At 64.5% G+C, this 56,956-nt stretch carries 50 protein-coding genes (1 of these 50 cut by a window edge); 29 read left to right on the forward strand and 21 right to left on the reverse strand.

Features of this window, described 5'->3' with window-relative positions:
- From GM658_RS15440 to GM658_RS15475, 8 genes are all read left to right on the forward strand, one after another.
- Nucleotides 1-508 (forward strand): flagellar hook-length control protein FliK (locus GM658_RS15440; protein WP_170298830.1); only part of this gene is annotated, 508 nt, incomplete at its 5' end.
- Nucleotides 509-515: 7 nt separating this feature from the next.
- Nucleotides 516-971 carry a flagellar basal body-associated FliL family protein gene (locus GM658_RS15445; protein WP_155454950.1) on the forward strand — a complete coding sequence of 152 codons (456 nt, stop codon included), beginning with the start codon at nucleotides 516-518 and terminating at the stop codon, nucleotides 969-971.
- Between the two features lie 10 nt (nucleotides 972-981).
- Nucleotides 982-1,698 (forward strand): FliA/WhiG family RNA polymerase sigma factor, encoded by a 717-nt coding sequence (locus GM658_RS15450; protein WP_155454951.1) that lies wholly within the window; start codon nucleotides 982-984, stop codon nucleotides 1,696-1,698.
- 42 nt (nucleotides 1,699-1,740) lie between these two features.
- A complete protein-coding gene (gene motA / locus GM658_RS15455) occupies nucleotides 1,741-2,655 on the forward strand; it encodes a flagellar motor stator protein MotA (RefSeq protein ID WP_155454952.1) in 915 nt (304 codons plus the stop codon).
- Nucleotides 2,639-3,625, forward strand: a complete 987-nt coding sequence (locus tag GM658_RS15460; protein ID WP_371865121.1) for a flagellar motor protein MotB — start codon at nucleotides 2,639-2,641, stop codon at nucleotides 3,623-3,625. The genes motA and GM658_RS15460 overlap by 17 nt, the downstream gene beginning before the upstream one ends.
- Nucleotides 3,626-3,647: 22 nt before the next feature.
- Nucleotides 3,648-3,920 carry a flagellar biosynthesis anti-sigma factor FlgM gene (flgM, locus tag GM658_RS15465; RefSeq protein WP_229416924.1) on the forward strand — a complete coding sequence of 91 codons (273 nt, stop codon included), beginning with the start codon at nucleotides 3,648-3,650 and terminating at the stop codon, nucleotides 3,918-3,920.
- Complete coding sequence (locus GM658_RS15470; RefSeq protein ID WP_371865122.1) at nucleotides 3,917-4,345, forward strand: flagellar protein FlgN; 429 nt, start codon at nucleotides 3,917-3,919, stop codon at nucleotides 4,343-4,345. Before flgM ends, GM658_RS15470 begins: the two co-directional genes overlap by 4 nt.
- The gene (locus tag GM658_RS15475) at nucleotides 4,314-5,153 is read left to right on the forward strand and encodes a glycoside hydrolase family 73 protein (RefSeq protein WP_229416925.1); all 840 of its coding nucleotides are present in this window, start codon (nucleotides 4,314-4,316) and stop codon (nucleotides 5,151-5,153) included. The genes GM658_RS15470 and GM658_RS15475 overlap by 32 nt, the downstream gene beginning before the upstream one ends.
- Here the strand turns inward: GM658_RS15475 and flgA are convergent.
- On the reverse strand, nucleotides 5,113-5,829 hold the full coding sequence (flgA, locus tag GM658_RS15480; protein WP_229416926.1) for a flagellar basal body P-ring formation chaperone FlgA: 717 nt from the start codon (nucleotides 5,827-5,829) through the stop codon (nucleotides 5,113-5,115). The two genes, GM658_RS15475 and flgA, sit on opposite strands and share 41 nt — an antisense overlap.
- Nucleotides 5,830-5,884: 55 nt before the next feature.
- Here flgA and flgB point away from each other — a divergent pair, with 55 nt between their 5' ends.
- From flgB to GM658_RS15545, 13 genes are all read left to right on the forward strand, one after another.
- Nucleotides 5,885-6,247, forward strand: coding sequence for a flagellar basal body rod protein FlgB (gene flgB, locus GM658_RS15485; RefSeq protein WP_155454957.1), 363 nt, complete (start codon nucleotides 5,885-5,887; stop codon nucleotides 6,245-6,247).
- 14 nt (nucleotides 6,248-6,261) lie between these two features.
- The gene (gene flgC, locus GM658_RS15490; RefSeq protein ID WP_155454958.1) at nucleotides 6,262-6,675 is read left to right on the forward strand and encodes a flagellar basal body rod protein FlgC; all 414 of its coding nucleotides are present in this window, start codon (nucleotides 6,262-6,264) and stop codon (nucleotides 6,673-6,675) included.
- Nucleotides 6,675-7,343 (forward strand): flagellar hook capping FlgD N-terminal domain-containing protein, encoded by a 669-nt coding sequence (locus GM658_RS15495; RefSeq protein WP_155454959.1) that lies wholly within the window; start codon nucleotides 6,675-6,677, stop codon nucleotides 7,341-7,343. Before flgC ends, GM658_RS15495 begins: the two co-directional genes overlap by 1 nt.
- A gap of 15 nt (nucleotides 7,344-7,358) precedes the next feature.
- A complete protein-coding gene (locus GM658_RS15500; protein WP_155454960.1) occupies nucleotides 7,359-8,606 on the forward strand; it encodes a flagellar hook protein FlgE in 1,248 nt (415 codons plus the stop codon).
- A 12-nt stretch (nucleotides 8,607-8,618) separates the two neighbouring features.
- The gene (gene flgF / locus GM658_RS15505; protein ID WP_155454961.1) at nucleotides 8,619-9,347 is read left to right on the forward strand and encodes a flagellar basal-body rod protein FlgF; all 729 of its coding nucleotides are present in this window, start codon (nucleotides 8,619-8,621) and stop codon (nucleotides 9,345-9,347) included.
- Nucleotides 9,348-9,359: 12 nt separating this feature from the next.
- Nucleotides 9,360-10,151: a flagellar basal-body rod protein FlgG gene (gene flgG / locus GM658_RS15510; RefSeq protein WP_170298831.1), complete on the forward strand. Its 792-nt coding sequence runs from the start codon at nucleotides 9,360-9,362 to the stop codon at nucleotides 10,149-10,151.
- Entirely contained in the window at nucleotides 10,151-10,810 is a 660-nt protein-coding gene (gene flgH, locus GM658_RS15515; protein WP_155454962.1) for a flagellar basal body L-ring protein FlgH, read from the forward strand. The genes flgG and flgH overlap by 1 nt, the downstream gene beginning before the upstream one ends.
- A gap of 137 nt (nucleotides 10,811-10,947) precedes the next feature.
- A complete protein-coding gene (locus GM658_RS15520; protein WP_155454963.1) occupies nucleotides 10,948-12,015 on the forward strand; it encodes a flagellar basal body P-ring protein FlgI in 1,068 nt (355 codons plus the stop codon).
- Nucleotides 12,015-12,413, forward strand: a complete 399-nt coding sequence (locus GM658_RS15525) for a rod-binding protein (protein ID WP_229416927.1) — start codon at nucleotides 12,015-12,017, stop codon at nucleotides 12,411-12,413. Before GM658_RS15520 ends, GM658_RS15525 begins: the two co-directional genes overlap by 1 nt.
- An 83-nt stretch (nucleotides 12,414-12,496) precedes the next feature.
- Entirely contained in the window at nucleotides 12,497-13,864 is a 1,368-nt protein-coding gene (gene flgK / locus GM658_RS15530; protein WP_155454964.1) for a flagellar hook-associated protein FlgK, read from the forward strand.
- A gap of 11 nt (nucleotides 13,865-13,875) precedes the next feature.
- Nucleotides 13,876-14,790 carry a flagellar hook-associated protein FlgL gene (gene flgL / locus GM658_RS15535; RefSeq protein WP_155454965.1) on the forward strand — a complete coding sequence of 305 codons (915 nt, stop codon included), beginning with the start codon at nucleotides 13,876-13,878 and terminating at the stop codon, nucleotides 14,788-14,790.
- A 5-nt stretch (nucleotides 14,791-14,795) separates the two neighbouring features.
- On the forward strand, nucleotides 14,796-15,830 hold the full coding sequence (locus tag GM658_RS15540) for a hypothetical protein (RefSeq protein ID WP_155454966.1): 1,035 nt from the start codon (nucleotides 14,796-14,798) through the stop codon (nucleotides 15,828-15,830).
- An 81-nt stretch (nucleotides 15,831-15,911) separates the two neighbouring features.
- Nucleotides 15,912-16,766, forward strand: a complete 855-nt coding sequence (locus GM658_RS15545) for a transposase (RefSeq protein ID WP_155454967.1) — start codon at nucleotides 15,912-15,914, stop codon at nucleotides 16,764-16,766.
- A gap of 16 nt (nucleotides 16,767-16,782) precedes the next feature.
- Here the strand turns inward: GM658_RS15545 and GM658_RS15550 are convergent, their stop codons facing one another.
- Genes GM658_RS15550 through GM658_RS15565 form a run of 4 tightly spaced genes read right to left on the reverse strand, consistent with a single transcriptional unit; the run spans nucleotide 16,783 to nucleotide 20,892 of the window.
- Nucleotides 16,783-18,999, reverse strand: a complete 2,217-nt coding sequence (locus tag GM658_RS15550; RefSeq protein ID WP_229416928.1) for a putative bifunctional diguanylate cyclase/phosphodiesterase — start codon at nucleotides 18,997-18,999, stop codon at nucleotides 16,783-16,785.
- A 42-nt stretch (nucleotides 19,000-19,041) separates the two neighbouring features.
- Nucleotides 19,042-19,704 (reverse strand): amino acid ABC transporter permease, encoded by a 663-nt coding sequence (locus tag GM658_RS15555; protein WP_155454968.1) that lies wholly within the window; start codon nucleotides 19,702-19,704, stop codon nucleotides 19,042-19,044.
- Nucleotides 19,705-19,706: 2 nt separating this feature from the next.
- Complete coding sequence (locus GM658_RS15560) at nucleotides 19,707-20,477, reverse strand: transporter substrate-binding domain-containing protein (RefSeq protein ID WP_155454969.1); 771 nt, start codon at nucleotides 20,475-20,477, stop codon at nucleotides 19,707-19,709.
- 10 nt (nucleotides 20,478-20,487) lie between these two features.
- The gene (locus GM658_RS15565) at nucleotides 20,488-20,892 is read right to left on the reverse strand and encodes a hypothetical protein (protein WP_155454970.1); all 405 of its coding nucleotides are present in this window, start codon (nucleotides 20,890-20,892) and stop codon (nucleotides 20,488-20,490) included.
- Between the two features lie 35 nt (nucleotides 20,893-20,927).
- Here GM658_RS15565 and GM658_RS15570 point away from each other — a divergent pair, with 35 nt between their 5' ends.
- Nucleotides 20,928-21,113: a DUF3460 family protein gene (locus GM658_RS15570; protein ID WP_155454971.1), complete on the forward strand. Its 186-nt coding sequence runs from the start codon at nucleotides 20,928-20,930 to the stop codon at nucleotides 21,111-21,113.
- 114 nt (nucleotides 21,114-21,227) lie between these two features.
- Here the strand turns inward: GM658_RS15570 and GM658_RS15575 are convergent, their stop codons facing one another.
- The 3 genes from GM658_RS15575 to GM658_RS15585 form a co-directional block, all read right to left on the reverse strand.
- Nucleotides 21,228-21,812 carry a YcbK family protein gene (locus tag GM658_RS15575; protein ID WP_371865123.1) on the reverse strand — a complete coding sequence of 195 codons (585 nt, stop codon included), beginning with the start codon at nucleotides 21,810-21,812 and terminating at the stop codon, nucleotides 21,228-21,230.
- A gap of 116 nt (nucleotides 21,813-21,928) precedes the next feature.
- On the reverse strand, nucleotides 21,929-22,252 hold the full coding sequence (locus tag GM658_RS15580; protein WP_155454973.1) for a TM2 domain-containing protein: 324 nt from the start codon (nucleotides 22,250-22,252) through the stop codon (nucleotides 21,929-21,931).
- Between the two features lie 66 nt (nucleotides 22,253-22,318).
- A complete protein-coding gene (locus GM658_RS15585) occupies nucleotides 22,319-22,609 on the reverse strand; it encodes a 2Fe-2S iron-sulfur cluster-binding protein (RefSeq protein WP_170298832.1) in 291 nt (96 codons plus the stop codon).
- A 1-nt stretch (nucleotide 22,610) separates the two neighbouring features.
- On the opposite strand from GM658_RS15585, the gene GM658_RS15590 reads away from it, so the two are divergent.
- Nucleotides 22,611-23,126: a DUF1697 domain-containing protein gene (locus GM658_RS15590; RefSeq protein WP_155454974.1), complete on the forward strand. Its 516-nt coding sequence runs from the start codon at nucleotides 22,611-22,613 to the stop codon at nucleotides 23,124-23,126.
- Nucleotides 23,127-23,230: 104 nt separating this feature from the next.
- Nucleotides 23,231-25,459, forward strand: coding sequence for an NADP-dependent isocitrate dehydrogenase (locus GM658_RS15595; RefSeq protein WP_155454975.1), 2,229 nt, complete (start codon nucleotides 23,231-23,233; stop codon nucleotides 25,457-25,459).
- Nucleotides 25,460-25,562: 103 nt separating this feature from the next.
- Here the strand turns inward: GM658_RS15595 and GM658_RS15600 are convergent, their stop codons facing one another.
- The gene (locus GM658_RS15600; protein WP_170298833.1) at nucleotides 25,563-26,423 is read right to left on the reverse strand and encodes a LysR family transcriptional regulator; all 861 of its coding nucleotides are present in this window, start codon (nucleotides 26,421-26,423) and stop codon (nucleotides 25,563-25,565) included.
- Between the two features lie 102 nt (nucleotides 26,424-26,525).
- Between GM658_RS15600 and GM658_RS15605 the strand changes: the two genes are divergently transcribed.
- On the forward strand, nucleotides 26,526-27,890 hold the full coding sequence (locus tag GM658_RS15605; RefSeq protein WP_155454976.1) for an MFS transporter: 1,365 nt from the start codon (nucleotides 26,526-26,528) through the stop codon (nucleotides 27,888-27,890).
- The gene (locus tag GM658_RS15610) at nucleotides 27,878-28,099 is read left to right on the forward strand and encodes a tautomerase family protein (protein WP_155454977.1); all 222 of its coding nucleotides are present in this window, start codon (nucleotides 27,878-27,880) and stop codon (nucleotides 28,097-28,099) included. The genes GM658_RS15605 and GM658_RS15610 overlap by 13 nt, the downstream gene beginning before the upstream one ends.
- 9 nt (nucleotides 28,100-28,108) lie before the next feature.
- On the opposite strand, the gene GM658_RS15615 is transcribed toward GM658_RS15610, so the two are convergent.
- The 5 genes from GM658_RS15615 to GM658_RS15635 form a co-directional block, all read right to left on the reverse strand.
- The gene (locus GM658_RS15615) at nucleotides 28,109-29,644 is read right to left on the reverse strand and encodes a hybrid sensor histidine kinase/response regulator (protein ID WP_155454978.1); all 1,536 of its coding nucleotides are present in this window, start codon (nucleotides 29,642-29,644) and stop codon (nucleotides 28,109-28,111) included.
- Nucleotides 29,637-31,130, reverse strand: coding sequence for an ATPase domain-containing protein (locus GM658_RS15620; RefSeq protein WP_155454979.1), 1,494 nt, complete (start codon nucleotides 31,128-31,130; stop codon nucleotides 29,637-29,639). The genes GM658_RS15615 and GM658_RS15620 overlap by 8 nt, the downstream gene beginning before the upstream one ends.
- 71 nt (nucleotides 31,131-31,201) lie before the next feature.
- Complete coding sequence (locus GM658_RS15625) at nucleotides 31,202-34,117, reverse strand: ligand-binding sensor domain-containing diguanylate cyclase (protein WP_170298834.1); 2,916 nt, start codon at nucleotides 34,115-34,117, stop codon at nucleotides 31,202-31,204.
- A 50-nt stretch (nucleotides 34,118-34,167) separates the two neighbouring features.
- Nucleotides 34,168-34,902: a ThuA domain-containing protein gene (locus GM658_RS15630; RefSeq protein WP_155454981.1), complete on the reverse strand. Its 735-nt coding sequence runs from the start codon at nucleotides 34,900-34,902 to the stop codon at nucleotides 34,168-34,170.
- Nucleotides 34,903-34,949: 47 nt separating this feature from the next.
- Nucleotides 34,950-35,468: a GNAT family N-acetyltransferase gene (locus GM658_RS15635; protein WP_155454982.1), complete on the reverse strand. Its 519-nt coding sequence runs from the start codon at nucleotides 35,466-35,468 to the stop codon at nucleotides 34,950-34,952.
- 160 nt (nucleotides 35,469-35,628) lie between these two features.
- Between GM658_RS15635 and GM658_RS15640 the strand changes: the two genes are divergently transcribed.
- On the forward strand, nucleotides 35,629-36,639 hold the full coding sequence (locus GM658_RS15640; RefSeq protein ID WP_155454983.1) for a sulfate ABC transporter substrate-binding protein: 1,011 nt from the start codon (nucleotides 35,629-35,631) through the stop codon (nucleotides 36,637-36,639).
- Nucleotides 36,640-36,674: 35 nt separating this feature from the next.
- On the opposite strand, the gene GM658_RS15645 is transcribed toward GM658_RS15640, so the two are convergent.
- From GM658_RS15645 to GM658_RS15655, 3 genes are read right to left on the reverse strand one after another with little or no spacing between them, the layout of a single operon-like run.
- A complete protein-coding gene (locus GM658_RS15645; RefSeq protein WP_155454984.1) occupies nucleotides 36,675-37,823 on the reverse strand; it encodes a response regulator in 1,149 nt (382 codons plus the stop codon).
- A gap of 1 nt (nucleotide 37,824) precedes the next feature.
- Nucleotides 37,825-42,102 (reverse strand): response regulator, encoded by a 4,278-nt coding sequence (locus tag GM658_RS15650; protein ID WP_155454985.1) that lies wholly within the window; start codon nucleotides 42,100-42,102, stop codon nucleotides 37,825-37,827.
- 9 nt (nucleotides 42,103-42,111) lie between these two features.
- Complete coding sequence (locus GM658_RS15655; RefSeq protein ID WP_155454986.1) at nucleotides 42,112-43,611, reverse strand: GAF domain-containing protein; 1,500 nt, start codon at nucleotides 43,609-43,611, stop codon at nucleotides 42,112-42,114.
- Between the two features lie 212 nt (nucleotides 43,612-43,823).
- Here GM658_RS15655 and GM658_RS15665 point away from each other — a divergent pair, with 212 nt between their 5' ends.
- Nucleotides 43,824-44,690, forward strand: a complete 867-nt coding sequence (locus GM658_RS15665) for a serine hydrolase (protein ID WP_155454987.1) — start codon at nucleotides 43,824-43,826, stop codon at nucleotides 44,688-44,690.
- A gap of 30 nt (nucleotides 44,691-44,720) precedes the next feature.
- A complete protein-coding gene (locus GM658_RS15670) occupies nucleotides 44,721-47,066 on the forward strand; it encodes a histidine kinase dimerization/phospho-acceptor domain-containing protein (RefSeq protein WP_155454988.1) in 2,346 nt (781 codons plus the stop codon).
- Here GM658_RS15670 and recD read toward each other — a convergent pair.
- The 4 genes in view from recD to GM658_RS15690 are tightly spaced (at most 48 nt apart) and all read right to left on the reverse strand, a layout consistent with a single transcriptional unit that may run on beyond the window.
- Nucleotides 47,046-49,037 carry an exodeoxyribonuclease V subunit alpha gene (gene recD, locus GM658_RS15675; protein WP_155454989.1) on the reverse strand — a complete coding sequence of 664 codons (1,992 nt, stop codon included), beginning with the start codon at nucleotides 49,035-49,037 and terminating at the stop codon, nucleotides 47,046-47,048. The genes GM658_RS15670 and recD overlap by 21 nt on opposite strands.
- Complete coding sequence (gene recB, locus GM658_RS15680; protein ID WP_155454990.1) at nucleotides 49,034-52,672, reverse strand: exodeoxyribonuclease V subunit beta; 3,639 nt, start codon at nucleotides 52,670-52,672, stop codon at nucleotides 49,034-49,036. The genes recD and recB overlap by 4 nt, the downstream gene beginning before the upstream one ends.
- On the reverse strand, nucleotides 52,669-56,067 hold the full coding sequence (recC, locus tag GM658_RS15685) for an exodeoxyribonuclease V subunit gamma (protein WP_155454991.1): 3,399 nt from the start codon (nucleotides 56,065-56,067) through the stop codon (nucleotides 52,669-52,671). Before recC ends, recB begins: the two co-directional genes overlap by 4 nt.
- Nucleotides 56,068-56,115: 48 nt before the next feature.
- Nucleotides 56,116-56,956, reverse strand: partial view of a CHASE domain-containing protein gene (locus GM658_RS15690; protein WP_155454992.1) — the 3' end only. It continues 2,246 nt past the right edge of the window; the window shows 841 of its 3,087 coding nt (coding positions 2,247-3,087); the start codon falls outside the window, past its right edge; its stop codon occupies nucleotides 56,116-56,118.

Genomic DNA, 56,956 nt, shown 5'->3' on the forward strand with positions numbered 1-56,956 from the left:
GGGCGATGGCAACGCCCTGCCCGGCTTCCGCAGCGTGCTCGCCAGCACCGCCGCCGGCCAGCCCAGCGACGCCGTGCACCTGAGCGGCAGCCCGGACCAATGGCAGCAGCCGCTGCGCGCAGCCCTTGGCGACCGCCTGCAGCTGCAGCTGGCGCGCAACGACGACCGCGCCGTGATCCGCCTCGAACCACCGAATATGGGCAGCGTGGAAATTTCCGTGCGCCACACCGGCGGCGCGCTGCAGGTGAACCTCGCCGCCAGCCACAGCGAAGTGCTGCGCCAGCTGAACACCATTGGCGACGCGGTGCGCCAGGACCTGTCGCAGCGCCAGCTGGGCGAGGTGGCGGTTACGGTTACCGCAAGCAATGCGCGCAGCATGGCCGATGGCGGCCAGCAGCAGCGCCAGCAGGAAGCACAGCAACAGCGTGAGCAGCGCCAGCCAGGCCGCGCCCTGGACGATGGCGATGCCGGCACCACCACATTTGCCATGTTGGGCGAACGGGAGTAAGAAATAGATGAATAAGAAACTAGTTCTGATCGTAGCAGGCGCCTTGCTCCTGGTCGCGGGCGCGGCCGGCGGCGCGGCCTGGTACTTCAAGGGAAAGACCGCCGAGCCAGCCAAGGCCGCCGCCGAGGAAAAGAAACCCGGCGAGCCGCTGAAATACCTGACGATCGAGAAAGTCATTGTCATGCTGCGCCGCCAGCCGGGCGACACGGTGCCGCACTATATGTCGGCCGACCTCGTCATCTCGACCACGGCCAAGCAGGAAAAAGATGCCAAGGAAGCGCTGCCCATGCTGCGCAGCGTGGCGGTACGCGCCCTGTCGGCGCTGCCGATGGAAAAGGCATCGATGATGACCATCGACCAGTTTGTCGAGGAATTGAACAAGGCTTACGATGAAGCCTATACGAAGGAACAGCGTCCGCGCCCCTTCGAGCAGGTCATGATCGGCAAATTGATCCTGGAATAAAGAGGCTGCCATGGGATTGGTGGACACGCTTGCAGACCCTTATGCCGAAAGCTACGGCGCCGTCAGCGTAGCCGACGAGCAGAAGCACCTGCTCGCCTATGCGCCGCTGGTCAAGCGCATCGTGCGCCAGCTCAACTCGCAGGTGCAGGGCGCCATCGACCGCGACGATATGGAGCAGATCGGCCTGATGGGCTTGCTGGAAGCGCTGCGCCGCTACGGCGAGCCCGATACCGGCTTCGGCAGCTATGCCTCGCTGCGCGTGCGTGGCGCCATCCTCGACGAGCTGCGCCGGCAGGACTGGCGCCCGCGCGCGGTGCGCCAGCAAAGCCACAAGATGCGCGATGCGGTGCGCGACCTGACGCGCAAGCTGGGCCGCGAGCCCAGCGAGCAGGAAGCCATGAAGGCGCTCGGCCTCGATGCCGAAGGCTACCAGGCCTACCTGCTCGACGAGAACGCGGAAACCATCGCCAGCTTCGACGACATCCTGCAGGACACCCTGGCCGACACCGGCAGCGTCTCCGGCCCGGAAGAGCAGCTGATGATACGCCGCAGCCTGGAACAGGCGCTGAACGGCCTGGACGAACGCGAACAGCGCGTGATCCAGATGTATTACGAATTCGAGCTCAGCTACAAAGAAATCGCCGCCGTGCTGGACCTGACCGACGCCCGCGTCTGCCAGTTGAACAAGCAGGCCCTGAACAAGATGAAAGCGGTGCTGGCGGCCTGACGCCGCCGCCCTCCTGAAAAGATCTATCGAAAGGCATACACCATGCAGCAATTATTCGGCATCATGATCGTGTTTGGCTCGGTGTTCGGTGGCTACGCCATGATGGGCGGCCACTTCACCGCGATCTGGCAGCCGCTGGAGCTGCTGGTGATTGCCGGCGCCGGCTTTGGCGCCTTCGTCATCGGCAATCCGCGCCATGTGCTGGCCGAGACCATCACCCAGGTCAAGCACCTGCTGTCGCGCAAGAAGTACGACTCGGAATTCCAGCGCCAGCTCCTGCTGCTGATGTATGAACTGCTGCAACTGGCCGCAGGCGGCCTGAAGGCGCTCGACGCCCACGTGGAGGCGCCGCGCGAATCGCCGCTGTTCCAGCGCTATCCGCTGATCCTGGAAGAACCAAAGCTGCTGGCCTTCATCGTCGACAACTTCCGCCTGATGGCCATGGGCAAAATCAACGCCCACGAGCTGGAGGGCGTGCTGGAGCAGGAACTGGAAGCCATCCATGAAGAGCTGACCCAGCCCGCCAAGTCGCTCAACAAGATTGCGGAAGCCATGCCGGGCTTCGGTATCCTGGCCGCCGTGCTGGGCATCGTGATCACCATGGGCACCGTGGGCGAAGGCGCCACCTCGGCCGAGATCGCCGAACACGTGGGTGCGGCCATGGTCGGTACCTTCATCGGCATCTTCCTGTGCTACGGCGTGCTGGACCCGATCTCGAACATGCTCAAGCAGCTGGTGGTGCAGGAAGCCTCCACCATGGAAAGCGTGAAGGTGGTGCTGGTGACCCACGTGGCAGGCAAACCGCCCCTGCTGGCGATCGACGCCGGGCGCCGCCTGGTGCAGCTGAACATCAAGCCAAGCTTCGCCCAGCTCGAGGGCTGGATCAATGCAATGGAGGGCGGCGACGAGCCGGAGACCAGCTCGCGCCGAGGAGGTGGCCGTGCTAAAGCCGCATGACAAACACCATGAGCAAACCATCGTCAAGCGCGGCGGTGGCAAGCACAAGCACGACGAACACGGCGGCGCCTGGAAGGTAGCCTTTGCCGACTTCTGCCTGGCGCTGATGTGCCTGTTCCTGGTGCTGTGGCTGATGGCCGTGCGCAACCAGGAAGCGCTGGAACACGTGCTGACCCAGTCCGACGGCAGCAAGACCGATGTCGGCAAGGGCGTGATGCCGGAACAGGTGGGCGGCCCGCGCGGCAGCCTGATCGAACGCTTCCCGATGCCGCGCACCGGCAATACCGACGTCGACGGCAACGCCACCCAGGGCTACAACAAGAGTCCGACCCAGACGGCGGAAAACCGCGTGCGCTACGAGTCGCCGGAAGACCTCAAGCTGCTGTCGAAAACCCTCAGCAAGATGAGCGAGGAAAACGGCCTGTCGAGCAACCTGGAGGCGGTGATCACGCCCTACGGCTTGCGCGTCATGCTGCACGATACCGACAGCCAGGGCATGTTCGTGCGCGGCTCGGCCGTGCCGACCGACAAGTTCGCACGCCTGCTGCAGAACATGGGGCCGCTGTTTGCCAAGATGGAGAACCAGATGCTGATCGTCGGCCACACCGACTCGTCGCAATACGCCGATACCAGCTACAAGGCCTTCTCCAACTGGAACCTGTCCAGCAACCGCGCGATGGCCGCGCGTTCGCAGCTGCTGGCGGGCAGCATGCCGCAGGACAGCGTGCTGCAAGTGGTGGGCATGGCCGACCGTGCGCCGCTCGATGCGAAACGGGCCGATGCTGGTGTCAACCGCCGTATTGAATTGCTGATCCTGACTACCGGCCAGGCGAAAGCCATTGCCGATATGTTTGGCATGCCAAGCAGCAAGACTGCTATCATCCAGGAATCGGATCTCCCCGCACCCGGCCTCTTGCAGCAATTGCGACAACAACTACTGCCTGGCAAGGGGAAGAGCAATGGCCATTAATGTTAAGTCAAGAGGAAATCGTATGAGGATTTCCGGTTCCACCCCAGGCACTCCGGTGCAAACCGTGGCCGACAGCGCAGCAGCCGACGCGGCGCGCCCGGCCGCCGCCCCGGCCGCCCAGCGCGCGCTCGAATCGGCTGTCATGCAGCCCGCCATCAAGGCGATGAAGGAAATGGGCGATATCGACCACGAGCGCGTGGCCCAGCTGCGCGATGCCCTGGCCAAGGGCGAGCTGCCCTTCGATGCCGGCAAGCTGGCCGGCCTGATCCAGAAATTCCACCGGGGCGAGCAGTGAAAGAGCTGTCAAGGCAGGACGCCATGAAGATGCTGCTCGATGGCATCAAGGCGGACTTGCAAACTTACCAGCAGATGCTGGACCTGATCGCCCAGCAGTTCGAAGCGGCCGTGCGCCACCAGAGCGAACGCCTGGGAGAAATCGCTAAAGAAATCGGCGCACTGGTCGATGTCCTGGAAGCGCGCCGCGCCCAGCGGGTCGAACTGGCGACCCGCCTGACCGGCCCCGCACCGTCCATGGAACAAGTCTTTGCCCTGCTCAAGCCCGAGCCGCGTGCGCGGCTCGAAGCGGACTGGGCCCAGCTGGAAGCCATGGTGCAGACGGCGCGCGAAATGGGCCGCCGCAATGCCGATTTGCTGGCGGAGCAATACACCATCATGCAGCGCGTGCTGCATGGCGACGATCAAACGTATGAGCCGGTCTGACTTCACTGCCTTCACGCCCGCCACCGCGCCCACCCAGGCGACGGCGGCCACCGCGAGCAATATGAGCGCCACGCGCCCGGTGCTGCCGGCTGCCTTCAGCACCAGCTTCGCGGCCGGCACCGGCGCCGCCAGCGCGGCAGGCAACGCGCCCGACAGCGCCCGCCTGAACGCGACCTTCCGCCAGGTGCATGACGAAGTGGCACGCTATATCGCCTCAGCCGGCACGGCAGGCGCCGGCGGCGCTTCCGCCGGCAGTGCGCTGACCGCCGATGGCGCCGCATTGCGCGCCCGCATCGCCGCGCGCGCCATCGGTGGCAGCGACCGAGACAACAGCGTCCCTGACGCCGCGCAGCAAGCGTTCCTGGAAGCGATTCGACCGCACGCCGAAGCAGCGGCCGCCCGCCTCGGCGTGGCGCCGGAGCTGGTGGCCGCCCACGCCGCCCTCGAGTCCGGCTGGGGCCGTCACGCCCCGGGCAACAATATGTTCGGCATCAAGGCCGGCGGCAGCTGGCAAGGCGCCGTGCAGGCGCTGGCCACGGTGGAAGTGGACGCCGGCGTCGCGCACAACCGCAATGAACAGTTCCGCGGCTATGGCGATATGGCAGGTTCATTCGAGGACTACGCCGGCATGCTGCTCGACAATCCGCGCTACCGGCGCGCCCTCAACACCGGCAGCGATGCGCAAGCCTTCGCCCACGCCCTGCAGGCGGGCGGCTACGCCACCGACCCCGCCTATGCCGACAAGCTGGGGCGCGTCGCCGCCAGCATCAAGGCAGTTCAGCAGGCTCAACAGTCCCAGCGTCAATAACGCGCGCCCGGATCTGGGTGCCGCTGCTGTTTTTCACGCGAATGATGGCGCCGCGCGCGCCGTTGTCCAGCGCCTCGCCCGCCATCGATACTTCAATCTGCTCGCGCCGCGCGACGATGCGCACCTGGTCGCCCCGTTTCACCAGCTGCGGCGCCACCAGCATGTTCTGCCGCATCACCTCGCCGGCGCGGATGCTGCGCCGCGCCGCCATCCCTTCCAAATCGGCAGGATTGGAAAAAGTATCAGGAATCAAAGTGATATCGTGGCGCTGCCACAACAAGTCTAAAGGCGACAGAATTTTTCCGGATATTAAATCGTTTGCCGCGACGACAACCTTCGCCGAAACCTTGCCCTTTGCAATGAATTCATAACGCCAATTTTGCAAGCTTGGGCAGACAACCACGAAGCGCATGCGCGCAATGCCGCGCGGATCCAGGCTCTCCACCCTGGTCTCAGAGGGACAGGCCGGAATCGTCCGATGATTCCTTATCACTTCCACATCGAACTGCGGCTCCAGCCAGCGCTGGCTTTCTGACAGGTTTTGCAACTGATTTTTTGCAGCTTCTTGCACCTTGCTCAACAGATCTTCCATTTCTAAAGCACTTGCATTTGAGAAATGACAAATGCTCAAGAGCAATAAAGCGCGGAAAACATGTACAATGAGATTGTTGGGCATGGGCAATACCTTTAGACTGTAAATTCGCTGGGACATTACCAGAGGAGAGTATCAAATGGCCATTAATTTCAAAGACGCGGTAGGCCTTCACGCCGATGCACTGCAGCTGCGTGCACAGCGGACCCGCATCCTCGCATCGAATATCGCCAACGAGAACACGCCGGGCTTCTCCGCTCAGGATATCGACTTCAAGGAGTCGCTGGCGCGAGTTGAAGCCGAAACGGCGGGGGAACCTGTCTTTGAAGGCGACGGTGAAACCAAATTCCGTGTGCCCTACCACCCGACGGGCGACGGCAACACCGTCGAAATCGGCGTCGAGCAAGCCGCATTCTCGCAGAACGCGACGGACTTCGCGACCAGCCTGACGTTCATCAACATGAAGCTGCGCGGCATCGCCAAGGCCATCAACGGCCAGTGATTGAGGAGTATCCCATGAGCTTTAAAGACATTGCGCAAATCGCCGGCTCGGCGATGGCGGCGCAGACGGTCCGCCTGAATACCGTTGCATCCAACCTGGCCAACGCCGATTCCGTGGCCGGCAGCGAGGGCGAAGCCTATCGCGCCCGCAAGCCGGTGTTCGCCGCCATGATGGATCAGGGCGCCGATTCCGCCGCCGGCCGCGTGCAGGTGGTGGACGTGGTGCAGTCGGCCGAACCGCTGCGCAAGGTCTACGAGCCGGGCAACCCGCTGGCCAATGCCGACGGCATGGTGTTCTACCCTAACGTCAACCAGGTGGCCGAGATGACCGACATGATGTCGGCTTCGCGCGCTTTCGAAACCAATGTGGAAGTGCTGGGCCGCATCCGCGGCATGCAGGCTTCCCTGCTGAAACTGGGTGAATCCTGATGGAAACCAACCTGTTCACCAATGCGGCCGCGCAATCGGCCAACCCGGCCGGCGTGGCCATCAACGGCGCCTCCAGCGAAGGCCGCGACATGTTCACCAAGCTGCTGGTGGCCCAGATCCGCAACCAGGATCCGCTCTCGCCGCAAGATCCATCGCAGTTCGTCCAGCAGCTGACCCAGCTGTCGCAAAGCGAAGCGCTGCAGAACCTGGCCAGCCTGACTTCCGCCAACGCCTCCGTGCTGCAATCGATGCAGGTGCTGGCCATGGGCGCCCAGGTCGGCTCCGACGTGCTGGTGCAGTCGGACCAGGTACAGCTCGACACCCGGAAAGTCGAAGCCGAAGCCACCCTGGGCAGCAGCTCGGCCAAGACCAGCCTGCTGCTCACCGCCAGCAACGGCCAGCAGGTCGAGCTGGTCCTGGGCAGCCTGCCCGCCGGCACCCACCAGTTCAGCATCGACCCGGTGGCCCTGGGCCTGCAGCCCGGCACCTATTCGATGCGCGTGGTCAGCGACAGCAATGCCAGCGTGCCGCTGGCGGTGCAGGGCCGCCTCGACAGCGTCCAGGTCGGCGCCGGCGGCAACACGACCGTCAAGATTGATTCCGTCGGCGAAGTAGCGCCGTCGGCCATTACCGCATTCCGGGGCAAAGCTCCGGCTTCCGCTATTTAACGAAAGGTCCTCGCCATGAGTTTCGATATCGCTTTGTCCGGCATCCAGGCCATCAATGAGCAACTGGGCACGATTTCCAACAATATCGCCAACGCCGGGACCTTCGGCTTCAAGTCCAGCCGCGCCAACTTCGCGTCGCTGCACGCGGGCGCGCAGCCGACCGGCGTGCATGTGGAATCGCTGACCCAGTCGATCGGCCTGAACGGCGGCATCCAGGCCACCAACCGCAGCCTCGACGCGCTGATCAACGGCCGCGGCTTCTTCGTCGCCAAGGATTCCACCGGCCAGACCAGCTACACCCGCGTCGGCATCTTCAACAAGGACGCCACCGACTACATCGTCAACAGCGCCGGCGCGCGCGTGCAGGGCTTCCAGCTGACCCCGCCAAGCATGGTGGCCGGTCCAATGGGCGACATCAAGGTGCCGACCAACCTGCTGGCCGCCAAGGCGACCAGCAAGCTCGACTTCGTGGCCAACCTGTCGGCGGACTGGACTGTCCCTACCGGCAATATCACCACCAAGCTGCCGGACGCCACCGTGACCCCGCCCGTGGTGCCGGACGCGAATATGTACAATATGTCCAAGGTCACCGTGGTGCATGACTCGCTGGGCGTTGAGCACACCGTCACCCAGTACTTCGTGAAGGACCCGGCTGCGCTGACGGTCAAGGTGTATTCCGCCGTCGACGGCACCGACCTGGGCGCAGCCGGCGGTTCGCCTTACACCCTGACCTTCGACGCCAACGGCCAGCTCGATACCGCAGCCAACGGCGGCGCCAATTACGTGCACAACCTGACCTTCAGCCCGAGCCCGGCTGCCGCCATGTCGGTCTCGCTGGACTACACCGGCACCACGTTCCAGAAAGGCGAGTCGACCACCTCCACCAATGCCGCCGACGGCTATGCCTCGGGCAGCTACGTGGGCGTCGACCTGGACCCGCAGGGCAATGTGGTGGCCAAGTATTCCAACGGCGAAAAGCAGGCCGTGGGCCGCCTCGCGATTGCCACCTTCCCGGACGAAGATGCGCTGACCCCGGTCAATGAAACCTCGTGGACCTCCAACGTCCAGTCCGGCAACCCCAACCTGTCCGAAGCGGGCCAGGGCGTGGCGGGTTCGCTGACGGTCGCTTCGCTGGAAACGTCCAACGTCGACATTACTGCCGAACTGGTCAGCCTGATGACCTCGCAGCGCAACTACCAGGCCAACTCCAAGGTCATCACCGCGGAGAACCAGATGCTGCAGTCCCTGATGCAGGCCCTGTAACAGGACGACTGAATGGACGCGCTGATCTACACCGCGATGAGCGGCGCCGAGCGGGCCATGCGTGGCCAGCAGGTGCACGCCAACAACCTGGCCAACCTCGACACCAATGGCTTCCGCGCCAACCTCGAGCTGGCGCAGGCGGCCAGCCTGCCCGGCTACGGCTACGACGACCGCCATATGTCGCAGATCCAGGCCAATGCCGTGACGGACCGCCAGGGTGCGCTGCACCAGACCGGCCGCGAACTGGACATCGCCATTTCCGGCAACGGCTACTTCGCCGTGCAGGGTCCGAGCGGCGAAGCCTATACCCGCGCCGGCGCCGTCACGCTCGACGCCGACGGCAGCATGACCGTCAACGGCATGCAGCTGCTGGGCGAAGGCGGCCCGATCACCCTGCCCCCGCACCGCAAGATGGAAATCGGCCAGGACGGCACGGTGTCCGTGCTGGGCGCCGGGGCCGACGCGCAGATGCAGGTGATCGACAAGCTCAAGCTGGTGCGCGCCGAAGCGTCCGAGCTGACCAAGAATGAAGCGGGCCTGGTGGTGGCGCGCAACGGCCAGGACCTGGCCGCCGATCCCACCGTGCAGGTCAAGGCGGGCCACCTGGAAGGCTCGAATGTATCGGCGGTCGAAGAGATGGTCGCCACCATGAGCCTGAACCGCACTTTTGAAGTCCAGATGAAATTGTTCAAGGCCGCCGACGACATGACTTCGACCGGCAACAAACTGATTACCGGCTAAAGGAGATTGACGATGAATCCAGCAATGTGGATCAGCAAAACCGGCGTGCAGGCGCAAGACGCCAAACTGCAGGCGATTGCCAACAACCTGGCCAACGCCAATACCGTGGGCTACAAGCGCGACCGCGTGGTGTTCGAAGACCTGTTCTACTCGATCGACCAGCAGCCGGGCGCCCAGCGTGCCGACAACAACACGCTGAACCCGTCCGGCGTGCAGATGGGTAATGGTACCCACCTGGTCGGCACCCAGAAGATCTTCACCAACGGCAGCCTGCAAACCACCAATAACGCCCTTGACGTCGCCGTGATGGGCAACGGCTTCCTGCAGGTGCGCCGCCCGAACGGCGAACCGGCCTATACCCGCGCCGGCCAGCTGCAGGTGGACAAGGACGGCGTGCTGGTGAATGCCTCCGGCCTGCCGCTGGTGCCGCAGATTACCGTGCCGGCCAACGCCACCGTCATCACCATCGGCGAAAACGGCACCGTGTCGGCCACCATTCCGGGCAACACCCAGCCGACCGAGCTGGGCCAGTTGACCCTGACCTCCTTCATCAACCCGACCGGCCTGCAGGCCCTGGGGGAAAACCTGTTCGCCGAAACGCCGGCATCCGGCGCACCGACCGAAGGCCGCCCGGGCGACGCCCAGTTCGGAAAGCTGAAGCAAGGCGCGCTGGAAGGCTCCAACGTGCAGGTGGTGGAAGAGATGGTGGACATGATCGCCGCCCAGCGCACTTACGAGATGAACACCAAAGTACTGACCGCAGCCGACAATATGCTGCAATACCTGGCACAGGCCGCACGCTGATGAAAACCGCCCTGCCCGCGCTGGCACTTCTGCTCCTGGCTGCTTGCAGCAGCCTGCAGCCGACTGTGCGTCCGGCGCCTTTCGAAGAAGCCCCGAGCGTGGCGCGCAGCACGCAGCCACGCGGCAGTTCCGGCGGCGTCTTTAACCCGGACAGCAGCATTTCGCTGGTGTCGGACAGCCGCGCCTTCCGCGTCGGCGACGTGGTGACCGTGATCTTGCAGGAAACCACGCAGGCATCGAAGAGTGCCGGTACCACCCTGGGCAAGGATGCCAGCGTCGGCATCGCCGCGCCCGGCCTGCTGGGCAAGACTTTCCCGAAGGCGGGCGTGGACTTGTCCGCGCAGCGCGGATTCAAGGGCGATGCCTCGAGCACGCAGCAGAATGCACTCACTGGTGCGATTACCGTGATCGTGCAGGAAGTGATGCCGAATGGCTTGCTCAAGGTGGCCGGCGAGAAAGTGCTGACCTTGAACCAGGGCGAGGAATTCGTACGCCTGCGCGGCTATCTGCGCGCGGCCGATATCGATGCCAATAACCAGGTATCGTCGCAGCGCATTGCCAATGCGCGCATTGCCTACGGCGCGCAGGGGTCGCTCGCCGAGACCAACCAGCCGGGCTGGTTGACGCGGTTCTTCCTTGGCCCCTTGATGCCATTTTGAGGTGAGTGATGATGTTCCGCTTTCAACCCGGTAAACCAGGGTCAGACCGAAGGGTCAGGCCCTTTATACGCGGCGGCCGCCGGACCTGGGTCAGCCCCTTGGGTCTGACCCAGATTTACCGGGTTCTGGCAGCGCTGATGCTGGCAATAGCCATCCCCGCATCAGCCGCCCCCACCCTGCGCAACCTGGTTGCCATCGAGGGCGTGCGTGACAACCCCCTGGTTGGCTACGGCCTGGTCGTCGGCCTGAACGGCTCCGGCGACTCGACCCAGGTGAAGTTCGCCAGCCAGTCCGTGGTCAACATGCTCAAGCAATTCGGCGTGAAAATGCCCGACGGCGCCGACGCCAAATCCAAGAATGTCGCCGCCGTGATGGTCTCGGCAACCTTCCCGCCCGGCTACCGCCGCGGCCAGCCGATCGACGTCACCGTTTCCTCGCTGGGCGATGCCAAAAGCCTGCGCGGCGGCGCCCTGCTGCTGACGCCGCTGAAAGCCGCCGACAACGAAGTCTACGCCCTGGCCCAGGGCAATGTGGTGGTAGGCGGCCTGTCCGCAGGCGGCAAGAGCGGCTCCTCGGTCACCGTGAATACCCCGACCGCCGGCCGCATCCCGAACGGCGCCGTGATCGAACGCGAGATCGCCACCGACTTCGCCACCAAGCCGAGCGTGCACCTGTCGCTGCGCCAGCCGAACTTCGAGACCGCCACCAATATCGTGGAAGCGATCAACCGCAAGTTCGGCAATGTGGCCAGCACCGCCGACGGCACCGGCATCGACGTCCTCGCGCCGGAAAACCCAACCCAGCGCGTCGCCTTCATGGCCAAGCTGGAAGCGCTGCCGATCGAAGTGGGCGCCGAGACCCCGAAAGTCGTCTTCAACTCGCGCACCGGCACCGTGGTCATCGCCGACGGCCTGCGTGTGAAGGCCGCCGCCGTCACCCACGGCTCGCTCAAGGTGGTCATTTCGGAAAGCGCGAAGGTCAGCCAGCCGGCGCCGTTCAGCCAGGGCCAGACCACGGTCACCCCGCAATCGAACGTGGCGGTGGACGAAGCCCGTCCGCACACCTTCAAGTGGCCGGCCGGCGCCAAGCTGCAAACCATCATCGACACGGTCAACAGCCTGGGCGCCACGCCGGACGACATCATGGCTATCCTGCAGGCGCTGGACCAGGCGGGCGCCATCGAAGGCGAACTGGTGGTGATCTGATGGACAGCCGCTTCCTGCCCATGCCGGTGCGCCAGCTCGATATCGGCAAAGCCGCCGAGCCAACAATCGGCGAGGCCGCCCCTGCGCCCCAGACCGACGAGTCGCGCTACCACGCCAAGGCCACCGAAGCGGCAGTCAAGTTCGAAAGCTTCTTCATCGCCCAGACCTTGCACAAGATGCGCGACGCCACCAAGGCCATGGCGGACGACGACAGCATCTACAAGGACTCGATCAACAGCGACATGCTGGACATGGCCGACAATATGGTGGCTGACCAGCTGGCCGGACGGCGCGCTTTCGGCATCGCCGATGCCATCCTGCGCCAGCTGGCGCCGCCTGCGCAGCCTTCCGCGACAGAAAATTTCGTTTTACCAAAGAAAAACCCGACTGACGCTTAATCCCCGTCCCGGCGCGGTCGCCTTTACACGTTAACGGGTCGATGCCTTGGAGCAACGGCCTCAGCCCAAGGGAAGATTGCACCATGTCGATTATCAATAATGCACTGTCAGGATCGTTGGCGGCCCAGACCGCCATCAATACGAGCAGCCAGAACATTGCAAACCTGCAAACGAAGGGCTATACCCGCCAGGGCGTACTCCTGTCGGCGGTGGCACCGGCCAGCGGCACCAAGGGCGCCGGCTTCGGCGTCGAAGTCAGCCAGCTGCTCCGTTTTTCCGATTCCTACAAGAGCCAGCAGCTGTGGCGCGCCAATTCCGAACTCGGCTCGCGCACCCAGTCCCAGCCCTACTTCACGCAGCTCGAGCGCGTGATGGGCGATGACAAGACCAGCCTCTCGAATGGCGTCGACCAGTTCTTCCGCGCCCTGAATGCCGCCGGCGTCGACCCGGTATCGACGCCGCTGCGCCAGCAAGTGCTGACCTCCGCCAACGCCATGGCGCAATCGTTCAACAGCATCTACAACCTGACGCGCCAGCAACAGACGTCGGTCGACCAGCAGCGCGACGCCATGCTGCCGCAGCTGAACACCCTGACCGCCAATATCGCCAGCCTGAACCAGCGCATCACACAGGCCGGTTCGCTTGGCACCAATACCTCCGCCCTGATTGACGAGCGCGACCGCAATATCGATTCGCTGGCCAACCTGGTCTCGGTGGAAGTGCTGGAACAGCCGGACGGCACCCGCAGCGTCTCGCTGCGCAGCGGCCAGCCGCTGGTGGCCGGCAACCTGGCCGGCACGCTGGACATGAATACCGCGACCACCCCAGCCTCGCTTGAGCTGAAATTCGCCGGCACCACCTTCGGCCTGGACGACACCAAGGTCGGCGGCCAGCTGGGCGGCCTTGGCGACTTTGAAAAGAACTTCCTCACTCCGCTGCAGACCTCCCTGACCGATATGGCCGACCAGATGGCCACCATGGTCAACACCCAGCTGAAAGCCGGCTTCAAGCCCGATGGCACGGCTGGCGTCGACCTGTTCTCGTTCAACCCGACTGGCGCCGGCGGCATCCTCAACCTGACGCCAGGCATCCAGGCCGCCGACCTCGCGTTTTCGGCCGACGGCCAGCCAGGCGACAGCGGCAACCTGCAACAGCTGATCGCCATCAAAGGCAAGCCGGTGACCCTGGCCTCGGTCGGCACCGTGCTGCTGGGCGACGCGGACACCCAGCTGGTCGGCAAGCTGGGCATCGACAGCGGCCAGAACCAGTCGCTGCTGGACACCGCCACCACCATCCGCCAGCAGTCGGAAGACGACTGGGCAGCGACCAGCTCCGTCAACAAGGACGAAGAAGCGATCAACCTGGTCGAATACCAGAATATGTACCAGGCGAACATGAAGGTGATCGCCGTGGCCAATACCCTGTTTGACGCCACCCTGGCGCTGTTCTAAGGATAAGCAAGATGCGCATCGCCTCCAGCCAGTTCCAGGCTTCCATGAACCGCTCGCTGCAGATCAACCAAAGCGTGATCGCCAAGCTGACCGAGCAAATGGCCACTGGCAACAAGATCCAGGTGCCGTCCGACGAACCGATCGCCAACGTACGCCTGTCGCGCCTGCGCCGCGAAGAAAACATCGTCGGCCAGTACATCGAAAATATCGACGCGGTGAAAATCCGCCTGTCCAAGAACGAGACCTACCTGACCTCGATGGTCAACGACATGGGCTCCGCGCGCGACCTGTTCGTCTGGGCCTCGGACGGTTCCAACACGTCGGCCGACCTGAATTCGATGGTCAACAGCCTGACCTCCCTGCGCGACTCGCTGTACTTCAACGGCAACACGCTCGACCAGGAAGGCAAGTATATTTTCTCCGGCACCGCGACCGGCACCCCGGCCCTGACCCTGAACGCCGCCGCCGCGCCCGGCTCGCGCTACAGCTTCAGCGGCAATAACAATACGCAAGAAGTTGTGGTCGGCAACGGCATCACCCAGCCGGCCAACGTCACGGTCGACGGCATGGATGTCTACCTGAACAAGCTGGACGTGGCGATTAACCTGCTGAGCTCCCCAGCTGCCAGCCTCAGCAACCCGGCATTGCAAGCCGCGCTGAAAGACGCCCTGGACGGCACCGACACCGCGCTCAACCTGGTCTCCGGCAAGATCGCCCAGTTCGGCGGCGCGCAAAACGTGATGGAAACCCTGTCCAACAACCACAGCAACGTCAGCCTGTCGAACAAGATCGCGATCACCGACATCGCACAACTGGATTACGGCCTCGCCGCCACCCAGCTCTCTGGCTACAATAGCGCCTTGCAGGCAACGTACCAGGCGTACGCCAAGGTCAGCAACCTGTCGCTGTTTAACGTCATCTCCTGATCATCATGGAAATCGCCCAACGCCCCAGCACACCAGGACTCAGCACCCGCGCCACCGCCAATCCAGCGGCGGGCCAGGCCGAGTCCACGCTGGCGGATGCGGGCACGCCCGTCGAGCAGGCGGCCGCCAACGATGCGCCAGCGCCCCTGCGCCGCGGCCTCAGCAATCTCAACGCCCCGCTGCAAAGCGACGTCTCCGGCGCCCAGCAAGCGATCGACTTCCTCGAACAGAGCGCCGCCCAGCTGCGCGCACTGAAGACCGACATCGCCGCCAAACTGGCCACGCGCCAGATGCGCGACGGCCAGGTAGAACAGCGCGTACGCCAGTTCACCGAAACCTGGCGCAGCCGCAGCCAGGCCTCCGGCGGCACGCTCGACGCCCAGCTGAACTACTCGAACGACCCATCGACGCAACGCTTCAGCGTACGCGGCATGACGCTGGCCAACCTGCGCAACGGCGCCCGCGAAACGCTGGCCATCTCGGTCGGCGGCGGCACGGCCGGCCTGCGCTCCGTGCACCTGGCGCCCGGCCTGTCGGACGGCGAGATCATTTCCCGTTTCGACCAGGCCATGGCGCCCGCCGGCGTACGCGTTTCCGTCAACAAGGATGGCGAGCTGGTCTTCAGCACGCCTGAAAACGCCTGGCCCGCGGTACGCGACTCGCTCGCGGTCCAAGGTTCCGGCATCCGCTTCCCCGCCGGCCAGTTGAACCGCGTACGAGCCGAGGCCGAAGCCCCCGTCGTCATGCCGGAAAACTGGGGCACCAGCGACATCGACTCCATGCGCGCCACGCTGCAGCAGGTGACGCAAGCGCTGTCGCAAGTGGAAGCCGCGCTGGCCAAAGTGCGCCAGGAATACGTCGCCACGACCCAGCGCATGCAAAGCAGCTTGCCCGAGATTGAAGTCGCCGGCATGGGCCAGATGGCCGACGTCTTCCGCAACATCGCCAACGAGCCCGGCTACGCCGCCCTGGTCTCGCTCACCTCCGCCCTGGTCGGCATCAACCGCGACCGCGTCGTCTCCCTGCTCCGACTATCTTAAAAGTCGGGGTCAGCTCTGGCAATCGGACATTTCTTGCGCCAACGCAAAACAATCTGACTTCGGCAGGCCTACACTGGCCTCATGAACCGGCCACTGCGCATCGAGCACGACAATGCCGTCTATCACGTCACCTCCCGCGGCGACAGGCGCTGCACTATTTTCCGCACAGATAGCGACCGCCTGACGTGGCTGTCAATTCTCGGCGAGGTATGCGAGCGGTTTGACTTTGTCGTGCTTGCCTACTGCCAGATGGGCAATCACTACCACCTCCTCGTTCAAACCAGGCAAGGTCAGCTTTCGCGCGGCATGCGCTACCTCAATGGCAATTACTCACAATACTTCAACCGCCAACATGGCTTGGTTGGCCACGTATTTCAGGGCCGCTATCATGCCGTGCTTTGTCAGGCGGAGCAGTACTTGATGGAGATCACGCGCTATACGGTGCTAAATCCTGTTCGTGCCGAGCTGGTTGCACACCCCGGCCATTGGGTATGGAGCAGCTACGGCATCTTGGTCGGCACGGTTGACGCACCCGTATGGCATGAACGCGACACCGTACTTGCACGGTTTGGGAACCCTCGCGACACCGCAATCGAAGCCTTCGAAGCCTTTGTTTTGGAAGGCATCGGCAAAGAAAGCCCCTTCCATGCGGTGCGCAACCAGCTATTCCTGGGTGACGACGCCTTCTGCGAGCGCGCGGCGGCGCGGGAATTTCACGGCGATATGCTTGAAATCAAACGCACGCAGCGGCGCGCAATCATGCGGCCTCTCGCCGAATATTTCGAGCTCTACCCGGAAGAGCATGAAGCGATGGCGCAGGCCTACCTGTCGCACGCGTATACCATGGCCGAGATCGCCGAATTTCGGCAAGTTTCCACCCGCACTGTCAGCCGCGCAGTTAAGTTTCACCTTGAAATGTCCGATTGCCAGAGCTGACCCCGACTTTCAAATATCAAGCCAGACGGGCGGGGCCGCGGGTCATGGCGGTCATTTGGGCGGGCGGCATGGGGTGGGCGTAGACGTAGCCTTGGGCGTAATCGCAGCCGGCGGCTTTTAACAAATTGAGCTGGGTTTCGGTTTCGACGCCTTCGGCTACCACTTTCAGGCCCAGCTTGTGGGCCATGACAATGATGCCTTCACAGAGCGCGAGGTCGCCGGAATCGCCGGCCAGGTCCATCACGAAACTGCGGTCGATCTTGAGGTAGTCGATGTCGAAATTCTTGAGGTGGGCCAGTACGGAGTGGCCAGTGCCAAAGTCGTCGAGCGCAACTTGCAGTCCCATGGCTTTGAACTGGCGCAAGCGCTCGACCACCGGTCCGCTGTCTTCGAGCAGGAGGCGTTCGGTGATTTCGATGACGATGCTGCGCGGCGCCAGCGCCAGTTGTTCAACGTAGTGCATCCACTTTTCGAAGAACTCGGGGCCGGTGCGGAATTGCACGGGCGATTGATTGACGCTGATCTGGAACGGCCGCCCCAGTTCCTGCTGCCAGCGCTTGGCCTGGTCGGCGGCATTGCGGAACACCCAGTCGCCGATTTCCAGAATGATGCCGCTGGCCTCGGCACTGCCGATGAAGTCCACCGGGTTCAGCATGCCGCGTTCGGGGTGGCGCCAGCGCAGCAGCGCTTCGGCGCGCTCGATGGCGCCGGTGTGCAGGTTGACGATGGGCTGGTAGTGCAGCTCAAACTGCTGGTTGGCGACGGCCATCTGCAAATCGCGCGTGATGCGCAGGCGCAGCTGGGCGGCGGCCTGCATGTCTTGCGTGAAGTAGCTGTAGCGGTTGCGGCCGGCATTCTTGGCGGCGTACATGGCCTGGTCGGCGTTGCGCAGCAGTTGCTCGGGGTCGTTGGCATCGGAGGGATGCAGGGCAATGCCGATGCTGGCGGAAACAGAGCCGGTGGCGTCGCCCAGCATGAAGGGCCGGTTGAGGCTGGCGATGATCTGCTGCGCCACGCGCTCGGCGCTGGTGATGTGGTCGAGCCCGGGCAGGATCACCACGAATTCGTCGCCCCCCAGGCGTGCCAGCGTATCGGAAGCGCGCACGCAGGCCCCGATGCGGGAGGCCGCCTCCACCAGCAGCGCATCGCCCATTTCGTGGCCGAGCCGGTCGTTGATCTCCTTGAACTGGTCGAGGTCGATGAACAGCAGGGCCAGAAAGAGCCCGTCGCGCCGGGCTTTCTTCATTTCCTGCGACAGGCGGTCCTGGAACATATTGCGGTTCGGCAGGGCCGTCAGCGAATCGTAATTGGCCTGGTGCCAGATCAGCTCGGTCGACAGCTTGCGCTCGGTGATGTCGCTGACCAGCGCCAGCGCGCCGAGGTAGCTGCCATCGGCGTCGAAGATGGGATTGGTGGCCAGCGTGGCCCACATTTCGCTGCCATCCTTGCGCAGGAACTTGAATTCGTGGCGTTCGGCGATGCCCTGCTGGCGGCGCGCGATATTGCGTTCGAGCAGGGAGCGCCCTTCGTCGTCCATGAAGCGCACCAGGGGCTGCTCCAGCATTTCCTCGATCGTGTAGCCGAGCATGGCGGCCATCTTGGGATTGACGAAGCTGGTGCGTGCGGCGGCGTCGATTTCCCAGATGCCCTCTTCCGCGCTATGCACAATGCGGCGGAAGCGCTCTTCGCTCTTTTCCAGCGCGGCCAGCTTGCCTTCGGCCATTTCGAGCACCAGCCGCAGTTGGGCGGCGCCCGGGGTGCCGCTGCCCAGCAAGGTGACGGCAAAGCCGCGGTCGCCGCGGCCGCGCGTCATTTGCAAGGACAGGCGCTGCGCTTCGTCGGTGCTGAGGCTGTTGGCGACGAAGGCGTCGAAGTCGGCCAGGAAGCGCTGCGCAACGAACTGGCGGAATGGCACGGCATCCGGATTGTGGCGCGGCAGGCCAAGCAAGTCTGCACCCACCAGGTTCATCTGCTGGATCGTGGTGTCGCTGGCGAGGACGAAATAGCCAACCGGGGCCAGCAGGTAGAGGTCGTTGAAATAATCCTGGTCGGTGCTCAGTTCCAGTTTGCCGTCGGCAAGCTGCATCCCGTTGTAGACGGCCGGCGGGGTGCCGCCCATGGCGGCCAGCACGGCTTCGCCGGGCAAGAGGGAGTCAAGGCCAGCCAGTCCGGGGACGGCGGGCCGAATGGCGGCCGCCTGCTCCGCCTGCCTGGGATGCTGGTCTTTATCCATATTGGTTCCAGCCTAGCATGCCCTTGTGACAATGTCGAGCCGCTAACTTTGGCGATGCGCGCGGTTCAGGCGATGCTCCGCAATCCGTTGTAATTGCTCGAATGCGAGGCTGAGTATCCAGTAAATTGCAGCTGCGGCAAGATACAGCGGCAAGGGACGGAAGGTGGTGGCAATCACTTCCTTCGTCGATAGCATCAGCTCAGTCATGGTGATGACCGAAACCAGGGAGGTATCCTTGATCAGGCTGATCAGGGTATTACTCATTGATGGCACGGCAATGCGCAACGCCTGTGGCAGGATCACGTAGCGCAGGGTTTGCCCGTAACCCATGCCCAGGCTGTAGCTGGCCGACCATTGCCCTTTGTGGATCGAGAGGATGGCGCCGCGCAGGCTTTCCGACAGGTAGGCGCCGGCGTTCAGGCTCAGCGCGAGGATGCCGGCGGTCACCGGCGTGAACTCAATACCGGCTGAGGGCAGTCCGTAGTAGATCACGAACATCTGCACCAGCAGCGGCGTGCCGCGCATCAGGCTGACGTACACATTGGCTGGCCAGCGCAGCCATTTCCAGGGCAGGATGCGCATCACGGCTGTTGGAAAGCCCAGCACCAGCCCGCCCACCATCGAGGCCACGGCGAACGCCAGCGTGTAACTGGCGCCCTTCAGCATCACGGGCGCCGCCTCGTGCAGCAGGTCCAGCCACTCCATGCTTACGGCGCCTTGCTCACGTCAACGCCGAACCATTTCACAGAAATGGCTTTCAGGCTGCCGTCGGCGGCGGCATCGGCCAGCACCTTGTTGATGGCGGCCTTGAACTCCGGATTGCCCTTCTGGAACGGGATGCCCATGCGCTCGACCGCGCCGACGCGGGCGCCTGCCTTGATCGGCAGCTTGGTGGTCTTCAGCATATAGGCGGCGATCAGGCTGTCGTTCAGGGCCGCGTCAATGCGGCCCAGGGCCAGGTCCTGCATTTGTTCGGCGGAAGCGGGATAGCCTTTGACTTCGATGCCCGGCACGGCTTTGGCCTGCATCTCGTACACGCTGCCCTGGCCGGCGCCGACGCGCTTGCCTTTCAGTTGCGCCAGTTCGGTCCAGTTGTTCTTGTCATCCTTGCGCACGATCAGCATCGGCGAGGAGTAAATATAAGGCGAGCTGAAATCAAACACCTGTTCGCGTTTGGGATTGATGCCGACCTGGGAAATGATCACGTCGTATTTGTTGCTGGCCAGGCCGGCCAGGATCGACGCCCATTCCGACGTCACGAATTCCAGCTTCAAGCCCAATTTGCTCGCCACCAGGCGCGCTACGTCCACGTCGTAGCCGGCCAGCTCGCCATTCTTTTCCTTGAAGTTGAACGGCGGGTAGACGCCTTCCATCGCAACTTTCAGCGTGCCGCGCGCCTTGACGGTTTGCAGCAGGTCGGCAGCGCTGGCGTGCAAGGTGGCGGCGGCCAGCAGCAAGGCGATCAACGGTTTGCGCATCGGTAATCCTTTAGTAAGAGCGGCTGCGGCCGAATTTGTGGCCGACGACGAGGGTGGTGCTGGCAACCAGGGTCGATAAGCCAAGGATGAGTTGCACCAGCTTGTCTTCGGGCAGGGTCCAGAGGCGCCCTTTGGGCGGCTCGGCGCCGGCGATGGCGCACAGCAATGGCTCCACCCAATCGGCTTCAGGTGTAACATCGAGGATAACGGCGCCCTCGGTGGTCTGCATAGTGATGTCGCCCCCTTCGGCCAGGCTGAAACACACGCCGTAGCCGGTTTCCTGCTTGCCGACGTGTTCTTTCAGCGCGAGGTCGTGCTCGGCGATCCACAGCTCCACATCCTGGGGCGTTTCCAGTGCAGTCCAAGGCACCGGGCGAAAGCGCGGCTTGGCCGCTTCGTCGTCTTCATTAAACATGGGTCAGGAGTGTAACCGAATCAGTGGGAGGTGGTATGAAAGTAAACGAATATGTTTCTGAGTTTGATGCGTTCTTCGGCAAGCTGCTGGATGAGCATCCGGAGATGGTTGAGGACCAGAGGCGCGGGTGGAATATCTGGTGGGATCATACGGTGGATCTGGAGGCGGAGCGGCTGGCGCGGACGGATGCGGTGCCGACGCCGGCCTATTACTACCACTGAAAACCGGTAAACCGATGTCTGACCCACAGGGTCAGACACCTGGCCGGCGGCCGTCGCGTATCAGTGCCTGCCCCTGCGGGTCAGGCGGGGCGGCCATCCGACTGGGTTACCGGCTCAGCCTTTCCACGTCCGCTGCAAGCCGGTATCGGCATGAATCCAGCCCCCGCGCGGCCCCTCACGGTAATAGAATCCCACGCCGCCCTGCCGGAAACTCTGCACCAGACTCCCCAGCACCTCGGCATTCAAATTCGGAATCCGGATATCCGCCGCGCGCCCGCTCATGTGCAATGACTGCCGCGCCGCCGGAATCCCTTGCTCGATCAGCCGCTTGTTGGATGCCGGCGTCCGATACCCCGACAGGATCTCCAGCGGGCTCTCAATCCCGAACCGCTGCACGAAGGCCTGCGCGCCCCACAGCGTCTCGAACAGCTTGGGATCGATCGGCGCCGTCTCCTTCCCATTCACATCGCGCAGCAGATGGCAAAGCTCCTGGTAGGCTGAATCGATGATATCGCCGTCCTTCCAGTACAGCAGCCTGGCCTTTTCCCCGCTCTGCGGACGAATCACGCTGATGGTGCGCGGCTTGACCCAGAATTCCAGGTCCAGCATCTGGGCGTCGAAGATATCGGGCGGCGGTTCCGGCTCCTGGGCCGTGCGCCCGACCAGCGGCAGGCCCGCCAGTGCGGTGCCCGCCATCATATGAAGGAAGTCTCTGCGTGTTGCCATGGTAATTACATCTATATGCAATAGGCTAACTATAGCAACAGCTCGGGGAATTGAGAAACCCCTTTAACAAATTGTCGTAAACTGGCCAATCAGGTCCACTGGTCCAGCAGGTTCCCTTCCGAGTCGCGGAATGAGCCAATCACGATCATGATGAAATCGACGAAAGCCCAGATCCCAAAGCCGCCGAGCGTGAGTATCTGCAAGATGCCGGTGCCGACTTTGCCGACGTAGAAGCGGTGAACACCGAGAAAGCCCAGGAAGAAGCACAGGATCGCTGCCGGCAGAATACGTTTCTGGCTGGCGGACAGGGACTGGTTTGGCTTCCCGCAGCTGGGACAGGCACGTGCGGTGTTGTGCATCTTGCTGCCGCAAGCGCGGCAAAAAATCATTTGCGAATCGACTTCAGTGTTCATCAGGGAGCGTCCATTGAGAAATTGTTATCTTAAAATAATAACACCGCGGGGTCCCCTCAAAATTCACTAAATATCACCTTGCAATTTAGCAGCCGGCGCGGCGATCGTCAGGTCGGACGTGGCGACTGCCACGCAGGGCAGGATATAGCCTTCGCGCTTTTCCTCCAGGCTCAGTCCCGGCCACTCGATCAGGTGGCGCGCGCTACCGCTCGTCACCTGGCAAATGCAGGTGCGGCAAGTGCCGTTGCGGCAGGAACTGGGCAGGACCACCCCGGCGCGGGCAGCCGACAGCAGCAGGCTGGCTTCGCCATCCGTTTCGAACGATAATCCCTTCGGCTCAACTCTTATCTGAAACACAATGCCTCGCTATATTGCCCTGCTCCGCGGCGTCAGCCCGATGAACTGCAAGATGCCGGAACTGAAAGCCGCCTTCGAAAGTGCCGGATTTTCCAACGTCAAAACACTTCTATCAAGTGGCAATGTAGCATTCGACGCCCGCGCTGCGTCCGATGCGGCGCTGGAACGCAAGTGCGAAGCAGCCATGGAAAAGTCTCTTGGCCGCAGCTTCTATACCATCGTGCGCTCGCAGCAAGAACTCAAGGATTTGCTGGAAAACGACCCTTATCCCGGCTTCAAGGCCCCTGCCGAAGCCAAGCGCGTGGTGAGCTTCCTGCGCGATGCACCGGCGCCCCAGGCCGCGCTGCCGCTGGAGCTGGGCGGCGCCAGCGTGCTGTGCGTGCGCGGCCGCGAAGTATTTTCCTGTTATCTCCCCAGCGCCGACGGCCCGGTCTTCATGCGGCTTATCGAAAAGACATTCGGCAAGGACATCACCACCCGCACCTGGGACACGGTGCGAAAGTGCGCTGCAGCATAACCCTACGGATTAGTACTGATTTTCTAAAATGATGGAATAGCGCGTACAATATGCGCCTCAGCTTAGTCTTCTATAAGACTTCATCCGCATTCAAGGGAATAAACATGTCTGACAAGTCCAAAATCATCTACACCCTTACCGACGAAGCGCCACTGCTGGCGACTTATTCCCTGCTGCCGATCGTGCAGAAATTCGCAGCACCGGCCGGCGTTGACGTCGTCACCAGCGACATTTCCGTTGCCGCCCGCGTGCTGGCAGCCTTCCCGGAATGCCTGACCGACGAACAGAAAGTGCCGGACAACCTGGCCGAACTGGGCGCCCTGACCCAGGACCCAAGCACCAACATCATCAAGCTGCCTAATATCTCGGCATCGGTTTCCCAGCTGGTCGCCTGCGTGCGCGAACTGCAAGCGCGCGGCTACAAGCTGCCGGACTATCCGGAAGACGCCAAGACCGAAGAAGAAAAAGCACTGAAGGCCCGCTACGGCAAGTGCATCGGCTCCGCCGTGAACCCGGTCCTGCGCGAAGGTAACTCCGATCGCCGCGCGCCAAAGGCCGTCAAGGAATACGCACGCAAGAACCCGCACTCCATGGGCGAATGGAGCCAGGCATCGCGCACCCACGTGTCGCACATGCACCATGGCGACTTCTACCACGGCGAAAAGTCCATGACCCTGGACAAGGCGCGCGACGTCAAGATGGAACTGCTGACCCCATCGGGCAAGACCATCGTGCTGAAGCCGAAGGTCTCCCTGCAAGCGGGCGAAATCATCGACTCCATGTTCATGTCGAAGAAAGCCCTGCTGGAATTCTACGAAAAGCAGATCGACGACGCCTACAAGACCGGCGTGATGTTCTCGCTGCACGTGAAGGCCACCATGATGAAGGTATCGCACCCGATCGTGTTCGGCCACTGCGTACGCATCTTCTACAAGGACGCGTTCGAGAAGCACGCCAAGCTGTTCGACGAACTGGGCGTGAACGTGAACAACGGCATGTCCAACCTGTACGAGAAGATCGAAAAGCTGCCGGCATCGCAGAAGGACGAGATCCTGAAAGACCTGCACGCCTGCCTGGAAAACCGTCCGAAGCTGGCCATGGTCGATTCGGCCAAGGGCATTACCAATTTCCACTCGCCGAACGACGTGATCGTCGACGCGTCGATGCCAGCGATGATCCGTATCGGCGGCAAGATGTGGGGCGCCGATGGCCGCACCGCCGACGTCAAGGCCGTGATGCCTGAGTCGACCTTCGCCCGTATTTACCAGGAGATGATCAACTTCTGCAAATGGCATGGCAACTTCGATCCGAAGACCATGGGCACCGTGCCGAACGTGGGCCTGATGGCGCAGCAAGCCGAAGAATACGGCTCGCACGACAAGACCTTCGAAGTGCCGGAAGCCGGCATCGCCAACATCACCGACCTGGCCACCGGCGAAGTGCTGCTGACCCAGAACGTGGAACAGGGCGACATCTGGCGTATGTGCCAGGTGAAGGACGCTCCGATCCGCGACTGGGTCAAGCTGGCCGTCACCCGCGCCCGCAACTCCGGCATGCCTGCCGTGTTCTGGCTCGACACCTACCGTCCGCACGAAGCGGAAGTGATCAAGAAGGTCGAGACCTACCTGAAAGACCACGACACCACCGGCCTGGATATCCAGATCATGTCCCAGGTGCGCGCCATGCGCTACACCCTGGAGCGCGTCTCGCGCGGCCTGGACACCATCTCGGTGACCGGCAACATCCTGCGCGACTACCTGACCGACCTGTTCCCGATCCTGGAACTGGGTACCTCGGCCAAGATGCTGTCCATCGTTCCGCTGATGGCCGGCGGCGGCATGTACGAAACCGGCGCCGGCGGCTCCGCACCGAAGCACGTCAAGCAGCTGGTGGAAGAAAACCACCTGCGCTGGGACTCGCTGGGCGAATTCCTGGCACTGGCCGTATCGCTGGAAGAACTGGGCATCAAGACCGGCAACGCCAAAGCCAAGATCCTGGCCAAGACCCTGGACGAAGCGACCGGCAAGCTGCTGGACAACAACAAGTCGCCATCGCCACGCACCGGTGAGCTGGACAACCGCGGCAGCCACTTCTACCTGTCGATGTACTGGGCCCAGGCCCTGGCAGCGCAGAACGACGACGCCGAACTGAAAGCCAAGTTCACTCCAGTAGCGAAAGCACTGAGCGAGAACGAAGCCAAGATCGTCGCCGAGCTGAACTCGGTGCAAGGCAGCGCGACCGATATCGGCGGCTACTACATGCCGGACAGCGCCAAGACCTCCGCTGTGATGCGTCCAAGCGCCACCTTCAACGAAGTCCTGGCAGCCCTGTAAGCTTCCCTGGCTCCGTCTATTAAAGTCGGGGTCAGCTCTGGCAATCGGACATTTCGCTGCGTGAAATGTCCGATTGCCAGAGCTGACCCCGACTTTTTTATTGCTATTGAGCGAAGCTGGCGATGAACGCGTCGCGGGCGGCGTGGTGGGGAATGTCGCGGCGCCAGACCATCATGGTCTCGACCTCAGCCACTTCGGGCGGCAGGGTGTGGCATTGCACGGTCTTGCCAAGGCCGCGCTGGCGCAGCACTTCGCGCGGCATCATCGCGACGCCCATCCCGGCGGCGACGCAGCCGATGATGGCTTCAAAGGTGCCGAATTCGGCTACCCGGGCGTGCGGCACGCCGGCGTCGGCAAACCACCATTCCAGGCGGCGGCGGTAGGAACAGCCGCTGCGGAAACCCAGCAGCGTGCGCTGGGCGACGTCGGCCGGGCCTTCAACGGGGCCGTGCAGCGCGTCGGTCAACAGCACCAGCTCTTCCACAAATACAGGGACCTGCTCCAGCTCCGGACGTTCGATGGGGGCTGATACCAGCGCCAGGTCGACCTTGTGGTTCAGCACTTGCTGGATCAGGTAATCGGTCGGCCCGGTGTCGAGCACCAGGTCGACTTGCGGGTATTGGCGGTGGTAGGCGCCGAGCACCCTGGGCAGGCGCGCGGCAGCCGTGGTTTCCATGGAGCCGATGCGCAATTGGCCGGAGGGCTCCTGCTCTCCCCGCACCGACATCTGTGCTTCATCCGCCAGGCGCAGCAGGCGGTCGGCATATTCCAGCAGGCGGCTGCCCTCCGCCGTGATCAGCATGCGCCGCCCCGAGCGGTTGAACAGGGTCACGCCCAGCGATTCTTCCAACTGGTTAAGCCGCGCCGAGACGTTCGATTGCACCCGGTTCAGGCGGGCCGCGGCCTGGGTCACGCTGCCTTCTTCGGCCACTGTCTTGAAAATGCGCAGGGAGGAGAGTTCCACGATGATTCCGTTCTCTATTTGAGATAGCTCAGTTCATTATTATTCATTTTTATTGATACAGGAAGGGGTTTATAGTTCAAGGTAACAAATGGGAGTTTTGCCATGAACAAGCCGTCACCCGCCGTCCTGTTAGCCGCCAGCTTCGCCTTCATCATCGTCCAGCTCGACGTCACCATCGTCAACGTGGCGCTGCCGGAAATCGGCCGCGAACTGGGCGCCAGCGTGAGTGCTCTGCAGTGGGTGGTCGATGCCTACACGCTGGGCTTTGCCGTGTTCCTGTTGTCGGCGGGCGTTTTGGGCGACCGTTTTGGCGCGCGCTGGGTATTCCTCGCCGGTTTTGCGCTGTTCACGCTGGCCTCCCTGGCTTGCGCGATGGCGCCCGGAGCCTTGGCACTGAATCTGGCGCGGGCCGTGCAAGGCGTCGGTGCGGCGCTGCTGGTTCCCAGCTCGCTCGCCATCCTGAACGCCGCCTATGCCCACGACAGGGCGCAACTGGCCAAGGCAATCGCCTGGTGGACGGCGGCGGGCGGTGTGTCGATCGCGGCCGGTCCGGTACTGGGCGGCTTGCTGATGAGCTTTGCCGGCTGGCGCAGCATCTTCTGGGTCAATATCCCGATCTGCGTGCTGGGCTTCTGGCTCACGCTGCGCGTCGTCCCTGCCCTGCGCGGCAAGGATCCGGCACGCAGCTTTGATGTCGTGGGCCAGGCGCTTGCCGTTATCGCGCTGACGGCCTTTATCGGCGCCGTCATCGAATTCAATGCGCTGGGCATCGGCAGCGCGCTGGTGCAGGGCGCACTGCTGGTGGCGCTGGCCGCTGCCGTGCTCTTTGTGCGCAGCCAGCGGCGCAGTGCGGCGCCCATGCTGCCGCTCGGCCTGTTCCACGACGTCGGTTTCTCCGGCGCGGTGCTGTTTGGCGTGCTGGTCAATTTTGCGTATTACGGCGTGATCTTCGTCCTCAGCTTCTACCTGCAGAAAGTGCGCGGTTTCTCGGTCATGCATGCAGGCCTGGTGTTCCTGCCGCTGACGGGCACCTTCATCTTCTCCAATATCGCCAGCGGACGCATGCAGGCGCGCCTCGGCTCGCGCACGCCGATGATTGTCGGCGGACTGATCGGGGCGTCGGGCTATGCGCTGCTGGGGATCCTGGGTGTCGCGAACGATTCCACTTTCCTCGAGATGCTGCCGGGCCTGGCGCTGATCCCTGCAGGCATGGGCCTTGCTGTGCCGGCCATGACGACCTCGATTCTTTCCGCCGTTGACCGCAACCAGGCTGGCACCGCGTCGGCGGTACTGAATACTGCGCGCCAGGTCGGCGGCGCCATGGGCGTGGCCATTTTCGGCGCCATGCACGATATCCGCCTGGCCCTGGCCATTTCTACCGCATTGCTGCTGCTGGGCGCCCTGCTGGCCTGGCGCTGCATCAAACACCCACTTCCAAGCAAAGGAGCTTCACTATGCCGTACGTAAATATCCGCGTGACCAAAGAAGGCGTAACCGCTGAACAGAAACTGGAACTGATCAAGGGCGCGACCGAATTGCTGCAGCGTGTGCTGAACAAGAACCCGGCCACCACCTTCGTCATCATCGACGAAGTGGAAACCGACAACTGGGGCATCGGCTACGACAATGTGACGACGTTGCGCGCCAACGCCGCCGCCAAGGCGAAAGCCGGCTGAGCCAGGAGTTCAGGCGCGCAGCAGCGCGCGCTCGCGGATTTGGGCGAGGTATTGACGCAGCACGGTCAAATCCACGGGCTTGACGAGGTAGTGCTGCATTCCAGCGCCAGCGGCGTGCCGGCGCGCTTCCTCGTGCCCCCAGCCTGTCATGGCGATAAACACGATGTCCTCGCCGCCAGGAAGCTCGCGGATGCGGCGCGCCGCCTCATAGCCCTGCATATCAGGCAGGCCGATGTCCATCAGGACGGCGTGCGGGTGGATGCTCTGGGACAGGGCAATCGCGCCCTGCCCTGTGTTTGCCTTCGACACCAGATAGCCGTCCATTTCAAGCATTACCTGCAGCATGTCGGCGCCGTCCACATTATCATCGACGACCATGATGCGGACCTGTTCCGCGAGCCGTGGGCTTGCACGGTTGGCAGCCGCCCGATCGCGGCTGCGGCGCTCCGCCACCACGATCGGCATGCGCAGCACGAACTCGCAACCCTTGCCACGGCCCTCGCTGCGCACTTGCACCGTCCCTCCGTGCATGCTCGTGAAGCGCTGCGCCAGGCTGAGGCCAATACCGAGGCCTCCAAGGGCGTGCGAGCGCCCCGCCTGCCCCTGTACGAACAGGTCGAAAATGCGCGAGCAAGCTTCCGGCTCCAGGCCTGCGCCGTGGTCGCGCACAGTAAACACGATGTCCTTGTCCTGAACCTCGGCACGCAGATGGATGGTGGCCCCTTTCGGGGAGAACTTGACTGCGTTGCCCAGCACATTGGCCAGGCTCTGGACCAGTCGCGCCCGGTCGCCGGACAACAGCACGCTGCCGGCGGGCTGGCGCAAGTCCAGCGCATGTCCGCCGGCTGTCATCTGCGGCCGGCAAATCTCCACCGCATGCTGCAGTACCGTGTCGACGGTGACCCACTCGCGTTTGAGCGCCACCTTGTCATTCGTGATGCGCGCCACGTCGAGCAGGTCGTCCACCAGGCGCGTCAGGTGCTTGACCTGGCGCTCGACGACCAGGGCGATCTCGCGCACTTTGGGCGAACTATCCTGCATGGTATTTAATACGTCCACTGCGGTGCGGATCGGCGCCAGCGGATTGCGCAATTCATGGCCCAGGATGGCCAGGAACTCATCCTTGCGGCGGTCGACTTCGCGCATCTCGTACTGGCGGCGCCGGGCGCGCCGTGCAGACAGCGCGGCGCTGACCAGGGTGGCGCGCCGCACCGGCCGCTCCAGCAGCGTGGCATTGCCCACCGCTTCGAAAATCTTCTGGATGCCCGGCGAGTCCAGCCCTTCCCTGCTCAGCACCAGCACGGGCAAATCCGACCATGCCGGCTGTGCGGCCAGGTATTCGGTAAGCTCATGCAGGAACTCGGCGTTGAACGCTTCTTCAATGACAAACAGCGCCGCAGCGCCTTGCGCCAGTCCAACGACAACGTCGCCCAGTTCAGGACACACGTGGCAATCGAGGTTGGCGCCTTCCAATACCTGCCGGATCAGGCGCGCGTCCTTGCCCACCGGGGCAAAGATGACGATACGCTGTTCCAGGTCATTCATGTCTTGTTTCGTCCCTCGCCTCGCCGAAACGGACAGGGACGCCGGTCAGGATGCCGCGGAAGTCGGCCAGCACCGGCCCCACCTTGATCCCGTGGCGCGTAATGTCGAACGCACGCAGCGTGGTCTCATGCTCGCTGCCGCGCTTTTTGAACACCGACAGAGCCTTGTGCACCGCGCCGCTGGCTTCGTAATAGCGCAGCACCAGCACATTGTCGGCCAGGTAGCTGACATCGACTGTGCTGCCCATCTGGCCGATGATGCCTTGCTGTACGCCGACCAGGAATGTCGCCACGCCGCGCTGGCCAAGGTAGGTCAGCACCTCGCGCAAATGGGTGGTGAGGAAGCGCGCCTCCGGCATCGCATTCAGGTAGCCATTCAGGCTGTCGATCACGATGACTTTGGCTCCCTCGTCGGCCGCCCTGCAGACGGCGTGCGAGAACTGTCCCGGCGACAGTTCGGCCGGGTCGATCTGGGCCACGGTCAGCAGGCCGTCGGCCAGCGGCTGGCGCAGGCTCATGCCGATGCCGTCGGCCCGGTTCAGCAAGGTATTCAGTGCCTCTTCAAACACGAACATGGCGGCTTTCTCGCCGCGCGCCGTGACCGCCTTGACGAATTGTGCGGCGAGGCTGGACTTGCCGGTCCCGGGCGGTCCTGAAATCAGGGTGCTGGAGCCCTCTTCGATGCCGCCGCCCAGCAGTGCGTCCAGCGCTGCCAGCCCGCTGGGCACTTGCTGGCGGACGACGATCTCTCGCGATTCCGCAGCCACGATGCGTGGATAGGCCACCGCCCCGCCGGAAATGATCACATAGTCATGCGGCCCGCGCCGGTAATCGATGCCGCGGTATTTCAGCACGCGCAACACGCGGCGCTCTGCGCCGTAGCCCGATTCTTGCTGCTGCAGCGAGATCACGCCGTGCGCAATGCTGCGCACCTGCTGGTCACCGCCGACCGCCGTCTTATCGTCCAGGAAGAGCGCTGTACACGCGCGCTTGGCGAAGTACTGCTTGAGTGCGAGCACATGCCGGCGATAGCGCAAGGCGCTGCCCGCCAGCAACTGTAGTTCCGACAGCGAATCGAGCACGACGCGGCTTGGGCTGAGTTTGTCGATCTGCGACAGGATATGCCGGTTGGTTTCGCCCAGCTCGACCTCCGAGGGATGGAACACCGTGTATTGCTCGTCCGGGTCGAGTACGCTCTCCGCCGGGATAATTTCGTGCACGGTAATCCCGTCCATCGGCAAGCCGTGCGAGCGCGCCACAGCACGCAACTCGACTTCATTCTCCGCCAGGGTGATGTAGAGGACGGGCTCGCCCTGCCGGGCCCCCTCGACCAGGAATTGCAGGGCCATGGTGGTCTTGCCGGTGCCCGGGTCGCCTTCCAGCAAGTAGAGCCGGTCCTTGGTCAAACCGCCGGCCAGGATCGCATCAAGCCCGGCGACGCCAGTCGAGATGAAGGTATCGGTCTGGTTGTTCTGCGGCTGGAGCATGATCGGTCCTGCGCGGAGATTGTCGATAAGACACTCTAGCAGGAATGTCCGATAGGCATTGTTCGTTTGAATCAGCCACGCTCAATACGCAAACGGCCCTGTGCGTGCCACTCTTTCAGCAGGCCGGCGCCCGCCCCTTCCGGCCATATCAGGCCAGCTTCCGGTTCGGCCAGCGCACTGCCGTTGCGGCCATCGGACTTGACGACATACAACGCGTAATCGGCGAGCTTCAGCGCCTTGTCAAAGGCTCGTTCGTCCAGCGCTTCATCGCCAATCGGCAGCGTGGCGATGCCCACCGAAGCGGTTACCGGGCCTGCTACGGTGCTGCCGGCGTGCAGCGCCAGGGCCGCATGCACGCGATGCGCCAGCGTCCACAATTCACCTTTACTGGCGGCATTCACCAGCAGCAGGAACTCTTCGCCGCCCCAGCGCGCAGCATGTTCTTCGCCGCGCACTTCGCGGCGCAGCGCGTTGGCCGCGCCGCGCAGCACCGCGTCGCCGGCAGCGTGGCCGAAACTGTCGTTGATCTGCTTGAAATGGTCGAAGTCGACCAGCAATACCGCCAGCATGTCGGTCGCCCCTTCGACGGCGCGCCGGCGCCGCAGCCGCGCCAGCAGTCCCGGCAACTCCTGCTGCACGAAGCGGCGGTTGTGCAATCCGGTCAGGGGATCGGTCAGGCTGGCTTCTTCCAGCGAGCGGTTCAGGCTTTCCAGCTCAGCATTGGCCTTGCGCAGCGCAGCGGTATGGCGATCGACCTCGCGCTGCAAGCGCGCGCTATTGTTACGGATGCGGCGCAGGCGCCAATGCATGGCGCCGTACACGGCCAGCCCTGCCAGCAGCAAGATGGCAATACGCACCGGCCAGCGTTCGTGCCAGGCCGGGGCAAAGCGCACCGTCGTTGCAGCCGCCTCGCCCCAATGCTGGCCATCCCAGCTGGCTTGCGCCTCGAATTGCATTTCGCCCGAAGGCAGATTGGTGAAATAGGCCGTGCGGCGCCTGCCAGTCAGCTTCCAGTCCTTCTGGAACGGGGACAGGCGGTAGCGGTATTGCAGCAGTTCCGGCTCGCGGAATTCGACGCCTTCAAAGCCGACTTCCAGTTCGCGCGCGGCATCGTCCTGCAGCAACTTGCGCAGCACGACCTGCGGTTGCGACGGCGGCGGCACGTCAAGCCTGGTGCGCACCGCCCCCGCCAGGCTGGCGGCCCACAGGTAGGGCACGGCGAGATAGCCTTTGTCGCGGCCCATGCCGTTGCAGCAGCGGATGCGGTTGCGTCCCGGCGCGTTGCCCGGATCGACGTGCAGCAACTGCACCTCGGGCGCTGCGGAGCCCTGCGGCACCCGGAAGCGGTAGATGCCATCGAAATACGTCACCCAGTACCAGCCTTCGTGCAGGTTGATCGAGCCTACGCCGTCGGAAGGCAGGCCGTCTTTCTGCATCCAGCGCCGGTGGCCCGTGCTGTCGATGGCATGTATGCCGTGCTGGTAGGTGCCGACCAGGACACCGTCCTTGCCCAGCGGCGCCAGGGCCATGACCAGCGCCTGGCCCAGTTCTGCTTCGTCTTTTGGCTGCAGCCGGCTGCCTTGCATGCGCCACAATCCATTCGCGCCGCCGATCCACAGGCTACCGTCGCCGGCCTCCATGAAGCTGCTGACAGTGCCGGGCAATTGTTCACGGAACAGGCGCACCGCTTCGCGCCTGTCCGGGTCGACCACATACAGGCCCTGCGTCGTGCCGGCGAACAAACGGCCGTCCGCGCGCTGGAGCATGGTATTGACCTGGATGCCATCGAGCTGGGGAACGCTGCGGATACGCCCATCCTGCCTGCTCATCAAGCCGTGCCGGGTGCCGATCCACAGCCGTTGCTGGCGGTCTTCCAGCATGGAGTAAGCGAGTTCGTTCTGCAGTTCCTTGCCCTGGTAAAAGGGCGCCATGCGTTCGCCGTCGGTGCGCCAGATGCCCTGGTCGGTGCCGACCAGCAGGCCCTGGCTGGTCGGTACGTAGGACCATGTCTGCAAAGGCTTGCCGCCTGCCTCCTGCTGCAGGGCGCGGGTGGGCGCATTCCAGTAGTGGCGCAGGCCGACGCTCATGCTGCCGACCCAGAAGTCGTCCAGGCTTTCGGCCAGCAGCGCGCGGGCGGTGCCTTGTGCGGACAACGCACCCGGCGCCAGGGCAGCGACTTCGCGCGCGCCGTCGAATACTTTGAGGCCGCTGCCGGCCAGCACCCAGACGCGGCCCGCGTTGTCGACGCTGAGCTGGTCGACCGGTTCGCCGCCGGCGCCCACCTGCGTTGCCTGTTCACCTGATTCGGGAGTCCAGCGCCACAATCCCCTGGTCGTGCCCAGCCACCATTGGCCTTTGCGCCATAACAGCTGCTTGACCTGCATGTCCGCGGCGGGCATGCGCAGCGGCAGCGCGAGCAGTTTGCCATCGCGCAGGGTCCACAGGCGTCCATCGTTGTCGGCCAGGGTTGGCGTGCCGCCGGCCAGGCCCAGCGCCGTAAATACGCCTGGCAGGTCGGCGTAGCTGTGAAGCTGCGTGCCGTCCCAGCAGCTCAGGCGGTCGGCCAGGATCCACAATTTGCCGGCCGGGTCGACGGCCATGCCGCGCAAGGTGCCAAGCGTTTCACTGCCGGGAATAGCGCTGAAGCGCTGGCCGTCCCACCATGCCAGGTTTTTTTGGGTGGCGATGTAGAGCCGCGAGCCCGCCGGCTCCAGTGCGCGGATCCAGTTGGCGCCAAGCGCTGGCGTATCCTTGCTGCCGAAAATTTCGAACTCGCTGCCATAGCTGCGCACCAGTCCCTGTTCGGTGCCGACCCACAGCGCGCCGCTGGCGTCGCGGCGGATGCCATGCACGGCCATGTGCGGCAAGCCCTGCTCCAGCGCCCAGCTGCGGTACTGGTAGGCGCCCAGGTCCTGCACCGGTTCCGGTGCGGCGGCCCGGCACGCGAGGGCCCAGAACGTGAGGCATGCGGCGGCCAGGCGGAACATGCGCAAACTGCTCTCCAATTTACAAAAGAGCAAGTATAGCCCAGCTGAAATTATTCAGCCCTGAATCCCTTTCCCGTTGCGGCCCAATACATCCCGCCAAACAGGTGGCGGCGCAGCAGCGCGTCGCCATAGCTTGCCGGCAGGTGGCCCAGCGCGGTATAGAAGGCACGGCCGTTTTCGAAGTCGTGGTACCAGCTGACTGGATGGAAGGTGCCCATTCCTTTTGGTCCGGGCTGGTAACTTGTTTCGTCCACCGTCAGTAGGTAGTTGAGCTTGCTTGCGGCGGGATGGAAGTTGTACCACTCGTCCGTCACCAAGGTGCGCTTCGCGAAGCCATCCATGCCCGGGAAGTTGCGGTCTTCCACTTTCAGCACTGCCGTCTGGATAGCGGGATGCTGCTCAAACATATGCCCGACCAGCTTTGCATACCACGGCCAGCCATATTCGGTGTCGGATGCGCTATGCACGCCGACATAGCCGCCGCCGGCGTGGATGTAGCGCTCAAAGGCGGCTTTCTGCTGCGCGTTGAGGATGTCGCCGGTCGTCAGCAGGAAGACAACAGCCTGGTATTTGCTGAGTTCCTGGTCATTGAAGGCCGCGCCGGCGTCTTCCGTCGCCACCACGTTGAAATCGTGCTGCCTGCCCAGTTCCTCGATTGCCTTCACGGCGGCGGGAATGGCATCGTGGCGCCAGCCAGCAGTCTTTGAAAAGACCAGCACATTGAATTGTGCAGCCTGCGCGCCGCTGCAGAGCGTAGCCAACACCAGCGCAAAACGGGAAGTCATCGCCTTCATGGACGATAACGCTACCACGACCCGGGTCCGCTGCCTAGTCAGTTGCAGCCGCAGAAGCGTTTAGGTTTGCTGGCGTCGCAGACCGTACCATCGAGCTGCTTCCAGAAGAAGACCGTGTCGACACCGTAGGGAGAGCGCACGTTGCCGGCGCGGAGATAGCCCTGGCGGGCGAAGAATTCTTCGCCGGTGGCGGTGCTATGCAGCTGCAGGGCCTTGACGCCCCAGCTGCAGGCCTGCTGCTCGACACAGGCCAGCAAGGCCTTGCCGGCGCCGCGCTGGCGCACTTCCGGCAGGAGATAGCAGAGGGCGAGCTTGCCGGCGGCCGTCAACAGCGCAACGCCGACGACAACGCCCTCCTCCACTGCGACCAGCGAGTAGTTGGTGGGCGATGCAAACCAGGACGCTACCGTCTCCGGCGTCTTGTTGCCAAGCCAGGCGTCCAGGATGGCGGGATCATTTTTGTGGTCAAGCACACAACATTCAGCGATGGAGCGTCGCAGCACCTCACAGGCAGCCGTGGCGTCTTTCGCTTCCGCGCGGCGAATCTCAAAACTCATGCGTGTTCACAGGTATTCAATATCCCGACTATACACCAGCGGCAAAATCCCCGTTCGGGACGGTGCGGGCTGGCCCGGTCTAAGCTTATAACGAATAAGTAGTTTCTTTTCGGCGCGAGATTCTAGACCATGCTTATCTGATTTAACAATAGAGAACGCCATGACTTATAACAAATTCGCATTTGCACTCGGCGCCGCACTGGCAGCAGCAACGCTTTCTTTCGCCCCGGCCGCATCGGCTGGCGAGGTGACCTTGCTGAACGTGTCTTATGACGTGGCACGTGAACTGTATAAAGACATCAACCCGGCCTTCGCCGCAGCCTACAAGAAAAGCACCGGCACCGATGTCGTGATCAAACAATCGCACGGCGGCTCCTCCAAGCAGGCGCGCGCCGTGGCCGACGGCCTGGAAGCATCCGTCGTCACCATGAACCAGGCCAATGACATCGACATGCTGGCCGACCGCGGCCTGGTGGCGCAGGATTGGGCCAAGAAATTCCCGAACAATGCGGCGCCTTCCTACTCCACCATGGTCTACCTGGTGCGCAAGGGTAATCCCAAGGGCATCAAGGACTGGGCCGACCTGGCCAAGCCTGGCGTGGAGGTTGTCATCCCGAACCCGAAGACAGCCGGCAATGGCCGCTACACCTACCTGGCAGCCTGGGGCTCGGTGCTGAAAAAAGGCGGCACGGAAGCGCAGGCGCGCGAACTGGTGGGCAAGATCTTCAAGAATGTGCCTATCCTGGATGCGGGCGGCCGTGCAGCCACCACCACCTTCACCCAGCGCCAGATCGGCGATGTGCTGGTGACCTTCGAGAATGAGGTGAACCTGGTGCGCGCCGAATTCGGCGACAACTTCGAGGTGGTCTATCCTTCCTCCTCGATCCTGGCGGAGTCGCCAGTGGCCGTGGTCGACAAGGTGGTGGACAAGAAGAACCTCCGCAAGGAAGCCACAGCCTACCTGAACTTCCTGTACTCCGATGCAGGCCAGGAAATCATCGCCAAGCACTACCTGCGCCCTCGTTCGGAGGCCGTGTTCAAGAAATACTCGGCCAACTTCAAGCCGATCTCGCTGTTCACCGTGGATGAAGTGTTCGGCGGCTGGCGCGCCGCGCAGAAGAAGCACTTCGACGACGGCGGCGAATTCGACAAGATTTACAGTTCCAAGTAAGCCCTGCCATCCGGGGCGCAGCGCCCGCGCCCCGTCTATTTCCCGTTAATGTGCTCTATCTGCGCCTTCTTCTCCACCATGTCATGGTCGGTATCGTGGAAGCGCGCCGCGATGGCCCTGAATTCATCCTGCAGTTCAATGAAGGCATCGATCATGTCGGGATCAAAGTGCCTGCCTTTGCCTTCAATCAGGATCTGCACCGCTTTCTCGTGCGGCATGCCGTCCTTGTAGACGCGGCGGCTGATCAGCGCGTCGTACACGTCAGCCACTGCCATCATGCGGGCCGACAAGGGGATCTCCTCTCCGGCCAGCCCTTCCGGATAGCCTGAGCCATCCCATTTCTCCTGGTGCGAATAGGCGATCTCCTTGGCGATCGACAGGAAAGGCATGGTCATGCCCAGCGCACGCTCCGCATGTTCGATGGCGGCCCGGCCCAGCGTGGTGTGACTCTTCATGATCTCGAATTCGTGCGGCTCGAAGCGGCCCGGTTTCAGCAGGATGCGGTCCGGGATGCCGACCTTGCCTATATCGTGCAGCGGAGCGGATTTGAACAGCAGGTTGATGAAGCTGTCCGTCAGCACGGCGCTGAAGCGCGGATGCTCCTTCAGCTTTCCGGCCAGCGCTTTCACATAGAACTGGGTGCGGCGGATATGGTTGCCCGTTTCGGAATCGCGCGTCTCCGCCATCGATGCCATGGCAAGAATGGTGACGTCCTGGATCGCCACCACTTCGCGCGTGCGCGCTTCCACTTCCGTCTCCAGGAATTGGTTTTTGTCGCGCAGGAAGTCGGCGTGCTCCTTCAGCATCAGGTGGTTGCGCACGCGCGCCAGCGTGATGGGCGGGCTGATTGGTTTGGTGATGTAGTCGACCGCTCCCAGGTCCAGGCCCAGCTTTTCATCTTCCACTTCGGTCTTTGCAGTCAGGAAGATGATCGGGATGTCGCGCGTAGCGGGATTGGCTTTCAGGCGGCGGCATACTTCGTAGCCGTCCATTTCGGGCATCATCACGTCCAGCAGCACCACGTCGGGCGGCTCGCCGGTGGTGGCGATGCGCAGCGCCTTCTCGCCGCTGTTGGCCACCTTCACCTTGTACAGGTCTTTCAGCAGGTCGTTCATCAGCACCAGGTTGTCGGGCGAGTCGTCGACCAGCAGCACGGTTTTCTTCGCGATCAGTTCCAGCTCCATCTTACTTACCCTCCAGGCTTGCCATTGCTTCGTCCAGCGCCGCCAGGGCGGCTTCCAGGTCCAGGTTACCTAATCCGTTCGCGATGCGGCGCCAGTGGTCAGGCAAGGCGGCCTTGAATTGGTCCAAATGCCCTTCCCACAGGTCGGCGGCCTCGGAGTCGCTGTCGGCCAGCAGGTGGCGCAAGCGCTCCATGGGCGCCGCCGCCACCGGCACCAGTTCGGGATGCGCCACTGCGGCGGGTCCTGCGGAATCGATGGCGCGCAAGGCCACCAGCAGTGGGTCCAGTTCCGCCAGCACGCTGGCAAGCAGGCCTTCCAGCACTTCGCGTGCGGCGCCTTGCTGGCAAGCCTGCTCCAGTTCCTGCGCCGCTTGCTGCACGCTGCGCGCGCCGATATTGCCCGCCGTGCCTTTCAGCGTGTGCGCCAGGCGCTCCGGCGCCGTGGCGTCGCCGCCACCCAGCGATTGCACGAACATGGCGGCGAAATCCTGCTGGCCGTCACGGAACTTGGCCAGCAGGCGGCGATACAGCTTGTCGTCGCCCATCGCGGTTGCCAGGCCGGAACGCACGTCGACCATCGGCAGCGCAGGCAGCGCAGCGGGCTTGCCGTTGGCGTTGCCGCCGCCCTTTGCGTTAAGCGGCTGGGGCTGGATGGTCCGCGCTTCGCCCGCGGCTGGCCGCAGCCAGCGCGCGAGCGTGGCGTACATTTCGACCACGTTGACCGGCTTGGCGATGTGATCCTGCATGCCGGCGGCCAGCACCTTGTCGCGATCGCCGGCCATCGCATTTGCGGTCATGGCGATGATGGGCAATTGATCGAAGGCGGGATTGCGCCGGATTTCGCGTGAAGCCTGGAACCCATCCATCACAGGCATCTGGCAGTCCATCAGCACGCCGTCGAAGCGCGTGTCGCGCGCAAGGATGTCCAGCGCCTCCTGTCCATGATTGGCCAGCACGGCCTCAATGCCTGCCTTGCCCAGCAGATCGATCGCCAGCTCCTGGTTCATCTCATTGTCTTCCACCAGCAGCACGCGCGTGCCTGCAAGCCGCGACATGATCTCCCCCTGATGCAGGTCGCGTTCCACTGCACGGCGACTGTCGACCAGTACGCCTTTGCCTAACGCTTCGCCCACCGCTTCCAGCAGGGCCGATGGCGTGACCGGCTTGGTCAGCACGGACTTGAGCTGGACGTGGCGGTCGCTGGCGCTGGCCAGCGCCTCTTCGCGGCCGTATGCAGTCACCATGATCACCGCGGGCAGCGCTCCCCCCTGGCCCGATTGCAATCGGTGCACGGTTTCCACCCCATCCATCGACGGCATCTTCCAGTCCAGCAGGACCAGGTCATAAGGCAAGGTTTGCTTTTCGGAGCGCGCCAGCATGTCGAGCGCCTGCTGGCCGCTGAATGCCACGTCCACTTCCAGGCCGAAGCTGCGGGCAATGGTGGACAGGATTTCGCGCGCAGACGCGTTGTCGTCCACCACCAGCACGCGCAGGCCGAGCAGTTCGTCGGCGCGGAACATGCGGCGCGCCTTGGGGTTTGCCTGCAATCCGAAACGCGCCGTGAAGTGGAAGGTGGATCCTTTGCCTACTTCGCTCTCGACCCAGATGCGGCCGCCCATCAGTTCCAGCAGGTTCTTGCAGATCACCAGCCCCAGCCCGGTGCCGCCGTATTTGCGGGTGGTGGAAGCGTCGGCCTGGCTGAAGGACTGGAACAGTTTTGCGCTCTGGGCCTCGGTCATGCCGATGCCCGAGTCGCGCACCCAGAAATGCAGCTCGATGCCTTCCGCACTGGTGGACACCTGCTCGATGCCGACCACCACTTCGCCATGGTCGGTGAATTTGACCGCATTATTGGCAAGGTTGACCAGCACCTGCCCGATGCGCAGCGGATCGCCCACCAGGCCGGTCGGCAAGTCCGGCGCCACCTGAAACAGCAGCTCCAGTCCTTTGTCTTCGGCCTTGAAGCCGATCAGGTTGGCGAGGTTGTCCAGCACGTCGTCCAGGTCGAACTCGACCTGTTCCACCGTCATCTTGCCAGCCTCGATTTTGGAGAAGTCGAGAATGTCGTTGATGATGCCGAGCAGGTTTTCTCCTGCGCGCTGCACCTTCTCCACATAGTTGCGCTGGCGCTTATCGAGGTCGGTCTGCAGCGCCAGGTGCGACATGCCGATGATGGCATTCATCGGCGTGCGGATTTCGTGGCTCATATTGGCCAGGAAGTCGCTCTTGGCGCGGGTGGCGGCCTGCGCCTGTTCCTTTGCCACCCGCAGTTCGTCTTCCGCAGCCTTCTGCGACGTGATGTCCTGGTAGACGCCATACATGAAGCGCGCGCCGCCATCCTGCTCATCGCGCACCACCTTGCCCACGGCATGCAGCCAGATGATGCGGCCGTCCAGCGGCCGCTTGTAGGCATACACCGCATCGAACTTGTCGAAGGTGCCGTCAATCGCACCCTGCACGCGCGCAGCGGTGCGCAGTGCGCCTTCGGGATCGGCTTCCACCAGCCGCGCAAACCATTCGTCCTGCAGGTGATAACGGCTGTCCGGGCGCGGCGGCTCGCCCAGCAGCCGCCAGGCGCGCTCGGACATGGTGTAGTAATCGGGGTCGCTGTAGTCAACCACCCAGTAACCGCAATCGGTGAGCTCCAGCGCAATATCGGCCAGGAAGTTGGTGCGCTGGATTTCCTCTTCCAGCCGTTTGCGTTCCGTGATGTCGCGGAACACCACCACCGAACCCACCTGCGCGCCATCCTTGTACATCGGCCGTTCCGAAAGGTCGACCGGGAAGGTGCTGCCGTCCTTGCGCTTCAGCTGCCCTTCGTCTTGGTCCCAGGCCGCGCCCACCAGTTCCCCTTCCTGGCAGCCAAGCAAGGCCGGGGCGGCCGGATTGACGAAAGTGACGCGCCCGCCAAGGTCCAGGCCCACAATGCCGTCGCTGACCGCGCCCAGCACGAGGCGGCTGCGTTCCTCCAGCACGCGGGTGCGTTCGTTGCGCGCGAGGATTTCCATATTCATGGCGATGACCGGCAATGCGCCATCGAGCAGGGCCTGGGCCTGGTCGCCGTAGTGTTCCAGCGTGGCCAGTTCAATCACGCCCAGCAGGCGCTCATTGCGCAATACCGGCACGATGGCAATGCTGGCCGGATCGGCCTCGCCCAACGCGGAACCGATACGCACGTAGCCAGGCGGCGCCTGGCGCATGACGATGGCCTTGCGTTCGGCGGCGCACTGCCCCACCAGTCCTTCGCCCAGCAAAAATCCCGGCTGGGCGGCCGACATGCCGCGCATGGCGTAGCCGGCCAGCAGCGACAGGCTGCCCGCCTCTTCGTCAAACAGGTAGAAGGCGGCATGGCCGGCCTGCACCAATGGCGCCAGCGCCGCCAAGGTGCGCGCCGCCAGGTCCTGCGCACTTTCTGCCGATTGCAAATCGTTGCCAATGGCTGCCAGGTGGGTCTTGAGCCAGCGCTGCGCCTCCATTTTGCATGCCTCTTCCTGCAGCACCTTGACCGAGCGCGCCAGGTTGCCGATCTCGTTCGGGAAGTCGGTCAGCGGCACTTCGGCGCCAAGTTTTCCTTTGGCCAGCTGCTGCACTGCGCTGCGCAAGCGCTCCGTCGGCAGGCGCACCGATCGCCCCACCAGGATGCTGAAGAACACGCCGAGCACCAGGCTCAAGACGAGCAAAATATAGGTGAGCTGCTTCTCATCGCGCGACAGCGCCTGCATTTCTTCGATCTGGTGACGCGCACTGTCCTCCTTGATCTCGGCGATGCGTGTCAACGCGTTGTTGGCGCGGATGCCGTATTCCTGGAACGCTTCGTCCGCGATCAGGGACTTCGCCTGTTCCAGCTGGCCCGCGCGCAGCAGCCGCACCGCCTCGTCCACGCGCTGGTGATAGTCGGCATAGGCGGTTTCGAATTCGGCCAGGTTCTTGCGGTTTTCTTCACGGATGATGCGCGGCCGCAGTTCCTCCAGCGCCCGGTTTTGCTTGCCCAGCGAGTCTTCGACCAGCGACAGCGCATAATCGCGGCCGGCCTTGTCGTGCGCCAGCAAGGCTTGGCGCAGGGCGCGGCCGCGCTGCGAAAACGCGATCAAGGCATCCTTGGCGTCGGAAATGCCCAGCAGGTCATTCTTGTAAATCCCCAGGATCTCGTCATGCATGCGGGCCTGGGTGGTGACGTTGTGAAGCCCGAAGGCCAGCGTGATCAGCAGGCTGCCGCCAAAGCCCAGCGCCAGTTTCCAGCTCAGGCCCAGTCTTTCCAGTCTTGTCAGTAAGCGCGACACGGCCCCTCCTTAAGCAGTCATATTGATTGCCAGCAGTTCCAGCGCCGACAGGAATTGTTCATAGGCCGCGGCAGCGGGCGCCTGCAGCACGGCCAGCTCCACCGCGCCCAGCAAGCGGCCCTGCAGCTGTACGGGCGCCAGCAGCAAGGCGCCCGGCGCCGCGCCGCCCAGGCCGGAGCGGATGCTCCACGCCGCACCGGCGCCGCTGGCATCGATCACGCGCGGCTGAAGCTCCAGCGCACATTGGCCCAGCAAGCCCTCCCCCATGGCTAGCCGTTGCGGCGGATTCGAGCTTGCATAACTGGCGGCCAGCACCAGGCTGTCGCCGTCGACAGTGTAAATGGTGCCCTGCATGGCGCCGAACAGCTGGTGGCACTGCTCAAGGAAGGCATTGAGGCGGGCCGTCAAGTCGTGTGCCTGCTGCATCTGCAGCGCCACCTGGGCCAATTGCATCTTGCGTTCGGCCCTGTGCGCCTGTTCCTGCACCACTTGTTCCAGTTCGCGATGGGCGCGTTGCTGCGCCGCCTGGCTGCGCACCGCGCGCAGTGCCGCCGTCCCGAGCAAGACCACCACCGCTGCCGCCAGCACGGCGCCTGGCATGCCGCTCCCTGGCGGCACGGTCTGGCCCAAGTCCTCCAGCACCACCAGTTGCCATTTCCCCGAAGGGTCGTGCCAATCGACGGCGGCCGATGCCACCGCGTACCTGTGCCCTTCGCTTTGGCTCAAGCCGGGTGCCACACTCACCGGCAAGGGACGCGGCTCCTTGTCTTCAAACAGCTTGCCGAATTGGCGCACGGCGCGGATTTCAGCCAGGCGCTCTGGCGTCAAGGCGCCGGACGCGGTGCCGCGCCATTCGCTGCGGCTGCTGGCAAAGACCACGCCCTGCGGCGACAGCAGGATGGCGCTCTGGCCGCTGCGATCGAGCAGCCGGTCCAGCTTTTCCATATCGGTGCGCGCCACTACCACGCCAACCGGCGCACCGCTGCGCGCCATGCCGGCGTATACCGGCGCCGCGAAATACAGGGCATGGTCGCCGCGCGCCAGGCTGACGGCGGCGTAGATATTGTTCCGGCCAGCCATCGCTTCCTTGTAATAAGGCCGGAAGCGCACATCGATGCCGGTCGAAGGACGGCCGCTATCGTCCCAGGACGATTTGACCAAACCGTCCTGGCCGACTACGAATAAACCCTGGATTTGCTGCCCGCGCGCCACGCTTTCCAATAAGCCCAATATTTTCGGCTGGTTGGGCGGAATAGGCTCGAGACTTTCCTTTTTGATATCCGGCTCAATCAATCCAAGCAGGGATATCGCCCCCATCAGATTACTGTCCAGGGTTAATGACATGGCGGCGACTGCATCGCGCTGTACATCGATATTCAATAATTCCAGCCGGTCCCTTTCCAGGCTGGAGCGCTGCGCGCTGCCGGCCAGCAAAGCCGCTGCCATGGCCAAAACGGCAACCAGGCCCCAGGCGCGCAGCGGATGACGGGCGATCTTCTCAATTACCATCGTGGCAAATTTCAAGAAGGAAATATTTTCAAATAACAATACCAGCAATCGCGCCGCCTGTGCCGCACGCTTTATTCTTTTTTATTGTGGCGCTTGATTGACGTTAGCTGGACGAGTTAACCCGTTAGTGATATTGTCCATATTTAGAATATTGCCCCTAATCCAGCAATATTCCGACCTGTCCGAACGAACGGCGCAAAGCGCCTACAAAAATGCTTAAGAAAATCACCTCAGCCCTGCTGATGTCGATCTCCGCAGCCGCGTTTGCCGTGCCATTGGGCTCGCAATCCGTGCTTGTCGTCGAGGATGAGACTGGCAAGGTACTGCTTGAAAAGAATGCGACGGCCGTGGTGCCGATCGCCTCCCTCACGAAATTGATGACCGCAATGGTCGTGCTCGACTCCAAGCTTGATATGGAAGAGCAGATCAGCATCGACAAGGAAGACGTCGACACCCTCAAGCACAGCATGTCTCGCGTGCCGGTGGGCGCCACCCTGTCCCGCGCCGACGTGCTGCAACTGGCGCTGATGTCCTCCGACAACCGCGCCGCCGCCGCGCTGGCGCGCACTTTCCCGGGCGGGCCGGAAGCCTTCAAGGCCGCGGTGCACGCCAAGATCAAGCAGCTCGGCATGACCAGCACGCAGATCAACGAGCCGACCGGCCTGTCGCCGGAAAATACTTCGAACGCGTCCGACCTGGTGAAGATGGCCAGCGCCGCCGCCCAGTATCCGGAAATCCGCCGCATCACGACCGATACCGAGGAAGTGATCAATATGAAGGGCCGCAAGGTCTCTTATCACAACACCAATCGCCTGGTCGGCGCCAAGGGTTGGGATATCGGCCTGTCCAAGACCGGCTACACCGAAGAAGCGGGCCGCTGCCTCATCATGCGCATTTCGGAAGCCGGCCGCAACGCCACCCTGGTCCTGCTGAACGCCGGGGCCAATTCGGTGCGCCTGATGGACGCGCTGAATATCCGCCGCCTGCTGGCCGGCGGCAACGAGCCCAAGGTGATGCAAGCATCCAGCCCGCGCAGGAAAGCTGCGCGCACCACCGAAAGACGCCGCCGCCGTATGTAAGCCGGGCGGGGGTCGCTGCCGAGAGGCACCATGGACCTGCTGCGCAACCTGCGCTTCGCGCGCCGCCTGGCGATCCTGTTAGGGATCTGCGCAGCCGGCTTCCTGCTGTATGGCCTGTGGTCGTTCCGCACGCTGGCGGAATTGCGCGTCAACGGCCCGCTGTACCGGGACGTCATCCAGGGCAAGGACCTGATTGCCGACGTGCTGCCGCCGCCGCTGTACATCATCGAATCCTTCCTGGTGGCGCAGCAGCTGGCGGCAGCCGCCAGCCAGGCTGAGCGCGACCAGCTGGCGCAGCGCCTGCGCACCTTGCACGCGCAGCAGATGGCGCGCACCCAGTATTGGCAAAGCCGCCCGCTCGACCCGTCGCTGGCGCAGACCCTCAAGCTGTCCAATATGCACGCCACGGCGTTCTACAACGACGCCTTCGGCCAGCTGGTGCCGGCGCTCGAAAGGGGCGACCGCGCGCGCGCCGAGCAGTCGCTGCTCTCGATGAAGCGCCATTACGAAGAGCACCGCCAGGTGGTGGACGAACTGGTGGCGCAGGCAGCCAGCCGCGCGCGCTTCACCGAAGACCAGGCGGCGGACCGTATCCAGGCCGACAGCCTGCTATTGCTGCTGATCCTGGCCGTCTCGCTCATGCTCACCATCACCCTGGCCTGGCATGTCAGCCGCAGCATGACGCGCCCGCTGGCCGAGGCGCTGCTGCTGGCGCAGCGCATCCGCAATGGCGAACCGGCGGCGCCGCCGTCCGCCCCGCATGACGATGAAACCGGCGAGCTGCTGGCCTCACTGCACGCGCTGCAACACAGCCTGGCAACCGCCGCAACCGCGCGCGCGGAATCGGAGCGCAAGCTGCGCCAGTCGCGCGCGCTGCTGGAGCGCTTGCTCAATAGCGCCGACATCCTGGTGCTCGGCCTGGGCCGCGCGGGCGAAGTCCTGATGTTCAACGATACGGCAGCGCGCGTGACCGGCTGCAGCCGCGACAGCGTGCTGGGACGGGTGTGGCGCGAGCTGCCGCTGCTGCCCATGTCGGCGGTGTCGCTGTGGCCGGCCGGGGGCCAGCCCGAGCAGCTGCACGCCATGCCGGAAGCCCACGAACACCTCCTGCACACTGCCTCCGGCGACGAGCGCCGCATCGCCTGGCACAACACGGTGCTGGAAGAAGGCGAGATCGCCCTCCTGTGCTTCGGTCTCGACGTGACCGAGCTGCGCCAGGCGGAAGGCGCGATCGCCGCCGCCCACGAGTCGGCCGACAATGCGCTGCGCAGCAAGAGCGCTTTCCTCGCCAATATGGGCCACGAGATCCGCACCCCGCTGAATGCCATTATCGGCCTGACCGAACTGGTCCTGCAGGGGCCGCTCGAAGCGCGCCAGCGCAGCTACCTGGAACAGGTGGACGCGGCAGCGGCCAGCCTGATGGAGATGTTCAACGACATCCTCGATTTCTCGCGCATCGAAGCAGGACAGCTGCGCATGCAGGAATGCGTGTTCAGCGTGCGCGAAGCGGCCGAACAAGCTTGCGCCGGGTGGCAGGCGGCGGCCTTGGCCAAAGGGCTGCGTCTCGAATGCACGGTCGACCCGGCGCTGCCGCTGCAACTGGTCGGCGACGCGGCGCGCCTGCAGCAGCTGCTCCAGCATTTGCTGGCGCATGCGGTGCGCTTCACCGAACGCGGCAAGGTACAGCTGCTGCTGCGCTGCGAGGGGCCGGCCGCGCCGGGGTTGGGCAGCGCAGCCGATGGCGGCGGCACGATGCTGCGCTGCGAAGTGCGCGATACGGGCGCGGCGCGCGACGCGGCGGTCCAGCTGTACGAACCGTCCGGTCCGGGCGATTCGGCAGCGAGCCTGGGCTTGTCGGTGGCGCGCCAGCTCGCCGCCATGATGGGCGGCCACCTCCTGCTCGAGAGCGATCCTGTCGAGGGCAACCGCTTCCTCTTCACGGCGCTGTTCCGGCATGCGCTGCCGGAGGCGGCGGCCAGCGCGGAGGCGCAAGCCGCTGCGCGCGCCGCCTTCCCTGCCCTGTGCGCCTGCGGCGCGGATATGGCAGGCGCGCTGGCGCAGGTCCATGGCAATGGCGCCCAGCTGCGCAAGATGCTGGCCCAGTTCCTGAAGAACCAGGCGGCCGTGCACGCCACCATCGCCGACGCCGTGGCGCAAGGGGACCGGCAGCGGGCGCAGCGCCTGGCCCATGCACTGGCCGGAAATTCCGCCCACCTGGGCTTCGATGCCTTGCGCGCGGCATCCGCCCACGTCGCCAATGCGCTGCGGGCAGGCGGCGACGCCGTGCCCGAACTGGCGCGGCTGGCGCCGGCGCTGGATGCCGTGCTGCAGGCCATCCACGCCGACCTGCAAAGCTCAGGCGAGCAGGCTGCGTAGGCCGCTGGTCCGTTCGGTACGGCGGCGGATGGCCTCCGGCAGCACGCCCGGGTTGGGCGTCAGCAAGGTAAAGCGCTGGCGGGCGCGCGTGATGCCCGTGTAGACCAGCTCGCGCGCCAGCACGCTGGATGCTTCGCGCGGCAGCACCAGCACCGTATGGCTGAATTCCGACCCCTGCGATTTGTGCACCGTCATGGCGAAAGCGGTTTCCACATGGCGCAAGCGGGTCGCCAGCACGCTGCGCACCTGGCCGCCATCGGAGAAATACACGCGCAGCGACGCCGGCCGCTCGGGGTCGGGCAGCACCAGGCCAATGTCGCCGTTATAGACGCCGGTGGCGTAATCGTTGCGCGTGATCATGACCGGGCGCCCGACATACCATTCGCCGCGCCGCTTCAGCAAACCCTGTTCTTCCAGGCGCTGCGCGATGCTCTCGTTCAGGCCGGACACGCCCCATTCGCCCTCGCGCACCGCGCAGAGCAGCCGGAATCCTTCAAAGGCCTGCAGCACGCTGGCCGCCCAGGCGTCATGCTCTTGCGCAGCGGCGCCCTGGCGCAGCAGCTGCAGGAACGGCCGGTAGCCCTCGGCCGCCAGGCGCAGCATGTCCTCCTGCTGCGCAGCCTCGTTCCAGGCCACCTGTCCATCGCGGCCGGCGCGCAGCACGGCGCGCGCGGCTTCGGCATCGCCGTTGTTGACCGCTTGCGCCAGCTGGCCGATCGGGCCGCCGAAGCGGCGGCTCTGGCGCAGCATCACCGTTTGCTGCGCCAAGGCGCCGGCATTGCCGAGGAACTCGGGCGGAATAACCTGGCCGGAAGCCGCTTCGACAAAGGCTGCGGTGGCGGCGCCGTAGCCGCCGGCCTGGGCGTCGAAGCACAGGTCGCCCAGCACGGAACCCGCTTCCACCGATGCCAGCTGGTCCTTGTCGCCCAGCAGCACCAGGCGCGCGCCGTCCGGCAAGGCGTCCAGCAAGGCGGCCATCATCTCCAGGTGCACCATCGAAGCTTCGTCGACGATCAGCACATCCACGTCGAGCTGGTTGCCGGCATTGTGGCGGAAAGCGCGCGTGTCGGGCCGCGCACCAAGCAGGGAATGCAGGGTGCGCGCGCCGCCCATGCGTTCGGCCAGCTCACGCAGCGGCAAGGCGCCTTCCAGGCTGTCGGACAGCTTTTCCAGCGCATCGTCGATGGCCTGTTTCAGCCGTGCGGCGGCCTTGCCGGTGGGCGCGGCCAGCGCCACGCGCAACTGGCCGGCGCGTTCGCCTTCCACCGCGAACAGCAGTGCCAGCAGGCGCGCCACGGTATAAGTCTTGCCGGTGCCCGGACCGCCGGTGATGACGGCCAGGCCGCCGCGCGTGGCTACCGCACAGGCGATCTTCTGCCAGTCGGCGCCGCCCTCGCGCGTGGCATGCGTGAACAGCCGGTCCAGCCAGTGGCGCACCAGGGCAGGCGAAGGAGAGCCAAAAAGGGGACGTACCCCTTTTTCCAAGGAAAAAGGGGTACGTCCCCTTTTTGGCTCTCCTTCGCTGTCGGAAGTGCGGGCGCGCACGGCGTCCGCCACGGTGTTTTCATCGGACCAGTAACGGCGCAGGTAAAGGCGGCCGCCGGCCAGCACCAGGGGCTGGCCGCTATCGGCGCCGCCTGGCCAGGCCAGCACCTGCGGGCAGTCCTGCAGATAGGCGTGCCAGGCCGCCGCGCCTTGCGGCAGCGGGCCCGCTTCGGCGCACAGGCCGGGCCAGTCATCCTCGCTCCAGCCGAGCATGGCCGAAGGATCGTCGGCCAGGGCGGACAATTGCAGGCAGCTGTGGCCGCGTCCTTCCAGTTCGGACAACAGCAGGCAGGCCAGGGCCAAGGCATTGCCGGCTGCCGGGCTGCCCAGCGGCGCCAGCGAAGTGACGAAGCGCGCGAACACGGGTCCCAGGCGGCGCAGCATGCCGCCTTCGGCCAGCATATCGGCATGTTCGTAAAAACTCATTGGCAAAGCCTTTCCAGTCCATCCAGCAGTTCCCGGTCCGGCGGCAGCAGGTAGCAGCCGCGCGTCTGCTGATTGCCCACGCCGCGCAGGAAGTAGAAGATCGCGCCGCCCAGCTGCGTCGCCGGGTCGTAGGCCTCGCCCAGGCGCGAGCGCAGCAGGCGGTGCAGGGCCAGCATGTAGATGGCGCCCTGCACGTCGTAGCGGTGGGCCGCCATGCCGTGCGCCAGCGCCGCCTTGTGATAGGCCGCATCGCTGCCGCCCAGCGCATTCGATTTGTAATCCAGTACCCAGTAGCGGCCTTCATGTTCGAACACCAGGTCGCAGAAGCCTTTCAGCATGCCGTGCAGCTCGCGCTGCGGCAGGCCCGGACGCGCGATGCCGTCCAGCAGGTGCTGGCGGCACAGGCGGTCCAGCTGCGCCGTGTCCAGCCGCTCGCTCGGGAACCAGAACTCCATTTCCGGCAGGAGCGCGTCAACCGCGTCGAGCGCACTGCCCAGCGGCGGCAATACCGTGCTGGCGATGACGTTCAGCCATTCCAGCGTGTCGGCTTCGCGGTGTCCCCAGCCGGAGCGCTTGATCTGGCGCGCGGCGCGCTGCGCATAGTGCTCCTGGTGGATAGCGGCGAAACCTTCGCGCGCCAGCGCTTCCAGCTGCTCGTGAATGAAATTGCCGGGCACCGAGCCGCGTGGGAAACGGTGCCACGCCGTGTCTTCGATGCGCAGCGAATTGAGCTCGTCCTCGCCTTCGAGCAGGGTTTCCTGCGCCGCGTGCATCGGCGCGGGCGGGGCTTCGGCGCCGCCACGCCTTGCGAGCGAGCTGAAACTGCCGACCGACCAGTCGCGCTCGAAGCGGCCCTGGTAGGCCATCGGCACTTCCAGCGGCGGGCGTTCGACCGCGCGCGCCAGGCGCGTTACGGGGGCGGCCGCTTCCAGCACGGTGACGGCAATGGCATCGCAGTCGCCGCGCAGGCGCTGCCAGCTTTCCAGCAACTGGCCGGCCGGCAGCGGGTCGCCGCCCGTCAGCAGGTAGCCAAGCGCCGAATCGTGCAGGGTGTTTTCGTCCTTCCTGCGGGCCGGCAGCGCGGCCACGCCAAGCCACAGGAAGTGGCGCGCCCGCGTCAGCGCCACATAGAGCAGGCGCAGGTCTTCCTCGATGCGGGCCGCTTCCGCTGCCTCCTGCCCTGCGTCGGACAGGCGCATGTCGAGCTGGCGCACGCCGTCGGCATCGGTGAATTCGAAGTAGATGCGGTTGCGCTTGTCGACCTTGCGCATCGTGACGGCGAACGGCAGGTAGACCAGCGGGTATTCCAGGCCCTTGGATTTGTGCACGGTCACCACCTTGACCAGTTCCGCGTCCGACTCCAGGCGCAGCACACGTTCGTCGCCGCCGTCCGTTTCGTCTTCGATCTGCTCCGCCAGCCAGCGGATCAGCGCCTGTTCGCCCTCCAGCTGGCGGCTGGCCTGCTGCAGCAATTCGGCCAGGTGCAGCAGGTTGGTCAGGCTGCGTTCGCCGCCGACCCGCGCCAGCAGCTGCGCCGGCAGGCCAAGGTCGTGGATGAAGCGGCGCAGCATCGCCAGCACGCCCTGGCGCTGCCAGATCACGTGCCATTCCTTGAGCTGCTCCACGCGCCGCTCCCATGCCAGTTCGTCGGCGGAGAACTGCGCCAGCTCTGCCAGCGGCAGGTTGGCGGTGCGGGTGGCGAAGGCGGTGCGGGCCAGTTGGCCGTCCAGCGGATTGGCCACTGCCGACAGCCAGCGCAGCACGTCGGCCGCCTCCTCGCTGCCCAGCACCGAATCCTTGTCGGACAAGTAAACGCTTGGCACCAGGCGGCGCTGCAGCGCTTTGCGCACGGCGGCCGCTTCGCGCCGGTCACGCACCAGGATGGCGATATCGGCCGGCTGCAGGCGCTGGAAGCCGTGCGGGCCTTCAAAGCCGGTCGCTGGGTCATTCAGCAGACAGGCGATATGCTCGGCGCACTGCTCGGCGAAGAATTCGCGGTAGGCGTCGGCGCCCAGCTGCTCCAGCGTGCAGCCGGCAGTCAGCGCCTGGATATCGCCGGCCGGTCCCACCAGGCGCTCCGCGCGGCCGCGTGCGCCCACGGCGTCAAACGGCAGCGGGTTGCCCTTTTCGGTACGGAAGCGGAAGGCGCCGCGCGCAAAACCGCCCTGTCCCGCCACGCCTTCCGCGTGCAGGAACACCTGGTTGACCGCCGCCACGATCTGCGACGTGGAGCGGAAGTTGGTGCCGAGCTGGTAATGCCGGCCTTCGGTGGCGCGGCGGGCATCCAGGTAGCTGTGGATATCGGCGCCGCGGAAGCCGTAAATCGACTGTTTCGGGTCGCCGATCAGGAACAGGCCCAGCTCCGGATCGTTCGCCGCCACCTGGTACAGCAGGTTGAAGATGCGGTACTGGCTCGGCGCGGTGTCCTGGAATTCGTCCACCATCGCCACCGGGAACTGGGTCACGATGCGCTGGCGCAGCGCCGGCCCGTTGGCGCCCTCCAGCGCGCCGCGCAGGCGTTCCAGCATGTCGGCAAAACCGAACAGGCGCTGTTGGCGCTTGAGTTCTTCCATCCGCGCTGCGACCGTGGCGGCGGCGTGGCGGAATACCAGGTGGCGCAGCGGTTCAATGGCATCCAGCGCACGGCGCAGCGGCAGGATTTCGTCAAAGTCTGCCGGAATGTCCGGCGCAAAACCTTTGGCGCAGGCGTCGATCATGCCGGCCGGCGTCAGGCGGAACCACGGGGTTGCGTTCATGTCCGGCTCGGCCAGCGCCGGGTCGTTGGCCCAGTCGCGCAAGGCTGCGAACCATTTGGCCACGTTGTCGGCGCGCAGCTTGGTGCCGTTGAAGCATTTCGGATTGGCCTCACGCTGTGCGGCGATCCAGCCTTCCATGCGCTCGGCGCGCTCCGCCCAGCCCTGTTTCAGCTGCGCCAGCGCGGCCTGCTGCTCGCGCTGCACGCGGGCGATCAGGGCGCCCAGGGGCTCCCGGCTGGCGCGGTCCGCGCCGGCGGCGTCCGGCCGGCGTGCCAATTCCCTGATGCTGCGGCCCAGCGCTGCGACGTCGCGGCAGGCGGACAGCAGCACCCGCAAGGCTTGTTCGTCCAGCGGATAGACTTGCTGGCGCCAATAGTCGTGCACCGCGTCTTCATACAGCGCGCCTTCGTCGCTGAGCAGCTCTTCGTCGAACAGGTTGCCGCTGTCGAACGCGTGCTCGCGCAGCATGCGCTGGCACCAGGCGTCGATGGTGAAGATCGCGGCTTCGTCCATTGTTTCAGCGGCCAGCTGCAGGCGGTAGGCGGCTTGCTGGCGCGCCTCGTGGCTGGGCACGGCTTCCAGCAAGGCATCGAGGTAGGCATCAGGCGTGCGCGGCGCCTCGGCGCGGAAGTAAGCCGCCGCCTCCACCAGCCGTTCGCGCACGCGGTTCGACAGCTCGCGCGTTGCGGCGCGGGTGAAGGTCATCACCAGGATTTCGTTCGGCATCAGCGGGCGGTGGAAGGCGTTTTCGCCGCCATGGCCCAGCACCAGGCGCACATAAAGCGCGGCAATGGTCCAGGTCTTGCCGGTACCGGCGCTGGCTTCGATCAGGCGCGATCCGTGCAGCGGAAAGTCGAGCGGGTTCAGCGCGGTGCTCATTCCTCGCCCTCCCCGTCGGCCGCGATTGGCTGCACCGTCACCGATTGCGCCAGCCAGTCGGCCAGCGGCTGGTACAGGCCGCGGCAGGTTTCGGCAAAGCCGGCCTGCGCCGACAGCGCGGCAAAATCCGGCCACAGGCGGGCCAGACACGGGTCTTCGTTTTCTCCGGACAGCTCGAATCCCCCGTCGTAAGCGCTGCGCGGGTCGCCCTCCATCACCAGGGCCAGGCCGGTCTTGCAGGCGGCGGGCAGCGGTTGGTCCATGCCTGCACGCCACAATCCGGCGATCGCTGCAAGCGTGGCCCGTGCAGCCTGCGGTTCGAGCTGCTCCATGACGACGATGGCGTCGCGCGCCACCAGGAAGCCGGTGACCGGTTGGCCCTGGGCGGCCGACGCCAGCTGGCGCAGCCACATCGGGATCAGCTTTTCAGCGCGCGGCGCACCGGCCTTGTCGCATACGCGCGAGGACATCTGCATCAGCCATGCCGTCGCCTCGCCGGCGCAGCGCAGCTGGTCGATCCAGTCTTCCAGCACCAGGCCCGCCAGCTCGAGGTGCACCGCCAGCTTCGGCGCCGGCTCCCAATAGGTGCGGCACAGCGTCAGCCAGGCCGTGCGCACCGGCACCAGCTCCTCCACGATTTCATGCATCACGCGTTCGCCGATCAAGCCGATGGGCAGCATGCCCTGGCGGCGCAAGCGCTCGCCGCGCTGCTGCAGGCCGGTGCGCACCTCGTCCACCGCTTCCGGCTCGCCGCTGTCGGCCAGCATATCGTCTTCCAGGGCGTAGCGCTGCAAGCCATCGAGCTGGAACGGTTCTTCGTCCTCGCCCACCACGGCCGCCTCGGCGAAATACACACCCAGGCGCTGGCGGAAGAAGTGGCGCACCGGCTGGCGCAGGAAAGCGGCCAGGGTCGAGAGATGCAGGCGGAAATTGGCCTCCACTTCGTAAGGCGGTACGTCGGCCACCGCGGCGGCGATGCCGTCAACGTCATGCGCCGCGCGCCATTCGGCAGCGAAAGTCAGCAAACCGCCACGCTCGAAATAGGCGCGGCTGAACGGCTGCAGGGCATGCAGCGTGGTGCGGGCGCCCAGATCGAGGTTCCAGCCGGCGCGCAGGTAATCGCGCAGCTGCGCCACCAGCACCGATGGCGGCTGCTCGCTGTTGTCGCGCACGTTGCGGCCCACCCAGCTGATGTAAAGCTTGTCGCGCGCCGCCAGCACCGCTTCCAGCATCAGGTAGCGGTCATCGTCGCGCCGCGAACGGTCGCCGGGGCGGGCCATGCCGGGCAAGGCCAGCAAGTCGAAGTCGGCGCGGCTGGCGCGGCGCGGGAAGTCGCCGTCGTTCATGCCCAGCAGGCACACCACGCGGAACGGCACGGCGCGCATCGGCATCAAGGTACAGAACGTCACGCCGCCGGAGACGAACTGGTGCTCCAGCGAAGGTTCATCCAGCCCGCCCATCCAGGCTTCGCGCAGGGTTGCCAGCGGCACTTGCTCGTCGAATCCCGCGTCCTCGCAGGTTTCCAGCCACTTGTCCAGGGCATCGTCCAGGCGCGCCAATGTGAGGCGGTCGGCTTCCTCGCGGTCGCTGAAGAAGGCCGCCAGCAGCAGGCGCGCCTGCTCCGCCCAATCGGCCGGGCTGCGCGCCGCGTCGAGCTTTTCGCGCCAGGCCAGCAGCGCCTCGATCAATTGCGCCAGCGAGCCGGCCAGCGCGGCGTCGAGGCCGCCCACTTCGGCATACGGCTCAATGCCGGCAAAGGCGCCGCCGTTTCCGGCCGCATAACCAAGCAGCATGCGGCGCACGCCGAACATCCAGGCATTCTGTTCGCCGGCCGGCGCCAGGCCAAGGCCGGCGCGATGGCCGGCGTCGAGCCCCCAGCGCACGCCAGCGCCCTCGATCCACTGCCCCAGGGTCGGCAAGTCGTCTTCGGCCAGGCCGAAGCGGCGCGCCAGCGCCGGCACGTCCAGCAGGTCGCGCACTTCGCTCTGGCGGCAGCGCTGCTGCGGCAGCCGGAGCAGCCATTCCAGCGCCACCAGCAGCGGATTGACGCTGCGGTCGTTGACGTCGCCGATTTCGTGCGGGATGAAGCGCGGGTCGTGCCGGCGGTGCTGGCCGAACACCGCGCGGATCGAAGCCGTGAAGACGTCGATATCCGGCACCATCACCACCACATCGCGCGGGCGCAGGGTGGGATCGGCCGCAAACATGGCCAGCAGCTGGTCGTGCAGGATCTCCACTTCGCGCTGCACGCTGTGGGCTTCATGGAATTCGATCGAGCGGTCGCTGTCGGGCGGCGCAATCTGCGGATGTTCCGCCAGCGGCAGCATATCGCGCACGGCGGCCTGCACCTGCGCCAGGAGGGTTTCGCCTTCCTCATCGCTGAACAGGTCCACGCGCAGCTTGTCCTCGCGCCCTTCCAGCTCGCTGGCCGTGTCGAATTCATCGAGCATGCGGATGTAGTCGCGCCCCTGGCGGCCCCAGCTCGCCAGCAACGGATGGCTGTGCGCGTGCAGCGCTTCCAGCGGCACCGCCGACAGGTCGATATCCTTGCGTGCGGCGTGGCGGTGGCGCGCAGCGCGCAGCAGATCGCGCCCTTCGATGATGTCGCCCCAGTAGTAGCGGCAGGGATTGGGTACCGCGATCACCACCTGGGTGAAGCGCGCCAGCGAGGCCATCGCCTGCAAGGTCTGGTAAGGCAGCGCCGACACCCCGAACAGCACGATGCGGCGCGGCAGGCGGCCCAGCGGTGCATCGCCGCGCTGCACGGCTTCGACGAAGGCTGCGTGCACGCTGGCGCGGCCCAGGCCGCGCTCTTCTTGCGGCACGCTGGCGGCCACCGCCCGCCATAACGCGGCCTGCCAGCGCTGCTCCGGCGCCAGCGGCAGCGCTTCGCCGCGTGCATTGCGGATCTGGTCGCGCCCGGCCGCCCAGTCTTCCAGCCAGTCGGCCCGGTACACCTGGTACTGGTCGAACAGGTCGGCCAGGCGCTCGGCCAGCTGCAGGCGGCGTTCAGGATCGCCGTCGCGCAGGAAATGGCGCAGCGGCGCGAAAGCCTCCTGCGCCAGCAATTGCGGCAAAAGGCGCATCAGGCGCCAGGTCAGCGGCCCCTTGTCGAAGGCGGATATTTTCGGCACTTGCGCATGGCCCAGCATGCCGCGGTAGATTTCCCACAGCAGGCGCGCCGGCAAGGCGACGCGGGTGGCGCCGCACAGTCCCGTCTCTTCCGCCAAGGCGATCTTCAGCCATTCGGCCACGCCGTTCGACTGCACCAGGAAGATTTCCTGCTCCAGCGGCGCCAGCGGATGGCCGCGCAGCCACTGGAACACGGCGCTGCGCAGCTCTTCCAGCTGGTTGCCGTGCAAAATCAGGAGTCCGGGTTGGATGCTTGGGGCCATGTAAATGCAGCGATAAGGCAAGGATTGCCATTATCGCCGCAAACCGCGCTATCCGGGGATATTGACGTTCATTTCTTGCGCGATATGTTCGCGCAAACGGTCCAGCAAAGGCTGCATCTGGACCACGATGGTGCGGGCGCGCTCGATGCCCTCGGCCGGCGCCAATTTTTCCAGCGCCAGGCACAGTTCGGCAAAGCTCATGGCGCCGACCGCCCGCGCCGACGATTTGATGCGGTGGCCAAGTTCCGACAGGCGCTGCATATCGCCCGCCTCCAGCGCCGCATGCACTTCGCGCAAGCCATCCTGCGCCGAATCGATGAACATATTGGCGTACTTGCGCATCTTTTCCGGCTTGTTGCCGAAGGTCTGGGCCAGGGCGCGCAAATCAAACAGCTCCGGCTCGCCGGCGGCCGCCTCCTCCGCCACCGGTTCCGGCACAGCCGCGGCGGGCGCCGCGGCGGGCGCGGGCGCCGCCGGCGCCGTCGTGCTGCGCACCTGGGCCACGCGCCCTTCGGCGGCACGCTGGCTCATCCACTTGGACAGCACGGAGAACAGCAGGTTGGGCGCGATCGGCTTGGTCACGAATTCGTCCATGCCGGCAGCCAGGCAGCGCGCCTGGTCTTCGCGCCCGGCATTGGCCGTCATGGCGATGATCAGGGTGCCGGAAAGTTTCGGATGCGCGCGGATCAGGCGCGTGGCTTCGTAGCCGTCCATCACCGGCATCTGCACGTCCATCAGCACGCAATCGAAATGCTCTTTCAGCAGCAGGTCGATGGCCTCCTTGCCGTTGTTGGCCACCACCACGGTGGCCCCGGCATCCTCCAGCAATTCCTGGCCCACCTGCTGGCTGAAGATATTGTCCTCCACCAGCAGGATCGAAGCGCCATGG

Source organism: Massilia eburnea (assembly GCF_009720745.1).
Taxonomy (GTDB): domain Bacteria; phylum Pseudomonadota; class Gammaproteobacteria; order Burkholderiales; family Burkholderiaceae_D; genus Rugamonas; species Rugamonas eburnea.

What these genes read in the sequence shown, in the direction of transcription:
- GM658_RS15570 (WP_155454971.1), top strand. Translation starts at nt 20,928, where the DNA reads ATGAAAGTAAACGAATATGTTTCTGAGTTTGATGCGTTCTTCGGCAAG.
- GM658_RS15550 (WP_229416928.1), bottom strand. Translation starts at nt 18,999, where the DNA reads ATGGATAAAGACCAGCATCCCAGGCAGGCGGAGCAGGCGGCCGCCATT.
- GM658_RS15610 (WP_155454977.1), top strand. Translation starts at nt 27,878, where the DNA reads ATGCCGTACGTAAATATCCGCGTGACCAAAGAAGGCGTAACCGCTGAA.
- GM658_RS15545 (WP_155454967.1), top strand. Translation starts at nt 15,912, where the DNA reads ATGAACCGGCCACTGCGCATCGAGCACGACAATGCCGTCTATCACGTC.
- GM658_RS15525 (WP_229416927.1), top strand. Translation starts at nt 12,015, where the DNA reads ATGGACAGCCGCTTCCTGCCCATGCCGGTGCGCCAGCTCGATATCGGC.
- GM658_RS15575 (WP_371865123.1), bottom strand. Translation starts at nt 21,812, where the DNA reads ATGATGGCGGGCACCGCACTGGCGGGCCTGCCGCTGGTCGGGCGCACG.
- recD (WP_155454989.1), bottom strand. Translation starts at nt 49,037, where the DNA reads ATGAGTTTTTACGAACATGCCGATATGCTGGCCGAAGGCGGCATGCTG.
- flgH (WP_155454962.1), top strand. Translation starts at nt 10,151, where the DNA reads ATGAAAACCGCCCTGCCCGCGCTGGCACTTCTGCTCCTGGCTGCTTGC.
- GM658_RS15615 (WP_155454978.1), bottom strand. Translation starts at nt 29,644, where the DNA reads ATGAATGACCTGGAACAGCGTATCGTCATCTTTGCCCCGGTGGGCAAG.
- GM658_RS15590 (WP_155454974.1), top strand. Translation starts at nt 22,611, where the DNA reads ATGCCTCGCTATATTGCCCTGCTCCGCGGCGTCAGCCCGATGAACTGC.
- GM658_RS15625 (WP_170298834.1), bottom strand. Translation starts at nt 34,117, where the DNA reads ATGTTCCGCCTGGCCGCCGCATGCCTCACGTTCTGGGCCCTCGCGTGC.
- GM658_RS15445 (WP_155454950.1), top strand. Translation starts at nt 516, where the DNA reads ATGAATAAGAAACTAGTTCTGATCGTAGCAGGCGCCTTGCTCCTGGTC.
- GM658_RS15635 (WP_155454982.1), bottom strand. Translation starts at nt 35,468, where the DNA reads ATGAGTTTTGAGATTCGCCGCGCGGAAGCGAAAGACGCCACGGCTGCC.
- GM658_RS15475 (WP_229416925.1), top strand. Translation starts at nt 4,314, where the DNA reads ATGGCGACGATCAAACGTATGAGCCGGTCTGACTTCACTGCCTTCACG.
- GM658_RS15595 (WP_155454975.1), top strand. Translation starts at nt 23,231, where the DNA reads ATGTCTGACAAGTCCAAAATCATCTACACCCTTACCGACGAAGCGCCA.
- GM658_RS15640 (WP_155454983.1), top strand. Translation starts at nt 35,629, where the DNA reads ATGACTTATAACAAATTCGCATTTGCACTCGGCGCCGCACTGGCAGCA.
- GM658_RS15560 (WP_155454969.1), bottom strand. Translation starts at nt 20,477, where the DNA reads ATGCGCAAACCGTTGATCGCCTTGCTGCTGGCCGCCGCCACCTTGCAC.
- flgF (WP_155454961.1), top strand. Translation starts at nt 8,619, where the DNA reads ATGGACGCGCTGATCTACACCGCGATGAGCGGCGCCGAGCGGGCCATG.
- GM658_RS15655 (WP_155454986.1), bottom strand. Translation starts at nt 43,611, where the DNA reads ATGGTAATTGAGAAGATCGCCCGTCATCCGCTGCGCGCCTGGGGCCTG.
- GM658_RS15540 (WP_155454966.1), top strand. Translation starts at nt 14,796, where the DNA reads ATGGAAATCGCCCAACGCCCCAGCACACCAGGACTCAGCACCCGCGCC.
- GM658_RS15620 (WP_155454979.1), bottom strand. Translation starts at nt 31,130, where the DNA reads ATGCTCCAGCCGCAGAACAACCAGACCGATACCTTCATCTCGACTGGC.
- GM658_RS15670 (WP_155454988.1), top strand. Translation starts at nt 44,721, where the DNA reads ATGGACCTGCTGCGCAACCTGCGCTTCGCGCGCCGCCTGGCGATCCTG.
- GM658_RS15645 (WP_155454984.1), bottom strand. Translation starts at nt 37,823, where the DNA reads ATGGAGCTGGAACTGATCGCGAAGAAAACCGTGCTGCTGGTCGACGAC.
- recC (WP_155454991.1), bottom strand. Translation starts at nt 56,067, where the DNA reads ATGGCCCCAAGCATCCAACCCGGACTCCTGATTTTGCACGGCAACCAG.
- flgC (WP_155454958.1), top strand. Translation starts at nt 6,262, where the DNA reads ATGAGCTTTAAAGACATTGCGCAAATCGCCGGCTCGGCGATGGCGGCG.
- flgK (WP_155454964.1), top strand. Translation starts at nt 12,497, where the DNA reads ATGTCGATTATCAATAATGCACTGTCAGGATCGTTGGCGGCCCAGACC.
- GM658_RS15565 (WP_155454970.1), bottom strand. Translation starts at nt 20,892, where the DNA reads ATGTTTAATGAAGACGACGAAGCGGCCAAGCCGCGCTTTCGCCCGGTG.
- flgG (WP_170298831.1), top strand. Translation starts at nt 9,360, where the DNA reads ATGAATCCAGCAATGTGGATCAGCAAAACCGGCGTGCAGGCGCAAGAC.
- GM658_RS15580 (WP_155454973.1), bottom strand. Translation starts at nt 22,252, where the DNA reads ATGAACACTGAAGTCGATTCGCAAATGATTTTTTGCCGCGCTTGCGGC.
- flgA (WP_229416926.1), bottom strand. Translation starts at nt 5,829, where the DNA reads ATGCCCAACAATCTCATTGTACATGTTTTCCGCGCTTTATTGCTCTTG.
- GM658_RS15665 (WP_155454987.1), top strand. Translation starts at nt 43,824, where the DNA reads ATGCTTAAGAAAATCACCTCAGCCCTGCTGATGTCGATCTCCGCAGCC.
- GM658_RS15500 (WP_155454960.1), top strand. Translation starts at nt 7,359, where the DNA reads ATGAGTTTCGATATCGCTTTGTCCGGCATCCAGGCCATCAATGAGCAA.
- GM658_RS15520 (WP_155454963.1), top strand. Translation starts at nt 10,948, where the DNA reads ATGCTGGCAATAGCCATCCCCGCATCAGCCGCCCCCACCCTGCGCAAC.
- flgM (WP_229416924.1), top strand. Translation starts at nt 3,648, where the DNA reads ATGAGGATTTCCGGTTCCACCCCAGGCACTCCGGTGCAAACCGTGGCC.
- motA (WP_155454952.1), top strand. Translation starts at nt 1,741, where the DNA reads ATGCAGCAATTATTCGGCATCATGATCGTGTTTGGCTCGGTGTTCGGT.
- flgL (WP_155454965.1), top strand. Translation starts at nt 13,876, where the DNA reads ATGCGCATCGCCTCCAGCCAGTTCCAGGCTTCCATGAACCGCTCGCTG.
- GM658_RS15605 (WP_155454976.1), top strand. Translation starts at nt 26,526, where the DNA reads ATGAACAAGCCGTCACCCGCCGTCCTGTTAGCCGCCAGCTTCGCCTTC.
- GM658_RS15450 (WP_155454951.1), top strand. Translation starts at nt 982, where the DNA reads ATGGGATTGGTGGACACGCTTGCAGACCCTTATGCCGAAAGCTACGGC.
- GM658_RS15495 (WP_155454959.1), top strand. Translation starts at nt 6,675, where the DNA reads ATGGAAACCAACCTGTTCACCAATGCGGCCGCGCAATCGGCCAACCCG.
- recB (WP_155454990.1), bottom strand. Translation starts at nt 52,672, where the DNA reads ATGAGCACCGCGCTGAACCCGCTCGACTTTCCGCTGCACGGATCGCGC.
- flgB (WP_155454957.1), top strand. Translation starts at nt 5,885, where the DNA reads ATGGCCATTAATTTCAAAGACGCGGTAGGCCTTCACGCCGATGCACTG.
- GM658_RS15630 (WP_155454981.1), bottom strand. Translation starts at nt 34,902, where the DNA reads ATGACTTCCCGTTTTGCGCTGGTGTTGGCTACGCTCTGCAGCGGCGCG.
- GM658_RS15555 (WP_155454968.1), bottom strand. Translation starts at nt 19,704, where the DNA reads ATGGAGTGGCTGGACCTGCTGCACGAGGCGGCGCCCGTGATGCTGAAG.